Annotated in this window: 32 protein-coding genes (1 of these 32 cut by a window edge); 10 read left to right on the forward strand and 22 right to left on the reverse strand. The window is 58.7% G+C overall.

What is annotated here, in order from left to right; genetic code table 11:
* The 7 genes from IVB27_RS13235 to rfbC all read right to left on the reverse strand — a co-directional run.
* Positions 1 to 2048: the 5' portion of a peptidase domain-containing ABC transporter gene (locus IVB27_RS13235; protein WP_247443994.1), read on the reverse strand. It extends 166 nt beyond the left edge of the window; 2048 of the gene's 2214 nt are visible here — the first part of the coding sequence; its start codon is at positions 2046 to 2048; its stop codon lies beyond the left edge, outside the window.
* Positions 2026 to 2349, reverse strand: a complete 324-nt coding sequence (locus IVB27_RS13240; protein ID WP_247443995.1) for a hypothetical protein — start codon at positions 2347 to 2349, stop codon at positions 2026 to 2028. The genes IVB27_RS13235 and IVB27_RS13240 overlap by 23 nt, the downstream gene beginning before the upstream one ends.
* A 10-nt stretch (positions 2350 to 2359) precedes the next feature.
* Positions 2360 to 9181, reverse strand: a complete 6822-nt coding sequence (locus IVB27_RS13245; protein ID WP_247443996.1) for a DUF4082 domain-containing protein — start codon at positions 9179 to 9181, stop codon at positions 2360 to 2362.
* Between the two features lie 109 nt (positions 9182 to 9290).
* On the reverse strand, positions 9291 to 10178 hold the full coding sequence (rfbA, locus tag IVB27_RS13250; RefSeq protein WP_247443997.1) for a glucose-1-phosphate thymidylyltransferase RfbA: 888 nt from the start codon (positions 10176 to 10178) through the stop codon (positions 9291 to 9293).
* Positions 10087 to 11076, reverse strand: coding sequence for a dTDP-4-dehydrorhamnose reductase (gene rfbD / locus IVB27_RS13255; RefSeq protein WP_247443998.1), 990 nt, complete (start codon positions 11074 to 11076; stop codon positions 10087 to 10089). The genes rfbA and rfbD overlap by 92 nt, the downstream gene beginning before the upstream one ends.
* 7 nt (positions 11077 to 11083) lie before the next feature.
* Entirely contained in the window at positions 11084 to 12142 is a 1059-nt protein-coding gene (rfbB, locus tag IVB27_RS13260) for a dTDP-glucose 4,6-dehydratase (RefSeq protein WP_247443999.1), read from the reverse strand.
* Positions 12143 to 12156: 14 nt separating this feature from the next.
* Complete coding sequence (rfbC, locus tag IVB27_RS13265) at positions 12157 to 12714, reverse strand: dTDP-4-dehydrorhamnose 3,5-epimerase (protein ID WP_247444000.1); 558 nt, start codon at positions 12712 to 12714, stop codon at positions 12157 to 12159.
* A 347-nt stretch (positions 12715 to 13061) separates the two neighbouring features.
* Here rfbC and IVB27_RS13270 point away from each other — a divergent pair, with 347 nt between their 5' ends.
* The 3 genes from IVB27_RS13270 to IVB27_RS13280 all read left to right on the forward strand — a co-directional run bounded on the left by IVB27_RS13270 (position 13062) and on the right by IVB27_RS13280 (position 19200).
* Positions 13062 to 15398 (forward strand): AAA family ATPase, encoded by a 2337-nt coding sequence (locus IVB27_RS13270; RefSeq protein ID WP_247444001.1) that lies wholly within the window; start codon positions 13062 to 13064, stop codon positions 15396 to 15398.
* A 75-nt stretch (positions 15399 to 15473) separates the two neighbouring features.
* The gene (locus IVB27_RS13275) at positions 15474 to 17483 is read left to right on the forward strand and encodes a hypothetical protein (RefSeq protein ID WP_247444002.1); all 2010 of its coding nucleotides are present in this window, start codon (positions 15474 to 15476) and stop codon (positions 17481 to 17483) included.
* A 247-nt stretch (positions 17484 to 17730) separates the two neighbouring features.
* Entirely contained in the window at positions 17731 to 19200 is a 1470-nt protein-coding gene (locus IVB27_RS13280) for an exopolysaccharide biosynthesis polyprenyl glycosylphosphotransferase (RefSeq protein ID WP_247444003.1), read from the forward strand.
* Between the two features lie 57 nt (positions 19201 to 19257).
* On the opposite strand, the gene IVB27_RS13285 is transcribed toward IVB27_RS13280, so the two are convergent.
* Positions 19258 to 19626, reverse strand: a complete 369-nt coding sequence (locus tag IVB27_RS13285) for an H-NS histone family protein (RefSeq protein ID WP_247444004.1) — start codon at positions 19624 to 19626, stop codon at positions 19258 to 19260.
* A 724-nt stretch (positions 19627 to 20350) separates the two neighbouring features.
* Here IVB27_RS13285 and IVB27_RS13290 point away from each other — a divergent pair.
* On the forward strand, positions 20351 to 20731 hold the full coding sequence (locus tag IVB27_RS13290) for an H-NS histone family protein (RefSeq protein ID WP_247341570.1): 381 nt from the start codon (positions 20351 to 20353) through the stop codon (positions 20729 to 20731).
* Between the two features lie 55 nt (positions 20732 to 20786).
* Here IVB27_RS13290 and IVB27_RS13295 read toward each other — a convergent pair whose 3' ends face one another.
* From IVB27_RS13295 to IVB27_RS13325, 5 genes are all read right to left on the reverse strand, one after another.
* A complete protein-coding gene (locus IVB27_RS13295; protein WP_247444005.1) occupies positions 20787 to 21863 on the reverse strand; it encodes a nucleotidyltransferase family protein in 1077 nt (358 codons plus the stop codon).
* Positions 21850 to 22980, reverse strand: a complete 1131-nt coding sequence (locus IVB27_RS13300; RefSeq protein ID WP_247444006.1) for a serine/threonine protein kinase — start codon at positions 22978 to 22980, stop codon at positions 21850 to 21852. Before IVB27_RS13300 ends, IVB27_RS13295 begins: the two co-directional genes overlap by 14 nt.
* A gap of 157 nt (positions 22981 to 23137) precedes the next feature.
* On the reverse strand, positions 23138 to 23383 hold the full coding sequence (locus IVB27_RS13305; RefSeq protein WP_247444007.1) for a hypothetical protein: 246 nt from the start codon (positions 23381 to 23383) through the stop codon (positions 23138 to 23140).
* Positions 23384 to 25913: 2530 nt separating this feature from the next.
* Complete coding sequence (locus IVB27_RS13320; protein WP_247444010.1) at positions 25914 to 26288, reverse strand: hypothetical protein; 375 nt, start codon at positions 26286 to 26288, stop codon at positions 25914 to 25916.
* Between the two features lie 371 nt (positions 26289 to 26659).
* Positions 26660 to 27148, reverse strand: a complete 489-nt coding sequence (locus IVB27_RS13325) for an arsenate-mycothiol transferase ArsC (protein ID WP_247444011.1) — start codon at positions 27146 to 27148, stop codon at positions 26660 to 26662.
* 521 nt (positions 27149 to 27669) lie between these two features.
* Between IVB27_RS13325 and IVB27_RS13330 the strand changes: the two genes are divergently transcribed.
* The 4 genes from IVB27_RS13330 to IVB27_RS42870 all read left to right on the forward strand — a co-directional run bounded on the left by IVB27_RS13330 (position 27670) and on the right by IVB27_RS42870 (position 30289).
* Entirely contained in the window at positions 27670 to 27921 is a 252-nt protein-coding gene (locus IVB27_RS13330; protein ID WP_247444012.1) for a hypothetical protein, read from the forward strand.
* A 701-nt stretch (positions 27922 to 28622) separates the two neighbouring features.
* Positions 28623 to 29324, forward strand: coding sequence for an SMP-30/gluconolactonase/LRE family protein (locus IVB27_RS13335; RefSeq protein WP_247444013.1), 702 nt, complete (start codon positions 28623 to 28625; stop codon positions 29322 to 29324).
* A 267-nt stretch (positions 29325 to 29591) separates the two neighbouring features.
* On the forward strand, positions 29592 to 29912 hold the full coding sequence (locus tag IVB27_RS42865) for a tripartite tricarboxylate transporter substrate-binding protein (protein ID WP_253075538.1): 321 nt from the start codon (positions 29592 to 29594) through the stop codon (positions 29910 to 29912).
* Positions 29913 to 29917: 5 nt separating this feature from the next.
* Positions 29918 to 30289 carry a tripartite tricarboxylate transporter substrate-binding protein gene (locus IVB27_RS42870; protein ID WP_345946867.1) on the forward strand — a complete coding sequence of 124 codons (372 nt, stop codon included), beginning with the start codon at positions 29918 to 29920 and terminating at the stop codon, positions 30287 to 30289.
* A 400-nt stretch (positions 30290 to 30689) separates the two neighbouring features.
* On the opposite strand, the gene IVB27_RS13345 is transcribed toward IVB27_RS42870, so the two are convergent.
* The 9 genes from IVB27_RS13345 to IVB27_RS13385 all read right to left on the reverse strand — a co-directional run bounded on the left by IVB27_RS13345 (position 30690) and on the right by IVB27_RS13385 (position 40150).
* The gene (locus IVB27_RS13345) at positions 30690 to 32093 is read right to left on the reverse strand and encodes an amidase (RefSeq protein ID WP_247444014.1); all 1404 of its coding nucleotides are present in this window, start codon (positions 32091 to 32093) and stop codon (positions 30690 to 30692) included.
* Positions 32094 to 32178: 85 nt separating this feature from the next.
* Positions 32179 to 32940 (reverse strand): SDR family NAD(P)-dependent oxidoreductase, encoded by a 762-nt coding sequence (locus IVB27_RS13350; protein ID WP_247444015.1) that lies wholly within the window; start codon positions 32938 to 32940, stop codon positions 32179 to 32181.
* 46 nt (positions 32941 to 32986) lie between these two features.
* Positions 32987 to 33697 carry an ABC transporter ATP-binding protein gene (locus IVB27_RS13355; protein WP_247444016.1) on the reverse strand — a complete coding sequence of 237 codons (711 nt, stop codon included), beginning with the start codon at positions 33695 to 33697 and terminating at the stop codon, positions 32987 to 32989.
* The gene (locus IVB27_RS13360) at positions 33687 to 34406 is read right to left on the reverse strand and encodes an ABC transporter ATP-binding protein (protein ID WP_247444017.1); all 720 of its coding nucleotides are present in this window, start codon (positions 34404 to 34406) and stop codon (positions 33687 to 33689) included. The genes IVB27_RS13355 and IVB27_RS13360 overlap by 11 nt, the downstream gene beginning before the upstream one ends.
* Before the next feature lie 2 nt (positions 34407 to 34408).
* Positions 34409 to 35482 (reverse strand): branched-chain amino acid ABC transporter permease, encoded by a 1074-nt coding sequence (locus IVB27_RS13365; RefSeq protein ID WP_247444018.1) that lies wholly within the window; start codon positions 35480 to 35482, stop codon positions 34409 to 34411.
* A gap of 12 nt (positions 35483 to 35494) precedes the next feature.
* Positions 35495 to 36361 carry an ABC transporter permease subunit gene (locus IVB27_RS13370; RefSeq protein WP_247444019.1) on the reverse strand — a complete coding sequence of 289 codons (867 nt, stop codon included), beginning with the start codon at positions 36359 to 36361 and terminating at the stop codon, positions 35495 to 35497.
* A 99-nt stretch (positions 36362 to 36460) separates the two neighbouring features.
* Positions 36461 to 37702, reverse strand: coding sequence for an urea ABC transporter substrate-binding protein (locus IVB27_RS13375; protein ID WP_456664018.1), 1242 nt, complete (start codon positions 37700 to 37702; stop codon positions 36461 to 36463).
* 34 nt (positions 37703 to 37736) lie between these two features.
* Complete coding sequence (locus IVB27_RS13380; protein ID WP_247444020.1) at positions 37737 to 38732, reverse strand: acetamidase/formamidase family protein; 996 nt, start codon at positions 38730 to 38732, stop codon at positions 37737 to 37739.
* Positions 38733 to 38749: 17 nt separating this feature from the next.
* Positions 38750 to 40150 (reverse strand): amidase, encoded by a 1401-nt coding sequence (locus tag IVB27_RS13385; protein WP_247444021.1) that lies wholly within the window; start codon positions 40148 to 40150, stop codon positions 38750 to 38752.
* 408 nt (positions 40151 to 40558) lie between these two features.
* Between IVB27_RS13385 and IVB27_RS13390 the strand changes: the two genes are divergently transcribed.
* Together IVB27_RS13390 and IVB27_RS13395 are read left to right on the forward strand one after the other, a co-directional pair.
* Positions 40559 to 41734: a transporter substrate-binding domain-containing protein gene (locus IVB27_RS13390; RefSeq protein WP_247444022.1), complete on the forward strand. Its 1176-nt coding sequence runs from the start codon at positions 40559 to 40561 to the stop codon at positions 41732 to 41734.
* Entirely contained in the window at positions 41731 to 42318 is a 588-nt protein-coding gene (locus IVB27_RS13395; protein WP_247444023.1) for an ANTAR domain-containing response regulator, read from the forward strand. The genes IVB27_RS13390 and IVB27_RS13395 overlap by 4 nt, the downstream gene beginning before the upstream one ends.
* Positions 42319 to 42676 lie beyond the last annotated feature (358 nt).

Genomic DNA, 42676 nt, shown 5'->3' on the forward strand with positions numbered 1-42676 from the left:
CGCCCTGCCGCCAAGCGGCGGAGATTGCGCCTGATGATCATTTCGCTTTCGGAATCGAGCGCACTCGTCGCTTCATCGAAAATCACGATCCGTGGATTGACAATCAAGGCCCTCGCAATCGCGAGCCGCTGCTTCTGCCCGCCGGACAGGTTCGAGGCATCTTCCTCGAGCATGGTGTCGAAGCCACGGGGCAACCCCTCGATGAACTCGTCGGCGCCTGCGAGCTGCGCAGCAGCGACGACCTCGGCAAAGGTCGCGTCCCGCTTCACGCAGGCGATATTGTCGCGGACCGTCCCTCGAAACAGGAAATTATCCTGCAAGACGATTCCGAGGTTTCGGCGCAGGTGCGCCAGATCGAGCTCCCTTGAATCATATCCGTCGATACGGAGCAGCCCCTGCTGCACCGGATACATGCCCGAAATCAGCCTTGTGAGTGTCGTCTTGCCGGAACCGCTCCGGCCTACGATCCCGAAAATCGAACCCGGCTCGACGGCGAAGGAGACATCATCAAGCGCCGGTGCTCCCTCAGCTCCGTAGCGAAAAGAAACATTCTCGAACTCGATTTTGCCGGCGAGGTCGGGCCGCAGCCCATCTTTCTTACCATCACGCTCAGGCTTCTGATTCATCACCTCGCCGAGCATTTTCACGGCAAGAGCAACTTCCTGGTATTCATGCACCATGGTCACGAGCTGGACCAGTGGTCCGGAGACCCTCCCGGCCAACATGTTAAAGGCGACCAGGGCGCCGATTGTCATTTCTCCAGCGAAGACATCGAGTGCTCCGACGGCGATGATCCCAAGCGTCATGATCTTCTCGAGAAATCCGGTGAGCGCCTGGGCGCCGGCGGAGATCTTCTCAACACCGAATCGCATGGTCACCGACTGTGCACAGCGGCTATCCCAGATCCTGCCCTGCACGGGCTCCATCCCCAGCGACTTCACCGTACGCATACCGTGAACTGTTTCGACGAGGAGAGCCTGCCGCGCACCTTCCGCCTGGTAAAGATCGTAAAGACGTCGCCGGAAAGGGCCCATGAGCAGGCCGACAACAGCGCCGCTCGCGGCAGTAAAAGCCAGAACCATAAGCGTCAACTTGACACTGTAGAGCGCAAGTACCGGCAGGAAGACGAATAAGGAGAGCGCGTCAAGGGTGGTTAAGAACAGTCGTCCGGTCAAAAATTCACGGATGCGCGCCGCTTGCTGCATGTGCTTGACCAAGACCCCCGCCGCCATGTGCTCGAAGAAGGTGACCGGCAGCCCAAGGAGATGACCGAACGTCTTTGTAGCAACTCGAATGTCGACCTTATTGGTCGCATAAAGCAGCAGGTAGCGCCGCAGAAAGCCAAATATCGCGTCAAAGACGAGTGCGACGGCCGCCCCAGCAGCGAGTACGTAGAGCGTGGTGAAGCTCTCGTGAACCAGAACTTTGTCGATGACGAGCTGGAAAAAGATCGGGACGACGAGGCCCAGCGCATAGAGCATGATGGCGGCAATGGCGACGTCTCTAAACAGTCGCCATTGAGGAAGCAATTCCGGTACGAACCAGCGGAGGCCGAAACTCCTCCGACCATCCCGTGTCAACTGCTCGCGCTTGATCAGGATGATTTCACCGGACCATTGGGCACAGAATCGGTCCCGGTCAACAACCAAGACCTCGTGCTTGCGGTCGGCGAGCGGGTCGAAGACGCTCACGACCTCGGTGCCCTCAGCTCCCAGCCCCGCACCAAGGACAACGATCCAATTGCCATTGGTGAGCCGAGCCAGCGCCGGATAGGCTTCTCCGAGACGAATGAGCGCCCCCCAATCCATCTTCGTGCTTCTCGCACGCAGACCTGCATCCTTCGCCATGCGCAACAGGAGATTCAGCGAGAGCGGAGCGGCTACGGCATAGGCGTGCTTCAGACGCTCGACCGGCAGGTCGATGCCATGATGACCGGCAGTCTTGGACAGGCATTCCAATGCCGTCTGCGTCGCCAATCCAAACGGGTCCGCAACCTTGTCCTTCGCGCCACCAGCGGCGTCGATTTCACCGGAAGTTCGAAGAGACATTATGAGACCGTGGCGTGTTGGGGGCGAGCGCATCGCGTACGACCGACGCACCGCTGTGCGACTCGGCTGGCTGATTCCGCCGGATCACGCCCGCATCGACCAGCCCCTGAAGCGCCTTCTGCATCACGTCGACCGAATTGGCGAAGGATTCGACCGAAAAGATCAACCGCTGAGAAAACACGCGTTTCGGAACATTGTTGGCGTCACGCTCCGTCGGTGACTGACTGACTAGATCGATGCGGACGATGGTTCCGCTGACGGTAATTTCTTCGATTCCGTCCGTATAAAGTTCGGCGTGCATCTTGTGTCTCCTATGCTGCGAGCTGCTGCCTGAAAACCACGTCAACGCCGTAGCTCGTTGCGTTGTAAGTGTTGGTCGGAAACAGGCTATCTGACCCGTACGCAAACACACCGTTGCCGGCGATCGATGCCGAGGATGGGGCCGTCAGAGGTCCGTTGGTAATTGCGTTGGCGAGGAGGCCCGGATCGGACGCATAATTCCCGGCGGTGTGATAGGAGGCGACGTAGGTGGTTCCCGGCATGATCGTCACGGGCGTGGCAAAATTGACCTGCTGCCAGCCGTCGGCTGTTTCGCTGGTGAAGGTCGCAGTCGCCAGCAAAGTGCCGGTGCTACTCCAAAGATCCGCAACGTGGGTGCCCGTGTTGGATGGCCCTTTGTAAAAGCGAAGGGCGACAACATCGCCTGGGCTAGACGTCCGGAATTTGATGCCCAGTTCCACTGACTGTGGATCGTTGGCCGCTACAATGCTGGGCTCCTGACTTGCGCTGAACAGGCGCACAGTCGTCGAAGACGCAGCGGTCACATTGAGAGCGACGGATGCACTGGCGATACCACCATGGCCATCGGAGATACCATAGTTGAAGGACGCCGGTCCCGTGTAGCCGGTCGTCGGAGTGAAGGTCACGCTATTGCTTTGGGCGTTGAAACTAGCGTTGCCATTCACACCGCCGCTCGCGCCCGTGATCGTGAGGGTATCGCCATCGGGATCGGTGTCGTTGGCAAGCAGTACCGAGGCCGGAATCCCGAAGGGGACGTTCTGCGTGGCGTAAAGGCCGCTGTCGTTTGCGGCGACGGGCGACTGGTTGGCGCCGCCGCTCGAGCTGTTGAACACCACATCGACCCAGTAGTTGCTTGCGCTATAGCTGCTGGCCGGCATCAGATTGCTTGTTCCGTAGGTGTACAGGCCATTGATGCTCGCAGGAGCCGTGAGCGGTCCGTTGGTGCGAGCGGTGGTGAAGTAGCTGGTGGTGGAGGCATAATGGCCGTTGCTGTGATAGCTCGCGACATAGGTGGCGCCGGCCGTGATGGTTACGGGACTGCTGAACGTGACGGTCTGCCAGCCGCTGCTGCTCTCGTTCGTGAAAGTCGCGGTCGCCAGCAGCGCGCCGGTGCTGCTCCACAACGAGCCCGTATGAGTGCCGAGGTCATTTGCACTCTTGAAGTACTTGATGCCGGTAATCGTTCCTGCCACGGAGGATGTGAATTGCACGCCGAGATTGACCTGAGACGTGTCCCCATTGGACCGCAGTGCGGGGGTGTCCGAACCCGAGAACAGGCTCACCGTTGACGGAACTGCCGACACTGCGATATCGAATGTCTCACTGCTCGTGAGATTGCCGAGATCGGCAGCAGAGACCGTAACGCTGAGCGTGCCAACGTTCGCAGACGTCGGCGTGCCGCTAAAGGTGCGGGTCTGAGCATTGAACGTGAGCCAGGCGGGAAGGGCCGAAGTTGCGGCGTAGGTGAGCGTGTCGCCGGCATCGACATCGGTGAAAGTGCCGGCGGGCAGCGTCAGAGAGAACGCGGAACTCACGGTCGCAGCCTGGCTTCCGGTCTGGATCGCCAGCACCGGCGCGTCGTTGGCGCCATGAATGGTGACAGTAAGGGTGGTCGACGATGCGGCGCCGGCGGCGTCCCGCATCGTATAGTTGAAGACATCGCTCAGCGTATTGCTCGACTGCCGCAGGGCCTGCACGGCCGCATCGTTCTCGTTCACCGTATAGGTGAAGGCACCTGAGGCACTGAGCAAGAGCGTACCGTGTGCGCCCGCGAGAGGCGTATTGAATATCCCGTTGGTCGAGCCGAAGCTGAATGCAGTGACGGTCTTGGTGTCGCCGGAATCGGGATCGATATCGTTGGTTAGCACGTTGCCGATGGCGGGCGAACCGCCAGTGCTGTTGTTCGCGCCGCCCTTCTCGGTCGCATCCGCGCCGTCAGCAACCGCGGTTGGCGGCGTATTATTGGCGGCGGTGGAACCGTTGAAGACTACATCGACCCAGTAGTTGGAGGATTTGAAGCTGTTCGTCGGGAACGCGCTTCCGGCTCCGTAAATATAGACTCCGTTGCTGCCGGCCGGTGCCGTCAACTGGCCGTTGGTAAGCGACGTCGCGAAATCGTTCTGGGTACCGGAATAGTTGCCGTTGGTGTGGTAGGACGCGACGAAGGTGGTGCCTGCCGTGATCGCGACAGGGGAGGAGAAGTTGACCTGTTGCCAGCCGCTGGCGGTCTCGCCCGTAAACGTGGCGGTTGCAAGCAGCGTTCCGGTCGAGCTCCAGAGATCCGCAATATGGGGACCGGTATTGAGCGATCCCTTGTAGAAGCGCAGGCCGGTGATCGTCCCGTTCACCGATGCGGTAAACTTGACGCCGACTTCGACCGGGCTGCTATCACCGGAATTGGGAACGCTCGGCGCAGCGCTGGTGCCGAACAGGCTCTGCGCGGAGGCCGGATAATTGACCTTGAGCGACACCTGGCCGGACCCGCTTTGGCCGCTCGTGTCCGTGATCGTGTAGCTGAAACTCGCCGCCCCGGCATAGCCGGCGGTGGGCGTGAAGGTCACGGTCTGGTTCTGCGAATTGTAGCTTACGCTTCCATTGGCCGCGTTGCTGACGCTGGTGAGCGAGAAAGCCAATCCGGACGCGTTGGTATCGTTCGCGAGCAGCGTCGATGCCGCAATGTTCAGCACGCCATTTTGGCTAACCGTGAAGCCGCTGTCGGCGTTCGCTTGCGGCGCGCTGGTTGCAGCGGAGCCGTTGAAGACGACATCAACCCAATAGTTCGATGATTTGTAGGTATTCGTCGGGAACGCGCTTCCGGATCCGTAGGCATAGACTCCGTTGCTGCCGGCCAGAGCCGTCAACTGGCCGTTGACAAGCGACGTCGTGAAATAGTTCTGGGTACCGGAATAATTGCCGTTGGTATGATAGGACGCGACGTAGGTGGTGCCTGCCGTGATCGCGACCGGGGTGGAGAAGTTGACCTGCTGCCAGCCGCTGGCGGTCTCGTTCGTGAACGTGGCGGTCGCGAGCAGGGTTCCGGTCGAGCTCCAGAGATCCGCAATATGGGGACCGGTATTCAACGATCCCTTGTAGAAGCGCAGGCCCGTGATCGTCCCGCTCACGGATGCGGTAAACTTGACGCCGACTTCGATGGGACTGGTATCGCCGCCATTGGGGACGCTCGGCGCATCATTGGTGCCAAACAGGCTCTGCGCCGAGGCCGGATAATTAACCTTGAGCGACACCTGGCCGGTGCCGGTTTGGCCGCTCGTGTCCGTGATCGTGTAGGTGAAACTCCCCGCCCCGGCATAGCCAGCGGTGGGCGTGAAGGTCACGGTCTGGTTCTGCGAATTGTAGCTTACGCTTCCATTGGTCGCGTTACCGACGCTGGAAATCGAGAAAGCCAGCCCGGACGGGTTGGTGTCGTTCGCGAGCAGCGTTGATGCAGCAATGTTCAGCACGCCATTTTGGCTTACCGTGAAGCCGCTGTCTTCGTGAGCTTGCGGCGACGTCGTTCCTGAATCAGTGAAAACGACGTCCACCCAGTAATTCGCGGCGTCGATAGAGGACGTGTTGCTGGGGAAAATCGGGCTACTGCCGTAGGCATAGACGCCGTTGAGGCTGCTACCGGGCGCGGTGAGCGCACCTTTCGTAATGCCGTCATAGTCGATGAAATAGAAGTCCGTCGAGGAATAGTGGCCGGTGTTGGTGTGATAGGAGGCGACATACGTGACGCCCGCTTGGACATTGACAGGCGTCGCGAAATCAACCTGCTGCCAGCCGCTCGCTGTTTCGTTGCTAAAGGAGGCGCTCGCGAGCAGCGTGCCGTTGGTGGTCCAGAGATCGCCGATGTGAGTGCCGGTATTATCAAGCGCCTTATAGAAGCGAATGCCAGTGATCTTGCCCGAAGCGGTAGGAACGAATTTGAGGCCGACTTCAACTGCGCCGGAATCGCCGTTTGAAATCACCGCAGGTGTGTCGGTCGGACTGAAGAGCGTCAGGCTGGAAGACGGCGTGACCGTGTAGGTCGTGCCCGTACCAGGTGTTTGCAGGTTCAGGCTGTCGTCGACCGCCCTGGTCTTGAGACTATATGTCCCCTGAGCGCCTGTGACGAACGTATACGACCACGTCACGCTCGCCGCGCCGACATTGCTATTGGCTGGATGCCAGGTCGCTCCACCATCCGTGGAGATTTCGACGCCGGCAATCTTTCCACCCGTGTCAGTGGCCGTCCCCGTCACCGTGATCGATTGGCCCTCGACAACGCTGGTCGCCGAGAGATTGCTGATGGCAGAGGTCGGCGCCGTAGTGTCTGTCGACTGAATCGTGGCCACCAGGTTCGCCTGCAGCGTCGCCGGCTGAACGCCCATGTCGGCGAAGAGGTTGACCATCGCCTGCTGGACATTTGGGTCCACCGGAGTCGCAGGTCCGTCGTGGTCGCTGGCAAGCGCCCACGGCCAGTTGATTGAACCGGCTGAGAATATCAGTGCGCCACTAACGGGATCCCGATGCAGCACGAGGTTGTGGGTCGCCGTGCCTGCTCCGAACGTGTTGCCGTAATCAAGCAGATACTTTCCGTCCACATTGACTGTCGAAGACGAGACACTGACCAACCCCGCCGGACGGAATCCGTTGTCCGGCGCGACGTCCCATTCAACGCCCAATAGGCCGGGTACGAGCGAGGCGGTCTGTCCGGGTGAGGTTTGCGCGACGGCCGTATTGCGCCAGAAGCGCAACTGGGCCATCGAGTACGGTATCGTGATCGTATCGTACCGGAATGCGTTGACCGCGAACAATGTACCGGTCAATTCATTCGAGGGAAGAGGAGCACTAAACCGCGGGTCAGAGTAGTTGCCGGTCGCCTGTCCTGATGGATCAATCAGCGCATTTGCGTGCGTATCCTTGTAGCTGATGAGCGTGCGGTTGGCTGTTCCGCTGCTATCGATGCTGGGTGCCAACCTCGTTTTCCAGAAAATTTCGTTGGCTGTGAGAAACGCAAGGTTCACACCAGCGTGCGCTGCGGCCTCTACGTTGGCGCGCTGAGCTTCGGTCCAATACTCGTCATGCCCCGCATCCATGAACACTTTGTGATTGAGCAACAACGAGCCGTTTGTCGCAGCATCGATTCCTGAAATGTAAGAGACATCGTACCCGTTTTGCTCGAGCCACTGAATGGCCGCGAACTCGGCCGTGAACGGGGAGTCTCCCCCTTCGGAAAAGGTTCCGGTGCCGTCACGCGTTACGAGGGGGCGGTTGTAACTGACCGCGTAGGCTGATCCATTGATGCCCGGGCCGTTCCCGAAATAAAGGTTGGCGCCTCCCCAACCGTTGTAAGCTTGCCAGTCCTCATCACTTGTCTGCAAGACTATATCGCTGTGCGAAGCGTCGTTCCTTATGACGAACGGGATCTGGAAAATCTGGGTGCCGTTGATGACGCTGGCGATGTAGACGCCCGAGACCGCATCGGTTGGCACGCTCCAGGCGTCGGTTACGCTCCAGTTGCCGGCATCTACGAGGCCAGTCGACGGGTCACTTAACGGAGCGGGTTGGACGACCGAGGCTGCCGCCTGATGCTGCAGACTCGTAACTAGTCTGGCACCATCGCCTCCATAATAGCCGAGGCGGTAAACATCGACGTGGTAATTCGGGTTGCCAGTCAGATTGTTGATCTTGAATTGGACCGTCCCCCCGACATCGGTGCTGATTGCTGTCGCAAACCCTTGGGTCAGAGTCGAATTGTCTCCCGGCTGAATCTGCCAGACACTTTTCGGCGTACCTGGCTTTTGGTTTTCCAGTACGATGGGATTCGTCGGTGGATCGGAGACAATGGTGCCTCCCTGCCCATCGCTTTTAAAATTCCAATTCGAGTCCATCCCCGAGAACAATAGGGTGACATCGGCCGCACCATTGCTGAAATCAACTACGCTGATATTCGAGCTATTGTCGTAGTGGACGGTCGCCGACATCGACGATGTGAAGGGTAGATCTTTCAGGTCGATCAGGTTCGCTGGCGAAAGCGCTGCCCCCGGCGACGAACCTGCGATCAACCCGTGGAACTTGGCCGACTGATCGAGGACAAGCGTGCCAATTCCCGTGTCGAACGACACGACTATGCCGGAGAACGATCCATTCAAGAACTGCCCGGAAACCGAACCTTCAATCTCAAGGATCGCCTTGTCTGAAATTTCGAAAGATCCTGTGCCGGTGACGTCGCCCTTAAGCTTCCCTGTAGCAATACCATCGCCAGGGAACGACCCTGCTTTGACGGCCCCGTTGTTCGCTACATCGCCTTCGACGATAAAGGGCGATCCGACACCAAACGAAAGCGTCGCGCCTGCATCAACGATCAGACTCTTAATATCAACACTGGACGCGCTGGTGACGACATACGCTCCTGCCGCATCGAGGACCGCAGAGTCAAAGATCGTCGGGACGCCGGCGCTCCAATTCGTAGCAATATCCCAGACTCCACTGCTGGAATTGGTCCAGTGCGTGGTGCTCGGGGCCGAAATCGATGATGATGTCGGCGACGTCCGTTCGTTTGCTGCAAATAGGAACGTCGGACTGTGATAGCGGCTCGTCAAAGACGTCGACGACAGCAGATCAGACAATCGCGTTTGGAAGGGCGCAGAGAAAAGATGGGGCGGAATGGATGGCCCGCTTGCTGGCGGATGAGCAAACAGCGGGATCCAAAGGCCGGGCGGATCGGAGTCCTCGAATGCATTCCACAACGGCGATTCTCGCCAAAAAACATTCAAGTCCGCGGGAATATCTTCCGCTGGAAAAACGGCCCGGGCTCCTCGACCAAAGGCGCTCGCCTTTTGAATAAGCATGGCCAATCCGATTAAACAAATAAGTCTTAGACATTTAAATATATTTTATGTCGCGGGTCAATTCAATGTGCACGCGTTTAAAACAAATATAATTATCGACCAAGGAGCGCTATTTCGAAGCAAAATGCGTCAGCCGAGTGATTTCGTTCAGATATTTGCCGTAACCGCTCTTCTCCAACGGTTGCGCCAGCGCGAGAAGTTGATCACGATTGATGAAGCCGAGTCTAAAGGCAACCTCCTCGAGACAGGCAACCTTCATTCCCTGCCGCTTTTCAAGGGTCTGCACGAACATCCCGGCATCGATAAGAGACTCGACCGTGCCGGTATCCAGCCAGGCAAACCCCCGGCCCATGCGCTCAACGTGCAGCGCGCTGGCCGAAAGGTAGCGCATCTGAAGATCGGTAATCTCGAGCTCTCCCCGCGACGATGGCTCGACGCGACGGGCGTAGCGGACAACGCGATTATCGAAAAAATACAGCCCCGTAATCGCCCAATTCGAAGGTGGCCGTCTGGGCTTCTCCTCAATCGATACTGGGCGGTCCGCCTCGTCAAACGCGACGACGCCATATCGTTCTGGGTCCCGCACGTGATAAGCGAAAACCGTTGCGCCTTCCTCACGGCCTGCCGCCCTGGCAAGCAATTCGCTCAAGCCATCGCCGAAGAAGATGTTGTCCCCAAGCACCATCGCCACTCGATCGTTTCCGATGAAATCGGCACCAACGATGAAGGCGTCCGCGAGACCGGCGGGGCGGGTTTGTTCCGCGTAGCTGAGCCGAATGCCCCATTGGCTGCCGTCCCCCAGCAAGCGCTCGAACTGACACCTGTCTGAAGGCGTGGTGATAATCAGAATTTCGCGAATTCCTGCCAACATCAGCGTCGACAGGGGATAATAGATCATCGGCTTGTCATAAATCGGGAGCAACTGCTTGCTGACCACGTGCGTGATCGGATAGAGGCGCGTTCCGCTGCCGCCAGCCAGCACGATTCCCTTGAGCATCGGTTTCTCCTTCTCCAACCAGCCGGTCGAGACAGACTTCGAGTGAGTGGCGCCAAGGGGCCAATCGAATCCCGAACACACGTTCGGCCTTAGATGAGTCCAGGCACGAGTTCCGTGGCCGACGCGCAGCGGTGGGAAACTCTTCGGTGGTGATCGCTTCGAGCGCCGGAATTCGCGCTCCACGACGGGAAAGCTCGTAGAAGATTGCCTGCGCAAAGTCGTGCCAGCTTGTCTCACCTTGACCGGCGAGATGAAAAATACCGGCCGTGGCCCTGCGATCGGCCGTTACCGACCGTTCTGCGATCCGAAGGACGGCTTCCGCAAGGTCCAATGCTGAGGTCGGATTTCCATGTTGATCCCGAACAACCCTTACAATGGGCTGCGTCTCACATAGCCGCAGCATCGTGCGAACGAAGTTGCTGCCATAAGGGCTGTAAAGCCACGAGCATCTGATCACGGTCGCGAGCGGATGCGTGGCCAATACGGCAGCTTCGCCGGCAAGCTTCGACGCGCCGTAGACATTCAACGGCGCGGGGATGTCGCTTTCGTCATACGCATCCGGTTTCGCGCCGTCGAACACATAGTCGGTCGAGAGATGGATGAGTGGCACGCTCATCTGCCAAGCGACATTTGCTAGCGTCGCCGCGCCATCGCGGTTGATGCTAAACACTTTCGCTGCTTCAGATTCGGCCTTGTCAACCGCCGTATAAGCGGCCGCATTGATGATTGCAGACGGCGCGATCGAAGCGATGAGCTTGTCGATTCCTTCGCGGTTCTCCAGATCAAGTTCTCGGTGCCCGAGAGCCACAGCAGGCAGACCGCGCATTGCGGCGAGATCACGTAGGCACTTTGCCAACTGACCATTCCGCCCGGCAATGAGGATGGGTCGATCCGTCATCTTCACCTCAATGTTGGACCGCGAGGAGACCCAGACGCGAGCCGTCATAGACACCGCAGCGAGCACGCTCCCACCATGCACGGTTTTTGAGATACCATCCGACCGTTTCGGCCAGGCCCTGTTCGAAGGTTCTCGTCGGCTCCCATCCAAGTTCGCGATGTGCCTTCGACGCGTCGACGGCATAGCGCGAATCATGTCCCGGACGATCCGGCACGAAAGCAATGAGAGATCGTCTCACTCCCGCGCCCGGAGATAACCGATCCAGCACATCACAAATCCGGGTGACCACTTCCAGGTTGGATCGCTGGCTGTCTCCGCCGAAATTGTATTTCTCACCCGGTCTCCCCTCGTACAGAAGTCTTATCAAGCCGGCGGCATGATCATCGACGTGAAGCCAGTCGCGAATATTCCCGCCGTCGCCATAGACCGGTAGTGGCTTCCGGTCGATCGCATTGAGGATCGTCAACGGGATGAGCTTTTCCGGGAACTGGTACGGTCCGTAATTGTTCGAACAATTCGACACGATGACCGGCAGTCCGTAGGTTCTGAACCACGCGAGCGCGAGGTGGTCCGAGGCCGCCTTGCTCGCCGAATACGGCGAACTCGGCCTGTAGGGCGCGTCCTCGCGAAACAAGTCCTCCGGCCCCAATGAACCGTAGACTTCGTCTGTCGATACGTGGATGAAGCGGAACTGCTTCCGCCGCGGAAGCGGCAGACGTTCGTAGTAAATCCTGGCCGCCTCCAACAGCGTGTAGGTGCCAACTATGTTGGTGCTGACGAACGCCTCGGGCCCGGCGATCGAACGGTCGACGTGGCTTTCGGCGGCCAGATGTATGATCGCATCCGGCTCGTAGTCGGCGAACGCGAGATCCATAACCTGTCGATCGCAGATGTCGGACTGCAGGAACGCATAGGACCCCAGCCCCTCGATGCTCGCCAGCGAAGCCAGGTCGGCTGCGTATGTCAACTTGTCGACGTTGATCACTGCGGCACCGGTCTGCAGCACCAAGCGGCGACACACCGCAGAGCCGATAAAGCCCGCTCCGCCGGTCACCAAGATACGCATCTTACTCATCTCCGCTATTCGAAAACGCAAGCTACTTGGCTGAGCGCAGGAAGGGTCTGGTCCTTTGGCGATATCTGAGCCTCTGAGGTTGTCACCGGCCACTTGATTGCTAATGCGGGATCAGCCCAATAGACGCCGCAGTCATGGCTCGGCGCGTAGACCTGGTCGACTTTGTACAAGACGACGGTCTTGGGCTGCAGCGTACAGAAACCATGCGCGAATCCCTTCGGAATGAACAACTGCTCACCGCTTTCGCTATCCAACTGGATGGCGACGTGCTTCCCGAAGTTGGGCGATGAACGCCGGAGATCAACGGCAATATCCAGAATGGCCCCGTTCAACACCCGTATGAGCTTGGCCTGGGCGAAGGGCGGTCGCTGGAAATGCAAGCCGCGCACTGTGCCGATCCGATCTGAGCTGGACTGATTATCCTGAACGAAGTCATGGAGGATCCCCTTTTCAGCAAAAGCTGATCGCCGAAAGGTCTCACAGAAGTAGCCGCGGGCATCGGAGAACCGATCTGTTCGAATTACTTTGACATCAGGGATAGCCAAGGATCGCAGTTCCAGCATTGGGCACCCTCCTTACCGGCCCTCATTTTCCCATTGGGGGTTTGTTGCGACAGACCCTACTCCGCAATGGAATTATTATCCGTGCGCCTATCGGTCTCGAAAGCTCACATTATTCTTGCTCCAAATACAGACTGATCGTAATGCCCATAAAAGTCTTCTAATTTGCCAATGGCGGGCCGAAGCGGCAGGTCCATATTCATTTTTATTTATTTCATTTAATAGATGTTCATTTAATTTGGCAAGTAGATTTTTATATGCATATACTCCCTCGCCGTCCGTTCGTCCCCCATAAACCTCGGTCTGCGGGCGGGCGGCCCTAATGTGCCCCACTGTCGGACAGGTACGCGATGCTCCAGAACAATCTTCGACACGCGGATAGACTGCGGATTCCGGTGACCGGGCTGGCCCAACCCGTTCAGACAGAAGGCGGAGGGATCAACGACGTCATCAATTTCGGCATCGGGCTTCTCCGACGCCAATATCTCGTGATTCTTGTCACCGCTGGACTCGTAACTGCAGCCAGCCTGCTCTACCTCCGGTTGGCGCCTCCAACCTATACGGCGCAGGTTCAGATCCTGTTGGCCAATCCAAGGCCCCAGTTTATTCAGCAGCAATCTATTCTCGCCGAGCCGGCCTTCGATCTTAATCAAATCGAGACCCAGCTTCAGCTCCTGAGATCAAAGGCCACCGCAGTTGCGGTAATCGACCAATTGAAACTGGTGGACACTCCAGACTTCAATGCGTCAGGGCTATCTCTGCAGCCGCTCTGGCAGCGAATTCGGTCTTGGGCCTCGCCTGGATCGAAGAAAGACGCGCCATCCGATACGCAGGCCGGGCCATCTGACACTATCGTTGACGCATTTCTGAATCGGCTTTCAGCGGGGCGTGTCGGGTACAGCAACGTCATTGAGATCAGTTTCAATTCGAGCAGCGCAGCCAGAGCAGCGGAAATCGTCAACGCAGTAGCCAACACTTATGTTGCGGATCAGCTCAATGCAAAGTTCGATGCCAATCGCAGGGCAACAAGCTGGCTGCAGGAGAGGCTGCGCGATCTTGGCGACCAAGCTCTCACTGCACAACGTGCCGTCGACGTCTACAAGGCCCAGAACAATATCGTTTCTTTGGACGGAAAGCCCATCAACGAGCAGCAGATCACAGAAATCAACAATCGATTGGCTGCCGCGCGCGCCCAGACCTCAGAGGCCACGGCCAAGTTGGCTCGCTATGAAGCTCTTCTTGCCTCCGATCCGACAAAGCCGTCCTCGATGGGCAATCTGGATGCTATCGGCGCCGATGCGACAAACAGCCAGATCATTACGGGGCTGCGCCAGCAGTATCTGGAACTCCTGAGACGTGAGGCCGAGTTGACGGCCAGGGTGGGTCGCGACCACTTAGCAGTCGTCAATATCCGGAACCGCGCGCGGGAGTTTCGCGTCTCTATTTTCGACGAAGTCAAGAGACTTGCCGAAGTCAGCCGAAGCGAATTCGAATTCGCCAAGCAACGTCAGCAAGAGATCGAAAACCAACTGTCCAAGGCGGTTTCGCAATCCCGTTCAGTCAACTCTGCTGAACTGACTATCAAGGACTTGGAAAGCCGGGCAAAGGGCTTGCGTAGCTTGTACGAGACCTTCCTGCAGCGTTACATGGGCTCCGCACAGCAGGAGACATTCCCAATCTCCGAAACCCGGCTACTTTTCCCCGCTTCGCCGCCACCGAGCAAGAGCAAGCCAAAGTCAAAGCTGGTGCTGGCGCTCGGCATCCTCGGCGGTCTCGCGCTGGGTGTCGGCTTGGCGCTCCTCCGAGACATCATGGACCGCGTCTTTCGTACCTCTTCACAAGTGGAAAGTGTGTTGGAATTGCCTTGCCTGTCTTTGGTCCCATTGTTGCCGGCCCGCAAATTTCCGAAGCTACCAGTTCGACCCCAGCAAACCCACGATGATGTTCAGCAACAGATAGCTTCGTCTCCAACCGCAATTCATCGAACCGTGATCGGGATGCCGCTATCTCGATATACCGAGGCAATCCGTTCCATCAAGCTGGCCATCGACCACAATCCGGCGAAAATCTCCTCCCAGGTCATCGGCATTACCTCGGCCCTGCCGAATGAGGGGAAGACCACGATTGCAGCCTCGCTCGCGCAATTGATCGGGCACACCGGCAAGAGAGCCATCATCGTCGATTGCGACCTCAGGAATCCGTCACTGTCTGCTACATTTGCGCCGAAAGCTGTCGGCGGAATCGTCGAAGTTGCAAATGGAAGCCGCTCCCTCGAGGAGACTATTTGGCGGGATCCTACGACCAATCTTGCATTTCTACCCGCCGTGCGGCGAGGGCCTCTGCTTCACACCAGCGAGATTCTTTGCGCCGACGCGATGAGCAAACTGTTCGACCGCTTGCGAGCTGAATATGACTACGTCATCGTCGACCTTCCTCCACTGACGCCCTTGGTCGATGTTCGAGTCACTTCATCGCTCATAGACTGCTATATCCTAGTTGTTGAATGGGGCCGCACCAGAATAGATGTCGTCCAGCACGCACTGCACACGGCACCCAACATTCACGAATCGCTGATCGGAGCAGTTCTCAGCAAAACGGATACCAAGGCCATGGCTCGATACGACGGCCATCAGAGCTACTACTATCATGATAGCCACTACATCCATTATGGGCTTTCCGGGTCTTGAGGCTGTCTCGTAGTGGCCTTCCCGTTCTCCGCCTAGCGGATCAGTGGAGTGGCCGCGCGACAAGGTGGTGTTTAAATGATTATCCGGCTGGTCATGTTAGCCGAGTTAGGGGCGATCACCGCGGCGCTCACATTGCCGGAAAGCCTACAGAGCTTGGGATTGGCATCGTTCATACTTGCAACAGCCGCGTTCGTTGTGGCGATCTTTCCGTCATCCGCCCCCCTCGGGCTCGCCAAGCTGCTCCGACCTAATCTCGTCGTTGTACTCGCGGCGCCGGCGCTCTGGATGGCGTTACAGGCGGTGCCGATGCCCGTGGACACGCTCGGCAATCCCATCTGGGCAACTGCTTCGGCGGCCTTAAACGAGCCCCTCTCCGAAATGATTACAGTCGATATTGGTGCGACTATGCTCTCGCTCGCGCAGTATTGCGCTGTGCTCGCCGCGGCCTTCGTCACTGCGGTCGTCACGCTTGACCGATATCGCGCAGCGCAAGTCCTGCATATCCTACTGTCGGTAACCACTATTGCGACAGCCATGTGGTTCGGTAAGGAAGCACGTGCTGTCGCTGGCCCCGATGGCTCAACCGTCGCTGTGCTTGGCGTCTTGCTCGCCTGCGCGACGGCAATACGCGCAGTGGATCAATTGCGGCGGCACGGTCGGCCAGGAAAAGTCGCGCCGGCCCCGCTCCCTGCTCTGTCGGCCGCGATCATCGCAATGATTGTGTGCATGACCGCGCTGCTCATTCGGACCAACTCCGCCGCCGTCATTGCCGCCCTCCTTGGATCAGGAGCTTTGGTCTCGGTGTTCAGTATTCGGAGGTGGTACTTGGGCTTGTGGGGGACCGCTGGTGTTCTCGCAACCGCCGCAATACTCTTTATTGCCGGCGCAACGGTCATTCCATTCAGGACTAACACCGATGTGACGATCGCGTTGTCAACGAGCAGCCAGATCGCGACAGAACGGATGCTACAGGACGTCAGGCCGGCGGGATCCGGTGCCGGCGCTTCAACGGTCCTCTTGCCTCTTTATCGGGACGTCGATATCGGCGCCCCGCGAGAAAGGTCAACGGCTGCCGCTGCAATCGTTATCGACATGGGGTGGGCATTCCTTTGCGGCCTCGTAGTGATAGCAATGCTCAGCGCTTGTATTCTGTTCAGGCGTTCTCTGTCACGAGGTCACGATTACGTATATCCAGCCTTGGGCGCCGGCGCTTCGATTGCACTGCCAATACTAGCGTTTTCCGACCATGGAATTCTGGGTCTGGGCGCATCGCTCCTGGTCGCAGCGCTTTTTGGGCTAGCGTTCGGCCAGAGCGTACCCGGTGTGGGCCGCGAGGCCTTAATCGTGGGATCGAAAGAGGCCTCCGATTGGATGGCCGGTCCCGTTCCGGCATCTCGTCCAAGGCTCGTCTTGGCGCTTGTCACCATTTGGCCGCGCGTTGCCCTGATGGTGCTTGGAATAGTGCTGATCATGCAGACAATATGGATGGTTCTCCCCACGTGGTATCTCGCTGGTCAGTCTTCTTTGTCGGCAGCTGTTTCGGCCGCAGCGGCATGGCCAAACGGGATCTCGAAGCCAGTTTCGGTTGCGGCCGCGCGCGAAGACTTTCGAATCCAAGGGGAATCGCGATCCCGCGGGGAGCCAGTTCTCGCCGTGGACGAGCAAAAGGCCAAACTTCCGGCGGCGTCGAGTTCTTTGGTCCGGTCATTGCGCTCTTCGCCGCTTCACGGCGACATTTGGCTCATGCTCGCGGCGTCGAAGCAGAATTCGTCCCAGTCCAGCACGGCAGCCATGCTCAAGATGTCGTACTATACTGCGCCGAACGATTTGGATCTGCTGCCGCTAAGGCTATCGGTCGCGCTCGCTACAGATGCTGTGGTACGGGAGCTTGAATTTCGGGACTTGATCAAGCGGGACGTCAGCCTCGTCGTTACGCGTGGATCTGCTATCAGACCAGCGCTTGTGACCGCGTACCGGTCAGCCTCAACCGAGGGGAAGATCTATCTCGAGAGCCTAATTTCGGAACTGGATCCGACGTACCTCGACAACATGCGCGCGCCGCGTTCTCGTCAGGGTTCTCGATAGAATCCTCTGGCTCCGTGGCGACGGCTTGGAAGCCTTACTTCTGCGACAAAACGCTCCGCGAGTGAAACTGCGGCTCCAGGACCCGGGTACGGAGCCCACCCGACTGGGTTGCGAGTTCCGGCGCCGGAAGAATTTCCGCCACGGACCATGACTTCGAGCAAATTTAAATCACACGAACCGCCATTTCACACTTGATAAATCCCATAGATTAATAATAAATTAAATAGTTAATCTAGAGTGTCCGACAATGAATTTCGTGAACCGACATTTCCCCGATCAAGATGAGACGGATTGTGTCAGTCCCGGGCCAGCGGTACCCCGCCAGCATAACTGGCCCCTCCGATACGACTCGATCGAATACGTGGCGCTCTGTGCGGACGTTGCCACCATTCTATTCGCAAGCCTCGTTTCTAGGTTGCTGCACCAAATTCAAAATGCGCAGGCTGCAGGTGACTTGAGTAACGCACTTTGCCTGGCACTAGTCAGCTCAGCTTGTCTCGTTTGCCTGTTGAAGACCCATGGCCTTTATCGGCCAGTTGAGCTCCTCGTCCTCCGAAATCAGATACGCGCCCTTTGTTTGGCGTGGACGTCATTGTTGCTCTTGATTTGGGCCGTGTACGGCTTTGCGATTGGTCCGGGCTCTTCTCAAGAAGCAGGCTCACTCTTCGCTGTCATCGGCCTAGGCTTGCTTGTTGCCGAACGGTGGGGTGTCAGGACACTTCTCGGTAGAGGCCTGAGCGGTAGAAAATTTGCTAGCACGAACATCGCTTTGATCAGCGATCAACCGCTATCGGAAAATGCCGGGTTGTCTGAAACGTTGGCAATGCACGGCTACTGCGTCAAGGGAAGGTTCAGCTTGCCTCCGATTGGCTTCGGTCCCGCCAGTAGAAGGCGGCTCGCCAGCCGCGTGATTGACTACATTCGCAGTTCCCAGCTCGACCAAGTCGTGGTGGAAGCTAACCCGGAACGATGGCCCGAACTTCGGGCCTTGGTTGCCGATTTGCGGGTATTGCCTTTCCCGATCATGTTCGTGCCGGTCGGCACAACATCCGAGTTGCTTCGACATCCTACGCGGAGTCTTGGAAGTGCCGTTTGTGTAGAACTTCAGCGCGGTCCCCTCACGCCCATCGAATGCGCGACGAAGCGAACCATTGATCTTGTTGGCGCAGGACTCGCCTTGACGATATTTGCACCGCTCCTCGCGCTGGCTACGGCGGCGATCAAGCTGGATTCTTCTGGCCCTGTATTCTTTCGACAACAACGCTGCGGCTTTAACGGCCGGACCTTCTTGATCCGCAAATTTCGGACGATGCATGTGCTCGAGGACGGGCCTGTGATCCTTCAGGCCAACCGCGCCGATCGACGCGTTACCCGCGTCGGCAAATGGCTGCGCCGGACAAGCTTCGACGAACTGCCACAGCTGCTGAATGTACTCGACGGCAGCATGTCACTGGTGGGCCCTCGTCCTCATGCCTTGGCTCACGACGGAGAATTTGACAAGCTGGTGCGCAACTATGCCCTTCGCCGCAGGGTCAGGCCGGGATTGACCGGGTGGGCTCAAGTCCACGGCTGCCGCGGCCCGACTCCCACAGCGGTCATGGTCGAAACACGTGTGCAATATGATCTCTGGTACATCGACAACTGGAGCCCTCGGTTGGATCTCGCAATCTTGCTGCGAACCCCCGTGGAGGTGCTGCGTGGCCGCAATGCCTACTAGGCGCACAGATTTATGTGGCTGCGCCGGCTAGCTTGCCGCCGATCATTGCCGATCCGGTCAGCCCCGCTGACGAAGCTTAGGACCCGCTTCGCCGATGCGAAAGTCCTCGACCCTTCGACCAGACTTCACTGCTGCAACCAACCACCGCGGCCGCTTGCCGCGCCCTGACCAGGTCTCGGATGTCTGTGGATTCCGATACTTCGGCAGGACTCGCGGATATTTACGCCTCTGCTTGCCGGTCGTAGACGCACCTGCGCCACGGGAGTCCGCTAGAACAGCCATCCCGCCCCCGAGAGCTGCTAAGCGCTTTTCCAGCTCGTGCTTCTCCGCTTTGATCCGCTCAGACAACATCCCGCTAATTTCCTCATGAAGCGACCAGAGATCGTCAAGAGACATGGATTCTAGTTCGAGTTTCTTAGCCGACATGGGCTCACCTTTTAGTTGCGATCATCTAATATTGGCCCGATTGACATTAATCAAGACAAAGGGCCAAATTATCCCCACAAAATGCGCGGAACCGACTGGAACCTTCGTTCCAGATAGCTGCGTCTCGGTTATTAATCAAGTCTGGAAGATGAGTGATCCGCAGAATTTAACCGCGGAGAAGTAATTTCACGCGCCCAGCGCAGGGCCGCGGAACACATCAAACGTCAAACCGGACCTGGGGGATGAGATCAAGCCGGCCGCGTGAACAACTTTCCGCGCCGCAGCCTCAAGGAGGACGCGTGACGCGCGGAGGCACCCTTCCTTCGTCTGGGCATCCTTATTACCGTACGGTCGTCCCATACCCGCAGACGGCAGCGAATAACTTCGATATCCCGCAGTGCACGCTGCCTGAGCTCGATTTGGGCCATCAGAGCCTGGATGTCCGAAAATGAAGCCGAGGGAACAATAAATCGGCTGACTGAATCTTGAAGACGTTCAAGAGGAAGTTCGATCAAGACTACTCCTCCATCCGCAATTTCTTTGCTTGTTGAAAGCATTAATAAATAATCGTCGCAATAATTATTAAATCATATATAATAATTTTATTGTCAGGTCAATTCCGGTGCTGACTTCGTCAATCGTTCCTTCGCGGCTCGGGTCACGATACTCGAATGTAGAAGATGATAGATGGACAACCAGTCAGTCGAACGGTGACGAGAATGCTATGCGCAAGCAGGATCTCGAAGCTATGGATTTTGAGGAACTTTGGCTTCTCCACGAGGAGCTGACCAAGATTCTCGCTGAAAAGATAACCGCCGAGAAGCGGGAACTGGAGAAACGTCTTGCGCAACTCAACCAACCCGAGCAGTTGGGCCAAGCTGGAAGCGGGGCGGCGGAGACGAGCCAACCTCCGCGCCGCAAATATCCCAAGGTCGTGCCCAAATACTACAACCCGCTGCAGCCGACAGAGACTTGGTCAGGACGTGGCAAACAGCCCCGCTGGCTGGTAGCCGCCCTCCAATCAGGCCACACGCTGGAGGAGTTCAGAGTCCGCGAGACCGGCGAATCGTCAGATCGTAACGCTCATGATCGAGAGCACTCCTGACCCGGCTTGCGATCGCACAATTTTACCGCTGATCTGTCAGACGTCGCTGTCGACCCTAGACTTTTCCCGCACGAGCCACCGTAGCCGCCTTCCACAGAAACTGTAAGGTGTTCGCTCTCGGCATCGACCACAATCCACGGCGCGCGCTGGTTTGCGCGTGATCAACGGTCGCCTCCCGCCGGTAGTTCCTGAGGTCCAGGACCGTCATTGCCAGGAGGGGCAGACGTGAGGCCGGAAAGCGCGCTTGCATCAATTGACGAATAAGCTGTAGGCGCGGAATTAGTCGGGAGCGCAGCGCGTACGGAATCTCGACTCCAAGCAGCGCAGCGAGAGCGACCAGCTGGGTTTCGACCGCATTCCTCGTCAACTCGCCGGAGACATAAGAGGCAAGCTCATTCCAGTTGAGCCCCCCAGTGGAGCTGTTCAGATCACGCAATTCAACCAAATGCCGCAGATCCATGTCGCCGAGCCAATAACCATAGTCTTGAAATTGATCATGGATGATCAACATAAGCGCTCGGTACGTGGGCGTCGGAATTCGCACGCTCCCCCGCCCTAGCGGCGCAGAAACGCAATGGTTCAGAGCATGTCCGGCGCTACGATAGGCGTACGCGGGGCCTGGGACGGCCCGCTGAAGATCGATAGCGCCGGCATCTGTCGACCGAATCAGCTCTACAAACCATCTCCGGCTTTCGGGACGAGCCTGATCATGAATTTGATAGCCAATTGCTCGAAGTGCAGTGACCGCTCTTTCAACTTCGTCCGGCATAACCATGAGATCGAGGTCGGACATCAGCCGAACTCCGCGCCGCTCGTCAGCCGCGGTGGCTAGCGTCGCCGCCCCCTTGAGCAGCACTGGCGTAACTCCCCGGTTATTCATCGCAACGACGGCTTCTTCCAATTGACCCGCCAACCGGTCGTTGCGCAGTACGTTTCGGTGATAGATCTGTCGGATATACGCGCAGACGTCGTCCGGCAACACCGATGCAAATTGATCGACGAAGTCAATAAGCGCGGGCGTCGTCAACGTCTGGTTTGCGAGGCCGATTACGGACGTCCACTCCACATCGGCAGGCGGCAAACCTCGAAGGCAATTACAGAGACTCGTCAGTGCCGCACTATGCTTTGTCATTGCACAAGTCCACCAGCAGCGCCCGGGCCTCTCCCGACTGGGAGTAGGTAAGCTGAAACGATCGCGCGCCGGCGACAATCCGCTTCAAAGCAAAAAACCCGGCCTGCGACAGCCTTCCGTCGGCGGCAAATGCGCCGTCAATGAGCCGCTTCATCGAATCCAGCTGATCCAGCGATACCAGCTCGGCCGTGCCGCTCGCAACCCGGTTCAAAAAAATGATCCAACTCGCAGAAAGGCTTCCAATGTGCGTGTTCCGAATTGGCAAGTATCGCACCTGAGCGCCGTCGGCCCTGCAATGCGTGACGCCGTCCCAACTGCTATGCAACAGCGACAACAACTCCCATGACCCTTCCTTGAGAGTGAGAGCAAATGGAAATCCACAGACCGCGCCATCATCACCAATCAGCGCAACATCGTCACCGGCATACTGAAATCCTGCGTCCACCAATTGCAGTGTAAGCGTCGACTTGCCGGCTCCCGGCTGGCCGCACAACAGCAAGCCAGTTCCGCAATTCGCAAGAGACGCGGCATGGAGGGCGAAGCCCGATCGATCGCTTCGAATAAGCCGCTCGGTCAAGTACGCTTTGACTGTAGGTGCAAGTGCTTCGATTTCACATCTGTGGACGCCCCCGTCAATTCCTCGGAAGAACACTCGATCGTCCAGCAGCATCGCCTCGATTGCGATATCGTTTTCGCCATCCTCGTTGTCCAGGATGCAGAATAGCGAAGCCAACCGCTGCAAAAGCTCCCGATTGTCAGCCCGGACACTGATACGATGCCGCCCTAAAATGGCTGAGAAGGCACAACTGGCCGAGATTTGCCAATCGACGTCGAGCAGCCCTTGATCCGTCCAAGCGTCTATAGCCTGCCACGTGAACCGGCGCGCAGCGTGCTCAACAATGTCCAGCTCTCCGAGCTCCCGATAAACGGTTGCCAAAGAAGCGCCTTCTGCCAACTTGCACCAGATAAATGCACCCAGCTGGTCCAGCTGATAGATGTTCTGCCTTGTCTCACTAAATAGCACCGGTCGGCCATCCAGCAGTGCGAAGACTGCATCCACAGCTGGCCTCAACACCACTTTTTCTGATGATTTTTCGAGCACGGCTCCAGCCAACATGAACAGTATTCAATCTCGCCACCGTGCCGAGCCAGCCGCGACGAAATCTGCGATGCGCTATTCCACCGCCTTCGATGGAACGAACAGCCGCCCCAGATCCAAGCCCAGCATCTAGCGTGGGCACACATCACTTCGAAAATGGCCAGACACCGGCGGGTCAAGCAGCCAACTGATTGCCCTCGCCTGTTCTGGTTCGAGAATTGTTCACCACATCTTCTGTACAATCGCTGTGCAGCACAGCTAAGCGGTAAGCGTCCAGCAGATACCGGTACGCTTCACGATCAGCACTACGCTCTTTTAAAATTCGTTCTCTCTCACTGATGATTATTAATTGTTCGCGCATTTTGGCGAACTGCAGCGTAGCGGAGCCGATGTTGCGCTTGTTATGATTTGATTCCCACATGGTTCCCTCCCAGCACAGCACAACCTACAAAGTTAGCTTACGTCATGCGGCAGAATTGACAATAAATATTCGCGGCGTTAAATATAATAAAAATGCGCCGTATGATTGAACCTGCACCATCCCCCTTGATACCAAAGGGCGCTTCGTAGAAGGCGCGCAGAGACCCGCCGACGATTAGCCGGCTCATCAACGGCAGATCCATCGGGCCTCATTCCGATTTCCAGAACGCATAGGCTCGATTCATTCAGGCAAATAATATTTAATTTGCAAATTGATTTTTGCGAAGCGAACATATCACGAAGTGAAGAACGGGGAGTGAAGCTATCGAGAAGCGCCGTCACCGGCATCTCTCATAGCGCTAAGCAAACGCCCAGTGCCCGATGCCACTAAGTAAACAGCACTCCCACTCAAGCCAGCCGGTTTCCGATCAGCAGCGAGCAATATCTAGGAAAGGCCTACATGGGTATGATTATGGTCAAGTGCCCCCAAACCGGTCACGTTATTCCCACCGGTATCATGTCCGATCGTGAGACATTTCTGCGAAGCGTCGTGTTTTTCGGCAATACTCATTGTCCAATTTGCCGCACCAATCACAATTGGTTTGCTCGCGAGGCTTGGGTGGAAGAGCCGGTCACTCAGCTTGTCAAAATGTTCGGAGGGGCGCCGTCGTGCTGATGTCGAATATCGCCGGCGTATGCGGTCTAGCCGAATTAACGGTGGAATGCGGACCGGATGGATAGCCTTATTTGGCACCGCGCTTGCTGAGTTCTATTGCGCTCCCCCTTCCGACCCGTGGAAAGGAACTTGGCCGCGCCTGATAGAAGCGAAATGATGCGCTTCTCAATGGAGACTGTTGCTATGCCGCTTCGGCCAGATCCGCAGCGGCTATGTGCAGTTGAGAGATCGGCGTCCTACCTCCTCTCAGCAGATCGCTATCATGGTCGTTTCGCCCTCACCGGGTAGAATCGCGCCTAGCTCAAACTTCGCAGGCGACCGCGCTAAGCGGGGATGCGGATCTCGTTCATCGGCCCGATCGCCGATAACGGCTCCTGCAAAACATTAAACAACTGGTCGCCTGCAAATTGTCCGAGCGAGAGAAGCCGCAGCGAATCTCCGCTGCGGTTCTCGACAGGAGGCGCCGCCTGGATGTGGAGTCCTGATGGGACGCGCTGCACAATGCTGCTAGGCTGAGCGAGGGTTCACGATGGTGTACCCCCTCAGGGAGCGCGCGTGGATCCTCGTTGCGTGCCCTCCCGAGTTTGCGTCATACGCCAACCAGATGTCACCGGCGATGTGCCGCTCCAGGACAAAGACGTGTCCGCGTCGCGCTGCAGCCATTCCCGGGGCGGGCGAGGCGCGCGGAAAACGCAGCCAATTAGCCGCCAGGTTAAGTTCCGGCACTATGCGACCAAACACTCGTATTGCCGCACCACATCCACAGAACGATCGAGGGCAACCGGCTGGGCGACCGCCGACGATCTCAGTCCCAACCATGTCTGAGCTGACTGCGGACATCCTTAAGCTCCGAATAGCATCTGGTTTTAGACCCCGTGCTGATCTGCTAGATCTCTGCATGTGCACCAGCGACGTTGAAAAATCGCAGGGCATAGTGAAGTTGCATTCGGGTGGAGGAGGACGTAAAGGGCGCGCCTCCGAAGAAACGGAGATTGTTAAAGCGAAAATTGACGCAGTTACTACTCGACTAAACATGCAGGTACTCCCGATTAATGGCCCTGCCCCAGCCAAGAGAACGCCTTGTATTTTGTCGAATTTAAGCTTGCCGTTTAAATTTTCTCACTTGAATAAATTAAATACTTGAACAAGATTTGGAGACCTATGCCGGCCTTATGTCTCTTTGCGATGCATTGCGAGCAAGGTTGGAGCGCACGCGGACAGGCGGTGATTCTCACATTCTCCGATGTTGGATAGATCCCTGGGAGGCCCTTACCAGCCTTAGCTTACAGGTTCAGCGCTTGGTCGGAAAATGAGAGCCCAAGGGCCGGGCACACGCAATCGCGGGCATGGGATCTCGCCGGCTTTGAGGCCAAGGTACCCCTCCGGCAGCGCACGGTTGAGTGCCGTCGCCCTAACAGCATCCGCTCGCTTTGCCGTCGTGAAAGAATGTTCAACCGCATAAATTCCCGGGAGATGGCCTCAATGGGGCCCTCTCGTTTTGGCGGGGCGCCTGCTGCTTAGTCCTTCCTCCCGCCGGGGTGACATCTTACTGATAGATCCGTCTGAGTTTTCGAATGATCCACCGTGCTCGCCATCGGCGCAGCTTTAGGGCCTGGGACGAAAATCGGAGCCAGCCTGGTCGGCAGCGAAAGGACACTGCATGCCACCTCCTCCTCGTTACTGTCGTGCACCCCACGCTAGCGAGACGTAAAGATGCACCGCAAGCAGAAAGACAGCCGCATATCCCGTGAAGAACAACATTTGGGGTACCGCTCGAAGAATGACCTCTTTGATATTGCCCATATGAGCCTCTCGGTGCTCCCTGTTCGGTGGCACGGGGCTAAAGGTTGCGCTCTTACGATCGAAGCTGCTTTTGCAGATCGTTACGCTCTTCAAGTAGTTCGTTCAGACGTTGAGCATTGCCAATTTGTGTTTCCTGCCACTCGATTCGATCTTCTGCAGTCCATAAGTAAGACTCTCGATTGAACCGATCTTTTTCAAATCCATCGACTTGAATGTACATCTCGATTTCACGCTCAACCTTGTCCAACTGCTCTTGGAGAGCCCTCCGTTGCCTCGGTGGCCACGTTTTAGCAATATCCGTCACCCGCCCCAAGTGAAGAAGCTTGGCATCCGCATGCTCCGACGAGAATAGGAGCTCCGGATTGGGTTTATTGGGCGACCTGTTGAGCGAAGCGATATGTGTGCTTGGTAATAAATGCATCGACATCTGAATAGCTCGATTTATGGGAGCGACGTCTACAATATTATTCTACCGAAATATATGAGGAATATACCTTAAGCTATAGCATTTCAATTCCATAAATAATCACAGACGGCGCCGGACTCCCCGACTGCGCTTTGGCTGCCATGGAGGGAATTGAGCCCGCTGCAAATTCTTATTTAAATACTCCAATGATTTTTATTAATTGAACAATGGACACACTGAATGCCATGAGGGCCAATCCAGGCTGCTTCGCTGTCGATGCGGACAGGGGCTGACGGCTCTGCCATGTCCTTTCGGCGAACGAATAGAACAACCATCTGCCTCACGCGGATGAAGGTGGCGCTATGATGGAGTGGGGATGTCCGCGCCTCCCGCTATTCTTTCCGCAGGCTTTCGGCATGCCCCTTCAGGACCGCCGGTTGTCGCGATATAGCGATCAAGTTCGTGACCATTTGCGTCAGGTGCGGCAGGGCATCGCTGGGCTGGGCGACATCGATATCATCCACTTGCCAATACAGGACCCGGTCCGCCACAGCCGGAAAGTGGCGTTCGATCATCGATCGATGCTCCGCCTCTTTCAATCCTATGACGACATCTGCTTGACTGAAGTCAGCTAAACTGCAGGCCTGCGGAAATTTATCAGCGCCCTTCGGGCTAATTCCTAGGGCTTGCAACCCCTCGAGTGCAAAGCCGGAGATGGGACCGGTGTTCTCAAGCGCCCCCCTCTCGGCAGAGCCTCTGGAGAATGCTCGCCATGGCAGCTCCTCTTGTTCAGCAAGGTGATTGAACAGTTCCTCCGCAAACCGGCTGCGGTAGTAGTTGCCCGTACAAAGGAAGAGAACCCATTTGCAGTTTTCAGTCATTCCGAGACGCCAGGAAATGGAAGTTCGATGGTGGCTGGAGGCGTGAGTTTATCTCGAATCGCGCCAATCTCCTCGACCCAACGATCACCAGCTTGTCTCCTGTAACATCGCTGGCCGAAAGCTTGGCGAATGCGCCGCGAGGCCATACCGCACCGTCAGCTATTCTGTCGAATGAAGAATGGCATCAGCTTCTCGAAGATTTGCGACCGAAAGCGATCAATCTCCCAGGTAAGCGCATCGCTAAACCCTGTGGCATACGCATGGATAGTGGCTCGGTCCGCAGTTACCTTGGTGGGCACCCCATTTACAACCACCAAACCAGTCAGAACCTTTCCATCCCATTCAACTGCGCGACCACAATCGACCGACATGGCAACTTCCAATATAAATGACAGGATGGCCTTATATCTCACACATTCCAAACCTGCGCCAATCTACTTGATTTTAATAACACGATTAAATCGAGGATTGAAATGGAATTTACGTAGCTAACTGCCTCTTTTGATCGATTGACATTGCCGATGATCACCTATTCGACTCCCATTTTGCATTTAATTAACGCGATACGCGGAGACTGGCTCTGGTCTATCGGGCGACCGATGCCGGCGCGACGTGCGTTTTCCAAGCTCGCCGACCGGCTGGCGAACCTCGCTACCGTTACTGCCGACGATCGCCACCTGCTCACGGTTGCGCCCGCAGCGTTAGGGGAAGGACTGCAACAGCGCCTGTCCGCCGGACTTCACGCAGACGAAGTCCTGTTGAAGCTGGACTAGGTTGCTAAAAGGGCCAATCGTCGGCCCCGTTCTGGATGTCAGTCGGGAAGACCGCAGGAACAACGCCGCGGCGGTATTGACCGGCCTGATCGACGGTAGAGGCGCTCATCGACCGATTTCTTGCGACCACAAAGGGCGCGCGCGATCGAGAACGACAAGAGCCGTCCGTGGCACAGGCGCGATTAGCTCGAAATGCCGCACGGCGTGCGGCGGATTTTTGCCGCGCGCGTGCCGCACGGCGGCCAAAAGAACGAACCGAGGTCGGCCTAAGCGACTGATGCTGTTGTGGATTAGATGGTGGGCGCACCAAGGCTCGAACCTGGGACCCGCTGATTAAGAGTCTCATCTTCTACGAACGCAAACAGGTACTTAGCTGTAAAATGGTCGTTCAATGAGCCTATATAGACCAATAGGTTACACGCGGATTGTAAATCGCATGGGGAACCCCAGCCCTGCGTCCGGAACGTAAGTAGCGATCGAAAAATCCAGCGCTTGTTACGAGCAGGCTGCTCCGGACATTTTTTGACGGGGGGTGCAGGTGGTCATCATCCTTTTCTGCCCGGCCGCGCCCTTCGCTGGTTGCGCCACCGGCGCCTCGAAGTCGAGGCGGAAGGCCCGCAGATACGCGTCCATAGCCCCGGTGAAAGCAACTCCGCCCGCCGTGACCACAAGGCCACTCACCAGTGGTGTGTCCCAGTTGAATGCCATTCCAAGCGGCGTACGACGGCGAGCCGAACGGGTTGAAGATCGCGCGCGACGGGCGGATCGTCATCACGGACTATCGCCGTGGGCTCATGACGCTCGATCCAGCCAGCGGCAAGGTCACGTCCATGCTGGAGCGGCGCTGGTCGGAGCGTTTCAAAGGCATCAACGACCTGGTCCTTGCCAGCAATGGCGACATCTATTTCACCGACCAGGGCCAGACCGGCATGCACGACCCGACCGGTCGCGTCTATCGCCTGCGCGTGGACGGAACGCTCGACCAGATCGTCAACAACGTCCCCAGCCCGAACGGCCTCGTGCTCAACGGCAGCGAACACATCCTCTACGTGGCCGCCACAAGGGGCAATGCGATCTGGCGGATACCGCTGATGCCCGACGGCACGGCATCGAAGGTCGGCATCTTCATTCAACTGTCCGGGAGCCTCGGCGGGCCCGATGGCCTTGCGATAGACGAGCAGGACAACCTTGCCATTGCTCACGCCGGTCTTGGTACCGACTGGATTTTCAGCCGCCTGGGCGAGCCGCTCTATCGGATCCGCTCCTGCGAAGGGCTCGCCACCACCAACGTGGCCTATGGCGGTCCCGACAACAAGAGCCTCTACATCACTGAATCCGAGAGCGGCTGTGTCCTGGTTGCGCGCCTTCCCGTCGCCGGTCGGTTGATGGCGTCGCATCGATAGCGAAAGGATAACCTTCATGCTCTGGACGGTGCAGACGGTAGTTCTGATTGTTGGCCTGACCGCGTCGGGGACGGCCTGGGCCGCATGGCCCGACGACAACCCGGTCGAAGTCGTCGTTGGCTTCGCCGCGGGTGGCGGACGTGATGGCCCGCAAGCTTCTTCCCTTCGTCGAGAAAAGACTTGGCGGGAACGCGAGATTTGTCGTCGTCAACAAGCCCGGTGCCGGCGGCGAGATCGCGGTCGCAGCGATTGCGCGCGCCGTCCCCGATGCCTACGCGATCGGGTCGTCAACGTCCCCGGCTACAACTTTCTGCCGATGAAAGACCCTGTACACCATGGGACGAAATCCGTCTGGTTGCGCGCGTGGTCGACGATCCCAGCGTGATCGTCGTTCGCAACGACAGCCCGTTCACGACCCTCGCAAGCGTGCTCGACGCGCAGCGCAAGAAGCCGGGTTCGGTCACGTTCGGCCATAACGGCGCGGGCACGAACGGACATCTGGCCATCCGCATGCTCGCAAAGGCGGCCGGCGTCGAGCCGAATGAGATTTCCTATCGCGGAACGGCAGCGGCCATCTGGTCAGCCTGAGCAAAGTGCCTAAGCTTCACGGTACCAACAAAGCAGAGCTCCGGGCTATCGCAATCCTGTCTAAGCCTAGTTCCTCATCATTGCCCGGCGTACCCACGGCCGAGGAAGCCGGCGTTCCCGTCATCATGACCGCCGAGCGCGGCTTTGCGCCGCCGAAGGGCGCGCCCGATGACATCGCGAAGAAGCTGCAAGCCGCGATCGCCGAGAGCCTCAACGATCCCGAATACATCAAGTGCTCAGCCGGTGGTGCTCCAGTGCTCGCTTTCATAGCCGGAGCCGAATGGCAAGCGTCTCGACGATATGACGAACGGGTTGCAGCCGCTTGCGAGCGAGATTCAGTCGATCGGAGCGCGCCGCTTACGCCAATCCGTAACTGACTGCAAGTCCTACTGACGGCAGGAAGTCATTGAATTCCGGTGGCGTCCGGGCTCTCTCGGGCTCCCCAAAAGCCTACCCAGGCATCCGCTGAGATCGACGATATGCGGTTCGATCCGACTTCCGCTCATGGCCATAGCTGACTTTCGACAACTCAAGCCTGCTAGATGGGCGGAAGCGGTCACCCTGTCTACGCCCGGCCACCACTGATAAGCTTTCGCAATTTCCTTTATCAGTTCGCGAACTGCCTCCATTTGCGACCAAGCCATATCGGTTGCCGACTGACTGCTGGGCTCACCAACCCAACTTTCGTGTCGGACTCGCTAAATGAGCCCTATCTGCCAGTCGACTCCGCAGGCTAGGAGATTGCGCGCGCGTCTTGGTATCATTCCGTGACCCCGTTCATTCGATGGGCGCGCGCCGGGTATGCCAGTCCGTTACCGACTGGAAGGCATGACCAGCGCGGGCAAGCACATCCTCGGACAGATGCGGACCCACCAGCTGCATGCTGAGCGGCAGGCCGTCCGACGCCATCCCGTTCGGCAGCGTGATAGTGGGGCTGCCCGAGAAGTCGAACACCGCGGTGAAGCGCAGGATACTGAGCAGCACGTGCGGATCGGCACCGTATTCGGCCATCTTGGTCAGCGTCGGGATCGGCACAGGCATTGTGGGGATCAGCAGCAAGTCGATATCGCCGAACAAGGCGGCGAGACTTCCGCAGAACTTCAGTCGCTCATGATGGATCTGCGCGATCTCGATACCGCTCATCGACCTGCCCTGCTCGATCAGCTGCGCCAGATCGGGGCCGTATTCCGATTTTCGCGACGGATAGGTCTCCAGGTGCGCCTCCGCCGTTTCGATCGAGCACATCGGGATCCACATGCTGACAAGCTTCTCGTAGGCCGGGAACTTGACCTCGCGGATATCGGCACCGAGCGCTGCCAGCGTGCGTTCGGCTTCCAGCAACGCAGCGACCACCTGCGGATCGATCCCGTCCTGGATGTAGCTGCGGTCCACGCCGATCCGTACGCCCCGGATGCCGTCACCGATGCCGGCCAGATAGTTCGGCACCGGCGCCTGCAGGGCCGTGGGGTCATTGACATCGGCACCTGCGATGACGCCGAGCATGGCCGCCGCGTCGGCAGCGCTTCGACACATCGGCCCGATATGGTCGAGCGAGTCCGCCAGCGGAAAGACGCCGTGGCGGCTGACGCGTCCCCAAGTCGGCTTGATGCCGGTCAATCCGCAGGTCGCCGACGGAAACCGGATCGAGCCGCCGGTGTCGCTGCCGATCGAGCCGAAGCAGAGCCCCACCGAGGTCGCCACGCCCGATCCGCTTGACGAGGAGCCGACCCAGTAATCGACACCCCAGGGATTGAGCGGCGCCTGATCGTTCGGATGGTGGCTGGTATAGGCGCCCTCGGTCATCTTGAGCTTGCCAAGAGTGACGGCACCGGCGTGCTCGAGCCGGTCCACGATCGTCGCATTGAAGGACGGAACGAACTTGGCATGGATCGTAGTGCCGCCTGCGGTCGGTGCGAACGTGGTGTAGCAGAGATCCTTCAATCCGATCGGCACGCCATGCAATGGTCCACGCCAGACGCCCTTGGCAAGCTCCGCGTCACAGCGCTTCGCTTGCGCCATGGCCCGCTCGGCGAGCACGAGCGCGTAACCGTAAAACTTGCTATCGAGCTTCGCGATCCGGCTCAATATGGCCTCGGTTACTTTCGAAGGCAGGAGCTCACCCCGGCGGAACAGCTCGGAGAGTTCGGTGATCGACTTGTAGTGAATTGGATCTGCTGACATCTGACAGCCCTGCTGTTGTCGGAAATGGCTTCGCCCACCGGCGCCGCAGACGGCCGGCCTCGTGACTACGCTGCTCGAGATGCGCCTAGAACTGCACGCCGCGCGTGAGGGCACCATCAACCACGAGGTTGGTCCCCGTGATGAAGCTCGCCGCCTTGCTGGCAAGGAACACAGCGCCGTTCGCCATCTCCTGCGGCGTTCCCATGCGGCCGGTAGGATTGAGCGCCAGCGCGGTGTTGTACAGTTCGGGATTGCCGTCCTTGATCTGATTCCAGACACCGCCCTCGAAATAGGTGTTGCCGGGGGAGACCGAGTTGGCGCGGATGCCTTTGCCGGCAAGCTGGAAGGCGAGCCCCTGCGTGTAATGGATGATCGCAGCCTTGAACGTGCCGTAGGGGCCGCTGGCGAAGTCGACCTCGCGGCCCGACACGCTCGAGATGGTGACGATCGCAGCGGCCTTGCTCTTCTCAAGATACGGCATCGCCGCATTGACCAGCCGCACCGTGCCCATCATGTCGGTGGAGAACTCCTTCTCCCAGCTCTCCTCGTCCTGCCCAATCGACAGCGCGCTGACATTGGCAACGACGATATCGATCCCGCCAAGTTTCGAGGCCATATCCTCGACCCAGACCTTGAGCGCCGGCCCATTGGAGACGTCGACCGAACTGCCGAACGCCGCAACACCTTTCGCCTTGATCGCGGTGACAGCACTATCGACGTCGGCCTGGTTGCGAGCGCAGATGCCGACATCTGCACCTTCCGCCGCGAAGGTGTCGGCTATCGCCTTGCCGATGCCCCTGGTGCTGCCGGTAACGAGAACCTTTGCTCCCTTGAGTCCCAGATCCATGTCCATTCCCTCCCTATTGACGACTTATAACGTGCGACGTGGCCGTTCAGAGCAGAAGCTGCTCGCGGACATTATGCTCGTTGACCTCGCCGCCTGCCAGCGACTGCGTGATCTTGCCCTTCTCCATGATGTAACAACGCTCGGCGATCGCCAGGATCGTGTCGAGATTTTGCTCGACGAAGATGATCGTAGTGCCGAGCTCGTTCCGGAACGATCTCAGCGCCCCGCAGATGTGTTGGACGATCGAGGGCTGGATGCCCTCAGACGGTTCGTCCAGGATCATCAAGGATGGATTGCCGATCAGCGCGCGGCCGATGGCGAGCTGCTGCTGCTCGCCGCCCGACATGGTCCCCGCGACCTGCCGCCTGCGTTCCCTGAGCCGCGGAAAATACTCATAGACGAGCTCCGGCAGCTTCTTACCGTCGGGACCGCCGATCAACTCGCCGACCTGGAGGTTTTCCTCAACGGTCATCTGCGGAAAGACGTCGCGCCCCTGCGGGATGTAGCCGAAGCCCGCCCTCGCCCGCGCGTCGGCTTCGAGCTTTGTGACGTCCTGATCCATGAAGTTGATCGTGCCGCGCCAAGTCTGCAGCAGGCCGATCAGGCACCGCATCAGGGTCGACTTGCCGACCCCGTTACGGCCGATCACGCCGACGATCTCGCCACGCGAGACCGACATGGTGACACCCTGCAGGATCGGCGTCGCGCCGTATCCCGCCCATAGTTCCGATACGTCAAGAATCCGATCAGTGGGCATGGGTTTTACCGAGATAGATTTCCGCGACCTTCTCGTCCTGCAGGATGTTTTCGAGATTGCCGCGCGCAAATATCTTGCCGAGATGCAGCACCGTGACGCGCTGGGCGACCTGGCGCACGAAGGCCATGTCATGCTCGACGACAAGCACAGTCATGCCTTCGGCATTGAACGACTTGATCAACTCCCCGGTCTTGAAGGTTTCCTCGGGAGACATGCCGGCGGTCGGCTCGTCCAGCAACAGGAGCTGCGGCTTCAGCGCCAGTGCCATCCCGATTTCAAGCCATTGCTGCTGGCCGTGCGACAGTGCCCCCGCGAGCTTTTCGCTGTCCGGGCCGAGATTGAGCAGCGTCAGCAGGCGATCCTCCTCTGTGATGCGTTCCGCCCCGGACAATCGCTCCTGGAGCGCGATTTGAATGTTCTGCCGGACCGGAAGTTCCTTGAACACGCTCGGAGCCTGCATCTTGATGCTCATGCCCCGTTGCACCCGCGCATATGGACGCTCGGCGGTGATGTCGACGGTATCGAACAGGATGCTGCCCTGGGTGGGTGGGTAAAGACCCACGATCAGCTTGAACAACGTGCTCTTGCCGGCACCGTTGGGACCGATCAGGCAGTGCACCTCGCCCGCGTTGACCGTAAGATCGACATCGGAGACAGCGGTCAATCCGCCGAAGCGCTTGGATACGCCTTTGACCTCGACCAGCGCCATGTTCAGGATTCTTCCGGCTGTAAGCGACCGGCCTCCTCCGCGACGGCGCCATCATCGCGCCGTCGGCGCCCACCCCACCCGTCGGCGGCAAGCTTGCCAATTCCGAGCACAAACCCCTGCGGCGCCAGCATCACCGTGGCGAGCAGCAGCGCGCCCATCAGCACCAGCGCGGCCTGCTGGCTGTAGACCGTGATTGTCTGAAAGCCGAACAGCAACAGGAACGACCCGACCAGGGTCGCCGTCAGATCGTTTCGCCCGGAGAAGGCCACCCACACGATCGGCATCGCGGCTGCCGGCAAGCCGATGCTGGAGGGCGTGATAAACTGTCCCCAGGACGTGTAGAGTGCGCCGCTGAGGCCCGCGAGGCCGCTGCCGATCACGAATGTCAGCAGCTGGTATTTCCGGACGTCATAGCCCAGCATCTCCGCGCGTTGGGGATTTTCGCGCGTTGCCACGATGACATTGCCGATCCCCGAATTGACCAGCATGCGCAGCGCGAGATAGACGATCACGATCAGCGCGATCATGGTGTAATAGAGCGCCGATCCCTCGATATAGAAGTCACCCACGGTCAGCGGGTCCATGCCCTTCATGCCGTTGAAGCCGTTCAACCGCGCCGGGCCGATGTGCCATTCCGGCCCAGCGGTCTGACCAAGGAAGAAGGCAAGCACGAGCGTCGCGGACAGCGTCACGATGCCGAAGAAGATGCCGTTGATCCCACCCCAGATCATGAAGTAGCCGAGGATTCCCGCCGCCAACATCGCGAGGACAACCGAGAGCACGAGTGCGGCGATCGTCGCAGTGCCGCCGCCCATGTTGATGGCGAGCACGCCATAGCCATAGCCGGCAATGCCGAAGAACAAGGTCTGGCCGAACGACAGCATGCCGCCATAGCCCCACATCAGGCAGAGGCCGAGCGCCATGAAGATCCAGATCAGGAAGTAAGCGAAATTGCCCACGTCGTAGGAATCGGCGAACAGCGGATAAGTCAGCGCACCCGCGAGCACGGCGAGGAAGCATGACCAGAAGATCTTGCCGCGTCCGAGCGTCTGTGGGCCTTCCAGCAGCTTGAACATCAACATTTCCCCTTAGCGCCCACGGCGGACCAGCACGCTGGAGAGCCCTTCGGGCAACACCCGAATGATCAGAATGACAGCCACCAGCATGCCGATCTGACCGATGATCTGCCCATAGCTCGCGTTCAGCGCCATCCGGATTATCGCCAGGAAGACCGCGGCCGGCGCCGTTCCAAGCAGCACGTTCGCTCCTCCGATCACGACGGTGACGAAGCTTTCGACCACGAATGTCGCACCCATGGTCGGAATCAGCGTCATGGTCGGCGCGTAGAGCGCCCCGCAGAGCCCGGCGAGGCCGGTGCCGATCCCGAAACTGATCGCATAGATGCGGCCTGTGCGCGCGCCCAGCGCCTTCGCCATCGCGGCGTTCTGCATAGTCGCGCGGGCGATCACTCCGAACCGCGTCTTCATGAAGATGATGTAGAGACCGCCCAGCACGGCCACCGCGCAACCGAACAGCACCAGACGATAGGTCGAAAACGAATAACCGCCGATTGCGAAGCTTCCCTCCGGCGTTCCGATCCCCCGTACGGCAGACCCGACAATCAGGAGCATCGATTGCGTCACGATGAGACTGAGCCCCCAGGTCGCGAGCAACGAATCCAGCGGCCGCTTGTAGAAACGCCGCACGACCAGGAACTCGACGAGGACACCGATGAGCCCCGCCGTCAGCGCGGCCAGCATCTGGGCAATCGCGAGCGGCACACCGAGATTCACAAGGCCAACCGTCACATAGGCACCACACATGATGAACTCGCCGTGGGCCATGTTGATGACGCCCATCATGCCGAACACAATGGCGAGGCCTGCGGCCGAAAGAATTAGGAACGCAAACACGTCGGCGAACTGATAGAACAGGGAGAATACTTCAGCCGACATCTTGATCCCCCTTGCCGATCCCGGCGCCGCATCGTTGCGGCGCCGGCCTTGTTCAAGATCGTGACACTCAACACGAGCAAGATCTGTGCCCGCCGGACGTCACGACTTCTTGGGGAGATGACTCGGGGTGTACTGATCCTTGTCGTTCTTCTTGGTGAGATCGCAACCGATCTCGCCAAGCCAGTAGGGCTGGATCGTCCCGTAGTCCTTCTCGACCTTCACTTCGTGCTTCGGCCCGACCGAGATCAGGCGCATGCGGTGCGAGGTATGCTGGCTCTTCGGATCGATGCAGACCTTGCCTTCGGGGGCGTCGATGCAGGCGTCTCCACTGGAGATCACCTTCCGCATGTCGTCGAGCTTGATCGACTTCGCCTTCTCGACCAGCGCCTTGTACATGTAGAGAGCGTTATAGGCGTTGTAGCCCATGTCGTTGATGTAGAGTTCGTCGGGGAATTTCGCGTGCCAGCGCTTCTTGAACTCGGTCGCTTCAGGCGTGTCTATTTCCTCGAACCAGTTCGCGGTTGCGTGCATGTTGTTGAGCGCCGGCGGCTTGAACCGCTTGTGCTCGAAGCCGAGCATGACCTTGATCGAAGACCCCATCGGCAGGTTGAGGTTGGCGGCAGCGGCTTGCTCGAAGAACGAATCCTGGGCGGCACCGACATTGATCGTGAGCAGCCAATCCGGCTTCGACTTCTGGATGTTCTGGATCGTCTGCGCGAACTGCGACACACCGAGCGGAATGAACTCTTCGCCCACTATCTCACCGCCGAGATCCTTCATGATCTTGCGGTTCCACTCTGCCGAGATCTGACCGAAATTGTAGTCGGCGGCGATGACGTAGACTTTCTTGCCGAACTTCTCGACCATCCACGGTATCAGCGTCGAGAACTGCTGCTCAGGCACCGCACCCATGCTGATCATGCTGGCGTCGCAGACACCGCCTTCATACTGGTTGGTGTAGAAATAAGGCGTGGAGGTGCGGTCGACGATCGGACGCAGCGCTTCGCGCGAGGCCGAAGTGATGCCGCCGATCAATACGTCGACCTTGTCGCGATTGAGCAGACGGCGGCCGAATTCCTGATATCGGGCGTTGTCGCCCTGCGGATCGAGGTGGATCAGCTCGATCTGCCGCCCCAGGATGCCGCCGCTCTTGTTGATTTCCTCGACGGCCAGCTGGGAACCGTGCAGCTTCGGCATGCCCATGAAGGCGAGATCGCCGGATACGTCCTCGAGCAGCCCCACTTTCAACGGCGGCTCTGCCGCGCGTGCAACATTCATCACCGCAGCTGTACCAAGCATGGCGCCGAGCAAAACGATTCCGAGCTTACGTCCTGAACTCATCGTGATGTCCCCTGTTTTTGAAAGCGGCTGGATGTCATGGCTTGAGGTAATTCTTCAGGATCGATGCTCCCATCGTATATTTGGGGTCGACCATGTTGCCGAGGCGCATGCGGCCCGTCTGGCTGAGCAGCATGTAGGCGTCGATCTCATCGAATCCGTAATCTGCCGCCATCCACCGCACGAGCTCACGATAGGCGATGCGCGCCGCGTCCTCGAGCGGACGCGCGCTTCCGATCGTCATGATGAAGTCCTTGGTCTCAAGCCGGGGCCAGGCAAAACTCCAGTTCTTGATCAGGTCGACCTGCAGTGTGACGGTCGCGCGCTGCTCCAGCGCCACGCCGGACAGCTCGCCGTCGCCTTGCGTTGCGTGGCAATCGCCGACGTAGAGCATTCCGCCGTCGGTATGGACCGGGAAATAGATGATTGCACCCGGAGCGACGTCGGGCAGATCCATGTTGCCGCCGTGATAGTCCGGCTGCAGCGAGGAGATCGCCTCGATCTCCGGCGAGACGCCGATGGTGCCGATGAACGGCTCGTAGGGCAGCGTGATCTTGTCGTTCCAGCGTATGCCGTTCCTGTCGACATGCAGTTTCTTTACGCGTTCCGGCAGCGGCGGATTGAGCAGCGCCGTCGAGCTTGTTCCAACCAGCCCGCCGAATTCCGGAATGATACAGGTCGTACCGGCCGGCTGTTCACCCCGCGTCTCGACGTCGCGGATATAGATCGCGAGACAATCGCCCTTCTTGGCGCCCTTGACGGCGATCGGTCCGCATTGCGGGTTGAGATAGGGGAAATTCAGTTTGGCGGTTGGGCTGTCGCTTTCGCTGGTGAGCACGCCGCCAAAGGCATCTTCCGTCTCGACGACAACGATCCCACCCGGGTCGATCGACAGGGTCGGCTTGGCATAGGGGCCGTAGACATAATGGAAGCCGCCCTGCTGCTCGATCGTCAGGCTATGCGTCGCGCCAGTCGCGCCTTTGGCGACCGCGCGCTTGGTCATGATTGATGTCTTCAACCAGTCTTCGGACATGTGATCAGCTCCTCAACTCAGACCCCGGGATGACGTTTGTGCCAGTCGGTGACGCGCTGGAACGCGTCGCCCGCCCGCACAAGTCCGGCCTCGTCGAAATGACGACCAACGAACTGGAAGCCGACCGGACCGCCATTCGCCGCGAACCCGCCGGGCAGCGTCACGGTCGGACTTCCCGTCATGTCGAATGGACACGTGAAGCGCAGCAGTCCGCCGATCAGCGAGGCGTCCTCGCCGAGCGCCGCCATCTTGGCGAGCGTGGGCGCGGCGAACGCCTGTGCCGGCACCGCGACGAGATCGACGGTCTCGAACAGGACACGGACCGCGCCGCGAAATGCCTCGCGGCGAAGCACGATCTTCTGGTAGTCCATGCCGGACTGCTGCCGGCCGAGATCGAGCAGACCCGCGAGCGCCGGGCCATACTCGTCCTTGCGCGCCGGATAGGTGTCTTCGTGCGCGACGGCGACCTCGATGCCGCAGAGCGGGAACCAGTCGTCGATGACCGCCTTGGGATCGGGGAAAATGATCTCATTGATCTTCGCGCCGAGATCGGCCGCCACACGCAACCCTTCGGTCAGGACCTTCGCCGCATCGCCATCGGTTCCTTCGCTGGTCCAGCGCCGGTCGACGCCGATCGTCACACCGCGCAGGTCGCCGGAGAGACCGGCGAGATAGTCGGGCACAGGCAGCGGCACCGACGTCGTGTCCCTGGGATCCTGCCCCGCGATGACGCCGAGGATTGCGCCGCAGTCGACAGCGCTCCGCGCCATCGGGCCGATGTGATCCAGCGTCGCCGCAAGTTCGAAAGCGCCGTAGCGGCTGACTCGTCCCCAGGTCGGTTTAAGCCCGGTGACGCCGTTGGCCGCTGACGGAAAGCGGATTGAACCGCCGGTATCGGTGCCGAGCGAGCCGAAGCAGAGGCCAGCCGCGGTAGCGACGCCGGAACCGCTCGAGGATGCGCCGGGCCAAAGATCCGCGTTCCACGGATTTTTCGGCGGATCAATCTTCGGATGATGATCGGCGTAAGCTCCTTCGGTCTGCTGCAGCTTACCAAGAATGATTGCGCCGGCCTCCTTCAGCCGCGCAACCACCGTTGCGTCCTCAGTCGGACGAAAATCGTGATGGATCGTCATGCCGTGCGCGGCAGGCGCGCCCCTGGCCCAGCAGAGATCCTTGACCGCCACCGGCACCCCATACAGCGGTCCTTTGACCTTGCCGGAGGCGATTTCCTTCTCGGCCACGGCGGCGTCGGCAAGCGCTGAGTCAGCCATCACATGCGCGAAACTCTTGAGCTTGCCGTCGAGCTTCTCGATCCGCCCGAGCATCGCCTTGGTCGCTTCGACCGGCGACAGGTCCTTCGCCTGGATCTTTCGCCCGATGTCGACGAGCCCGAGATAGTGGAGATCCGTTTCCGCCATCGCTCTTCATCCTCCCGCTCACATGACACATCGCCGTCTCGCACATGCGTCACCGTTCTGGCTACGCGGACGCATCGCCAGCTTTCCCGGCGGCAAACGAAAAAAGCCACCCGTCCCTCCCGAATGAGGTGACGAATGGCTCAAATGCCGCGGCTATGATCTGTCGCTTTAGGGTCCGTGATCGAACGAAGCACTTAGTGCAAGGAGCTGGACGTCATCGGCCAGATCGGCGCACGCGAGGTTCGACAGGTCACCCTGTAGGAGAAAAGTCTAAGGACCTGCCCATCGCGTTGTCAACGATGCTGTCTGCCTAAATTTCGAGAGTGCTGCGCAGCAAAACGGCAAGCCACTTGCGCTGTCATCGGCGATGATGATTTCATCTTCGCGTTACGCGATCGAAAGCAGTCAATGACAAAGCCGTATGTTCCCGTTGGCATCATCTGCTCGCAGTCCGGGCCTTATCAGGCAATGGGCCGCGAGATCCTCAAGAGCGCGATGATGGCGGTCGACGAGATCAACAGCCAGGCGGAGTTCGACTTCGCGATCGCGCCCCATATTCGCGATCCCCGCGGCATCGTCTCCGAATATCACACGGTCTGTGACGACCTCATTCGCAATGTCGGCGTCGAGCACATCATCGGCTGTTACACCTCGGCCTCGCGCAAGCAGGTGCTTCCCATCGTGGAGCGCACCGATCGCCTGCTCTGGTATCCTGCCCGCTATGAAGGCTTCGAGTGCTCGGACAACGTGATCTATGTCGGCGCCTCGCCCAATCACAACGTGCTGCCGCTGGTCCGCTACGTGCTCGACAATCTGTCACGGGAAATCTTCTGCGTCGGCTCCAACTACGTGTGGACGTGGGAGACCAATCGCGTCACCCGTGAACTGGTCAGCGCGGCAGATGGCCACATCCTCGCCGAGCGGCTGCTCGAGCTCGGCGAAAGCGCCGTCGGTCACATCGTCGACGAAATCGTTCGCCGCAAACCGCCGATCGTGTTCAATACGCTGGTCGGAAGCTCGAGCTACGACTTCATCCGCGCATTTCACGCCGGCACCAAGGCTGCCGGGCTGGAGATTCCCATGCTGAGCTGTAGCCTGTGCGAGCCGGAACTGGCGATCGTCGGGCCGGCATCGGCCGGCTGTATCACGTCGTCGGCCTATTTCGAGAGCATCCGGCTGCCGGAGAACCGCGCCTTCGTAGCGCGCTGGAAGGCGCGCCATGGCGAGGACAGCAGCCCCTCCGTTGACGGGCAATCCGCCTATGTCGCAGTCTATCTGCTGGCGCGCGCGCTGCAGCGCGCGGGCACGTCCGACATTGCCGAGGTGCAGCGCGCCGCGGCGGGATATCGCTACAATTCGCCGCAAGGACCGGTGTGGATCGACGGCGGCAACAATCATTGCGTCCTTACACCGCGGCTTGCCGTATCCAATCCGCGAGGACAGTTCGATATCTTCTGGGAAGCCGACGCGCCTGTTAAGCCTGATCCTTACCTGACGCAGCTCGACGTTGCGGTCAGCCCTTCGAAGGAGATCTCGATGGGCGGCGCATTGCCGAACGCGCCGCATTTGCGGGTTGTGAAATGAGCAGACCGTCTTCATTTTCGCTGCGCGGACGCAAGGCGCTCGTTGCCATCAAGGACGAACGCGATGCGACCATCGTGCGACGCCAGTTCGAGCGTCTCGGGATCGAGGGTGTTGCATGGACGCCGGGTGAGCCCGTCGGCTTCACACCGGATCTGTCGCTGATCGATGACGAATTCCTGCCCTTACTGCAACCGGCGCAACGCGCGTACCTGGCGCGATCACCTGTCATCGCGCTGGTCGGCACCGAGACCCCAAGCCGCTTGAAGTTGGTGTTCGAGCTCGACCCAGCTTCGTTCCTGATTAAGCCGCTGCGATCGGCCGGCATCTATGCAGCGCTCGTCATGGCATTCGAGCGAAACCATCGCACAAGCGAATTGAAGCAACAGATCCTCAAACTCGAGCAGCGCCTGCGGTCACGTCGTGTCGTACTTGCCGCCGTTCTCCAGGTGATGCATTCGCATGCGCTTGCCGAACCTGCCGCCTTTGCGCTGATCCGAAAAGCCGCCATGGAGCAACGCAAGACGATCGAAGAGCTTTCGGCAGAGATTACGGCAAGCGGCATGCTCCCACGCGCAACGGGTTAGATCGCCTCCAGCTGCGGGCGGGCGTGACAGGCCGCAATCTCCTATGCCCCGCTGGACTCTTTGCTGTTGCATCGTCACATCGAGAAGATGAGCCGTAGCACGCGCATAGCGCTCGATGAGCTCTCAACTGATTGGCACCATCGGGCAAACTCTGGTTTCGGCTTCTGGCCGCATAGTTGACATCCCAACGGCTGTAGCTGCGGTCTGCTATTTGAGACAAATCAGGCATCCATCTCCCGTCCAGCGCCCAACTGATAAGCTTTCGTATGAAACCTTATCAGTCGGCATGCTTACTCCGATTCGTATGCGTCGCTTTTCAGTTGCTAGGATTTCCAGGACAACCGCGCGTCAACTAAAT

It is taken from the genome of Bradyrhizobium sp. 197 (assembly GCF_023073375.1).
Taxonomy (GTDB): Bacteria; Pseudomonadota; Alphaproteobacteria; order Rhizobiales; family Xanthobacteraceae; genus Bradyrhizobium.

Coding starts and splice junctions, on each gene's coding strand:
- IVB27_RS13240 (WP_247443995.1), bottom strand. CDS start 2,349: ATGCACGCCGAACTTTATACGGACGGAATCGAAGAAATTACCGTCAGC.
- IVB27_RS13245 (WP_247443996.1), bottom strand. CDS start 9,181: ATGCTTATTCAAAAGGCGAGCGCCTTTGGTCGAGGAGCCCGGGCCGTT.
- rfbA (WP_247443997.1), bottom strand. CDS start 10,178: ATGCTCAAGGGAATCGTGCTGGCTGGCGGCAGCGGAACGCGCCTCTAT.
- rfbD (WP_247443998.1), bottom strand. CDS start 11,076: ATGACGGATCGACCCATCCTCATTGCCGGGCGGAATGGTCAGTTGGCA.
- rfbB (WP_247443999.1), bottom strand. CDS start 12,142: ATGCGTATCTTGGTGACCGGCGGAGCGGGCTTTATCGGCTCTGCGGTG.
- rfbC (WP_247444000.1), bottom strand. CDS start 12,714: ATGCTGGAACTGCGATCCTTGGCTATCCCTGATGTCAAAGTAATTCGA.
- IVB27_RS13270 (WP_247444001.1), top strand. CDS start 13,062: ATGCTCCAGAACAATCTTCGACACGCGGATAGACTGCGGATTCCGGTG.
- IVB27_RS13275 (WP_247444002.1), top strand. CDS start 15,474: ATGATTATCCGGCTGGTCATGTTAGCCGAGTTAGGGGCGATCACCGCG.
- IVB27_RS13280 (WP_247444003.1), top strand. CDS start 17,731: ATGAATTTCGTGAACCGACATTTCCCCGATCAAGATGAGACGGATTGT.
- IVB27_RS13285 (WP_247444004.1), bottom strand. CDS start 19,626: ATGTCGGCTAAGAAACTCGAACTAGAATCCATGTCTCTTGACGATCTC.
- IVB27_RS13290 (WP_247341570.1), top strand. CDS start 20,351: ATGCGCAAGCAGGATCTCGAAGCTATGGATTTTGAGGAACTTTGGCTT.
- IVB27_RS13295 (WP_247444005.1), bottom strand. CDS start 21,863: ATGACAAAGCATAGTGCGGCACTGACGAGTCTCTGTAATTGCCTTCGA.
- IVB27_RS13300 (WP_247444006.1), bottom strand. CDS start 22,980: ATGTTGGCTGGAGCCGTGCTCGAAAAATCATCAGAAAAAGTGGTGTTG.
- IVB27_RS13305 (WP_247444007.1), bottom strand. CDS start 23,383: ATGTGGGAATCAAATCATAACAAGCGCAACATCGGCTCCGCTACGCTG.
- IVB27_RS13320 (WP_247444010.1), bottom strand. CDS start 26,288: ATGTCGATGCATTTATTACCAAGCACACATATCGCTTCGCTCAACAGG.
- IVB27_RS13325 (WP_247444011.1), bottom strand. CDS start 27,148: ATGACTGAAAACTGCAAATGGGTTCTCTTCCTTTGTACGGGCAACTAC.
- IVB27_RS13330 (WP_247444012.1), top strand. CDS start 27,670: ATGATCACCTATTCGACTCCCATTTTGCATTTAATTAACGCGATACGC.
- IVB27_RS13335 (WP_247444013.1), top strand. CDS start 28,623: ATGCCATTCCAAGCGGCGTACGACGGCGAGCCGAACGGGTTGAAGATC.
- IVB27_RS42865 (WP_253075538.1), top strand. CDS start 29,592: ATGCCTACGCGATCGGGTCGTCAACGTCCCCGGCTACAACTTTCTGCC.
- IVB27_RS13345 (WP_247444014.1), bottom strand. CDS start 32,093: ATGTCAGCAGATCCAATTCACTACAAGTCGATCACCGAACTCTCCGAG.
- IVB27_RS13350 (WP_247444015.1), bottom strand. CDS start 32,940: ATGGATCTGGGACTCAAGGGAGCAAAGGTTCTCGTTACCGGCAGCACC.
- IVB27_RS13355 (WP_247444016.1), bottom strand. CDS start 33,697: ATGCCCACTGATCGGATTCTTGACGTATCGGAACTATGGGCGGGATAC.
- IVB27_RS13360 (WP_247444017.1), bottom strand. CDS start 34,406: ATGGCGCTGGTCGAGGTCAAAGGCGTATCCAAGCGCTTCGGCGGATTG.
- IVB27_RS13365 (WP_247444018.1), bottom strand. CDS start 35,482: ATGTTCAAGCTGCTGGAAGGCCCACAGACGCTCGGACGCGGCAAGATC.
- IVB27_RS13370 (WP_247444019.1), bottom strand. CDS start 36,361: ATGTCGGCTGAAGTATTCTCCCTGTTCTATCAGTTCGCCGACGTGTTT.
- IVB27_RS13375 (WP_456664018.1), bottom strand. CDS start 37,702: ATGAGTTCAGGACGTAAGCTCGGAATCGTTTTGCTCGGCGCCATGCTT.
- IVB27_RS13380 (WP_247444020.1), bottom strand. CDS start 38,732: ATGTCCGAAGACTGGTTGAAGACATCAATCATGACCAAGCGCGCGGTC.
- IVB27_RS13385 (WP_247444021.1), bottom strand. CDS start 40,150: ATGGCGGAAACGGATCTCCACTATCTCGGGCTCGTCGACATCGGGCGA.
- IVB27_RS13390 (WP_247444022.1), top strand. CDS start 40,559: ATGACAAAGCCGTATGTTCCCGTTGGCATCATCTGCTCGCAGTCCGGG.
- IVB27_RS13395 (WP_247444023.1), top strand. CDS start 41,731: ATGAGCAGACCGTCTTCATTTTCGCTGCGCGGACGCAAGGCGCTCGTT.